This is a genomic window from Ohtaekwangia kribbensis, assembly GCF_042676245.1.
GTDB lineage: Bacteria > Bacteroidota > Bacteroidia > Cytophagales > Cyclobacteriaceae > Ohtaekwangia > Ohtaekwangia kribbensis.
In genome coordinates this window covers 980,414-1,038,084 of the sequence record NZ_JBHTKA010000001.1, presented here as the reverse complement: position 1 = coordinate 1,038,084, position 57,671 = coordinate 980,414, and the positions used below count along the sequence as shown (strand labels likewise).

Annotated in this window: 54 protein-coding genes, 1 tRNA gene and 1 pseudogene (2 of these 56 running past the window's edge); 19 read left to right on the top strand and 37 right to left on the bottom strand. The window is 43.9% G+C overall.

Translation table 11 applies throughout. The annotated features are described in order from the left end of the window. The 13 genes from ACFQ21_RS04125 to ACFQ21_RS04065 all read right to left on the bottom strand — a co-directional run. A protein-coding gene (locus ACFQ21_RS04125) for an acetoacetate--CoA ligase (RefSeq protein ID WP_377575235.1) crosses the window boundary here: on the bottom strand, positions 1 to 66 show its 5' end (the start). The gene continues 1,878 nt to the left of window position 1, outside the view; the window shows 66 of its 1,944 coding nt (coding positions 1-66); it begins with the start codon at positions 64 to 66; the stop codon falls past the left edge of the window. Positions 67 to 295: 229 nt separating this feature from the next. After that, positions 296 to 1,222: a bifunctional riboflavin kinase/FAD synthetase gene (locus ACFQ21_RS04120; RefSeq protein ID WP_377575232.1), complete on the bottom strand. Its 927-nt coding sequence runs from the start codon at positions 1,220 to 1,222 to the stop codon at positions 296 to 298. Between the two features lie 76 nt (positions 1,223 to 1,298). Further along, positions 1,299 to 1,460: a DUF2281 domain-containing protein gene (locus ACFQ21_RS04115; protein WP_377575229.1), complete on the bottom strand. Its 162-nt coding sequence runs from the start codon at positions 1,458 to 1,460 to the stop codon at positions 1,299 to 1,301. Between the two features lie 28 nt (positions 1,461 to 1,488). Beyond that, positions 1,489 to 2,145, bottom strand: a complete 657-nt coding sequence (gene truB, locus ACFQ21_RS04110) for a tRNA pseudouridine(55) synthase TruB (protein WP_377575227.1) — start codon at positions 2,143 to 2,145, stop codon at positions 1,489 to 1,491. Beyond that, positions 2,145 to 2,936, bottom strand: a complete 792-nt coding sequence (locus tag ACFQ21_RS04105; RefSeq protein ID WP_377575225.1) for an undecaprenyl-diphosphate phosphatase — start codon at positions 2,934 to 2,936, stop codon at positions 2,145 to 2,147. The genes truB and ACFQ21_RS04105 overlap by 1 nt, the downstream gene beginning before the upstream one ends. A 65-nt stretch (positions 2,937 to 3,001) precedes the next feature. Then, a complete protein-coding gene (locus ACFQ21_RS04100) occupies positions 3,002 to 3,205 on the bottom strand; it encodes a DUF3098 domain-containing protein (RefSeq protein WP_377575222.1) in 204 nt (67 codons plus the stop codon). Positions 3,206 to 3,222: 17 nt separating this feature from the next. After that, positions 3,223 to 4,107, bottom strand: a complete 885-nt coding sequence (locus ACFQ21_RS04095) for a cell division protein FtsX (RefSeq protein WP_377575219.1) — start codon at positions 4,105 to 4,107, stop codon at positions 3,223 to 3,225. A 124-nt stretch (positions 4,108 to 4,231) separates the two neighbouring features. Further along, positions 4,232 to 5,173: a hypothetical protein gene (locus ACFQ21_RS04090; protein ID WP_377575216.1), complete on the bottom strand. Its 942-nt coding sequence runs from the start codon at positions 5,171 to 5,173 to the stop codon at positions 4,232 to 4,234. A gap of 6 nt (positions 5,174 to 5,179) precedes the next feature. After that, positions 5,180 to 5,719, bottom strand: coding sequence for an RNA polymerase sigma factor (locus tag ACFQ21_RS04085; RefSeq protein WP_377575214.1), 540 nt, complete (start codon positions 5,717 to 5,719; stop codon positions 5,180 to 5,182). Positions 5,720 to 5,814: 95 nt separating this feature from the next. After that, positions 5,815 to 6,240 carry a DUF2147 domain-containing protein gene (locus ACFQ21_RS04080; protein ID WP_377575212.1) on the bottom strand — a complete coding sequence of 142 codons (426 nt, stop codon included), beginning with the start codon at positions 6,238 to 6,240 and terminating at the stop codon, positions 5,815 to 5,817. Positions 6,241 to 6,454: 214 nt separating this feature from the next. Then, a complete protein-coding gene (locus tag ACFQ21_RS04075; protein ID WP_377575210.1) occupies positions 6,455 to 8,635 on the bottom strand; it encodes a sodium-translocating pyrophosphatase in 2,181 nt (726 codons plus the stop codon). Positions 8,636 to 8,834: 199 nt separating this feature from the next. Next, positions 8,835 to 9,218, bottom strand: a complete 384-nt coding sequence (locus ACFQ21_RS04070) for a hypothetical protein (protein ID WP_377575208.1) — start codon at positions 9,216 to 9,218, stop codon at positions 8,835 to 8,837. Then, a complete protein-coding gene (locus ACFQ21_RS04065; RefSeq protein ID WP_377575205.1) occupies positions 9,215 to 9,739 on the bottom strand; it encodes an acyl-CoA thioesterase in 525 nt (174 codons plus the stop codon). Before ACFQ21_RS04065 ends, ACFQ21_RS04070 begins: the two co-directional genes overlap by 4 nt. A gap of 430 nt (positions 9,740 to 10,169) precedes the next feature. Between ACFQ21_RS04065 and thrA the strand changes: the two genes are divergently transcribed. From thrA to thrC, 3 genes are all read left to right on the top strand, one after another. Then, entirely contained in the window at positions 10,170 to 12,614 is a 2,445-nt protein-coding gene (gene thrA, locus ACFQ21_RS04060) for a bifunctional aspartate kinase/homoserine dehydrogenase I (protein WP_377575202.1), read from the top strand. Between the two features lie 154 nt (positions 12,615 to 12,768). Beyond that, positions 12,769 to 13,701 carry a homoserine kinase gene (locus ACFQ21_RS04055; RefSeq protein WP_377575199.1) on the top strand — a complete coding sequence of 311 codons (933 nt, stop codon included), beginning with the start codon at positions 12,769 to 12,771 and terminating at the stop codon, positions 13,699 to 13,701. 66 nt (positions 13,702 to 13,767) lie between these two features. Next, entirely contained in the window at positions 13,768 to 15,072 is a 1,305-nt protein-coding gene (gene thrC / locus ACFQ21_RS04050; protein ID WP_377575196.1) for a threonine synthase, read from the top strand. Here thrC and ACFQ21_RS04045 read toward each other — a convergent pair. The 9 genes from ACFQ21_RS04045 to ACFQ21_RS04005 all read right to left on the bottom strand — a co-directional run bounded on the left by ACFQ21_RS04045 (position 15,044) and on the right by ACFQ21_RS04005 (position 24,869). Continuing rightward, positions 15,044 to 15,514 carry a GtrA family protein gene (locus ACFQ21_RS04045; protein WP_377575194.1) on the bottom strand — a complete coding sequence of 157 codons (471 nt, stop codon included), beginning with the start codon at positions 15,512 to 15,514 and terminating at the stop codon, positions 15,044 to 15,046. The genes thrC and ACFQ21_RS04045 overlap by 29 nt on opposite strands. Before the next feature lie 96 nt (positions 15,515 to 15,610). Continuing rightward, positions 15,611 to 16,261, bottom strand: coding sequence for a protein-L-isoaspartate(D-aspartate) O-methyltransferase (locus ACFQ21_RS04040; protein ID WP_377578260.1), 651 nt, complete (start codon positions 16,259 to 16,261; stop codon positions 15,611 to 15,613). 359 nt (positions 16,262 to 16,620) lie between these two features. Next, positions 16,621 to 17,520, bottom strand: a complete 900-nt coding sequence (locus ACFQ21_RS04035) for a 3-hydroxyacyl-CoA dehydrogenase family protein (protein ID WP_377575191.1) — start codon at positions 17,518 to 17,520, stop codon at positions 16,621 to 16,623. An 84-nt stretch (positions 17,521 to 17,604) separates the two neighbouring features. Next, positions 17,605 to 19,062 (bottom strand): BamA/TamA family outer membrane protein, encoded by a 1,458-nt coding sequence (locus ACFQ21_RS04030; RefSeq protein ID WP_377575188.1) that lies wholly within the window; start codon positions 19,060 to 19,062, stop codon positions 17,605 to 17,607. A gap of 65 nt (positions 19,063 to 19,127) precedes the next feature. Next, a complete protein-coding gene (locus ACFQ21_RS04025) occupies positions 19,128 to 20,246 on the bottom strand; it encodes a prolipoprotein diacylglyceryl transferase (RefSeq protein ID WP_377575185.1) in 1,119 nt (372 codons plus the stop codon). Between the two features lie 114 nt (positions 20,247 to 20,360). After that, positions 20,361 to 22,193, bottom strand: a complete 1,833-nt coding sequence (gene nadE / locus ACFQ21_RS04020; protein WP_377575182.1) for an NAD(+) synthase — start codon at positions 22,191 to 22,193, stop codon at positions 20,361 to 20,363. A 202-nt stretch (positions 22,194 to 22,395) separates the two neighbouring features. After that, positions 22,396 to 23,127 carry a ribonuclease III gene (gene rnc / locus ACFQ21_RS04015; protein ID WP_377575179.1) on the bottom strand — a complete coding sequence of 244 codons (732 nt, stop codon included), beginning with the start codon at positions 23,125 to 23,127 and terminating at the stop codon, positions 22,396 to 22,398. Between the two features lie 217 nt (positions 23,128 to 23,344). Continuing rightward, positions 23,345 to 24,592 carry a beta-ketoacyl-ACP synthase II gene (gene fabF / locus ACFQ21_RS04010; RefSeq protein WP_377575176.1) on the bottom strand — a complete coding sequence of 416 codons (1,248 nt, stop codon included), beginning with the start codon at positions 24,590 to 24,592 and terminating at the stop codon, positions 23,345 to 23,347. 37 nt (positions 24,593 to 24,629) lie between these two features. Continuing rightward, positions 24,630 to 24,869: an acyl carrier protein gene (locus tag ACFQ21_RS04005; protein ID WP_025537672.1), complete on the bottom strand. Its 240-nt coding sequence runs from the start codon at positions 24,867 to 24,869 to the stop codon at positions 24,630 to 24,632. Between the two features lie 114 nt (positions 24,870 to 24,983). On the opposite strand from ACFQ21_RS04005, the gene ACFQ21_RS04000 reads away from it, so the two are divergent. Together ACFQ21_RS04000 and pyk are read left to right on the top strand one after the other, a co-directional pair. Then, positions 24,984 to 25,406, top strand: coding sequence for an IPExxxVDY family protein (locus tag ACFQ21_RS04000; protein WP_377575173.1), 423 nt, complete (start codon positions 24,984 to 24,986; stop codon positions 25,404 to 25,406). Between the two features lie 62 nt (positions 25,407 to 25,468). Continuing rightward, positions 25,469 to 26,899, top strand: a complete 1,431-nt coding sequence (gene pyk, locus ACFQ21_RS03995) for a pyruvate kinase (protein WP_377575170.1) — start codon at positions 25,469 to 25,471, stop codon at positions 26,897 to 26,899. 222 nt (positions 26,900 to 27,121) lie between these two features. Here pyk and ACFQ21_RS03990 read toward each other — a convergent pair whose 3' ends face one another. The 4 genes from ACFQ21_RS03990 to ACFQ21_RS03975 all read right to left on the bottom strand — a co-directional run bounded on the left by ACFQ21_RS03990 (position 27,122) and on the right by ACFQ21_RS03975 (position 30,493). After that, a complete protein-coding gene (locus tag ACFQ21_RS03990) occupies positions 27,122 to 28,180 on the bottom strand; it encodes an NAD(P)H-dependent glycerol-3-phosphate dehydrogenase (protein WP_377575166.1) in 1,059 nt (352 codons plus the stop codon). Next, on the bottom strand, positions 28,158 to 29,861 hold the full coding sequence (locus tag ACFQ21_RS03985; RefSeq protein ID WP_377575163.1) for a 1-acyl-sn-glycerol-3-phosphate acyltransferase: 1,704 nt from the start codon (positions 29,859 to 29,861) through the stop codon (positions 28,158 to 28,160). The genes ACFQ21_RS03990 and ACFQ21_RS03985 overlap by 23 nt, the downstream gene beginning before the upstream one ends. Before the next feature lie 69 nt (positions 29,862 to 29,930). Beyond that, complete coding sequence (locus ACFQ21_RS03980) at positions 29,931 to 30,173, bottom strand: hypothetical protein (RefSeq protein ID WP_377575159.1); 243 nt, start codon at positions 30,171 to 30,173, stop codon at positions 29,931 to 29,933. 149 nt (positions 30,174 to 30,322) lie between these two features. Next, positions 30,323 to 30,493: a hypothetical protein gene (locus ACFQ21_RS03975; RefSeq protein ID WP_377575157.1), complete on the bottom strand. Its 171-nt coding sequence runs from the start codon at positions 30,491 to 30,493 to the stop codon at positions 30,323 to 30,325. Between the two features lie 571 nt (positions 30,494 to 31,064). Here ACFQ21_RS03975 and ACFQ21_RS03970 point away from each other — a divergent pair. From ACFQ21_RS03970 to fabD, 3 genes are all read left to right on the top strand, one after another. Then, positions 31,065 to 33,986 carry a T9SS type B sorting domain-containing protein gene (locus tag ACFQ21_RS03970; RefSeq protein WP_377575154.1) on the top strand — a complete coding sequence of 974 codons (2,922 nt, stop codon included), beginning with the start codon at positions 31,065 to 31,067 and terminating at the stop codon, positions 33,984 to 33,986. Continuing rightward, positions 33,973 to 34,380: a thiol-disulfide oxidoreductase DCC family protein gene (locus ACFQ21_RS03965; RefSeq protein ID WP_377575152.1), complete on the top strand. Its 408-nt coding sequence runs from the start codon at positions 33,973 to 33,975 to the stop codon at positions 34,378 to 34,380. The genes ACFQ21_RS03970 and ACFQ21_RS03965 overlap by 14 nt, the downstream gene beginning before the upstream one ends. Positions 34,381 to 34,453: 73 nt before the next feature. Further along, the gene (fabD, locus tag ACFQ21_RS03960) at positions 34,454 to 35,326 is read left to right on the top strand and encodes an ACP S-malonyltransferase (protein ID WP_377575149.1); all 873 of its coding nucleotides are present in this window, start codon (positions 34,454 to 34,456) and stop codon (positions 35,324 to 35,326) included. Between the two features lie 51 nt (positions 35,327 to 35,377). Here the strand turns inward: fabD and folK are convergent, their stop codons facing one another. After that, positions 35,378 to 35,869, bottom strand: coding sequence for a 2-amino-4-hydroxy-6-hydroxymethyldihydropteridine diphosphokinase (gene folK / locus ACFQ21_RS03955; protein WP_377575147.1), 492 nt, complete (start codon positions 35,867 to 35,869; stop codon positions 35,378 to 35,380). 69 nt (positions 35,870 to 35,938) lie between these two features. Here folK and sppA point away from each other — a divergent pair, with 69 nt between their 5' ends. Both sppA and bioB read left to right on the top strand, forming a co-directional pair. Further along, entirely contained in the window at positions 35,939 to 37,693 is a 1,755-nt protein-coding gene (gene sppA, locus ACFQ21_RS03950; protein WP_377575144.1) for a signal peptide peptidase SppA, read from the top strand. Positions 37,694 to 37,714: 21 nt separating this feature from the next. After that, a complete protein-coding gene (gene bioB, locus ACFQ21_RS03945) occupies positions 37,715 to 38,689 on the top strand; it encodes a biotin synthase BioB (RefSeq protein WP_377575141.1) in 975 nt (324 codons plus the stop codon). Between the two features lie 557 nt (positions 38,690 to 39,246). On the opposite strand, the gene ACFQ21_RS03940 is transcribed toward bioB, so the two are convergent. Beyond that, the gene (locus ACFQ21_RS03940; RefSeq protein ID WP_377575138.1) at positions 39,247 to 39,414 is read right to left on the bottom strand and encodes a hypothetical protein; all 168 of its coding nucleotides are present in this window, start codon (positions 39,412 to 39,414) and stop codon (positions 39,247 to 39,249) included. 46 nt (positions 39,415 to 39,460) lie between these two features. Then, positions 39,461 to 39,592, bottom strand: a complete 132-nt coding sequence (locus ACFQ21_RS03935) for a hypothetical protein (RefSeq protein WP_377575136.1) — start codon at positions 39,590 to 39,592, stop codon at positions 39,461 to 39,463. Positions 39,593 to 39,696: 104 nt separating this feature from the next. Between ACFQ21_RS03935 and ACFQ21_RS03930 the strand changes: the two are divergent. The 3 genes and pseudogenes from ACFQ21_RS03930 to metG all read left to right on the top strand — a co-directional run. Further along, positions 39,697 to 40,275, top strand: a pseudogene (locus tag ACFQ21_RS03930) (tetratricopeptide repeat protein); the annotation flags it as partial. A gap of 30 nt (positions 40,276 to 40,305) precedes the next feature. Next, complete coding sequence (locus tag ACFQ21_RS03925) at positions 40,306 to 41,838, top strand: sensor histidine kinase (RefSeq protein ID WP_377578258.1); 1,533 nt, start codon at positions 40,306 to 40,308, stop codon at positions 41,836 to 41,838. A 65-nt stretch (positions 41,839 to 41,903) separates the two neighbouring features. Beyond that, positions 41,904 to 43,994, top strand: coding sequence for a methionine--tRNA ligase (gene metG, locus ACFQ21_RS03920; RefSeq protein ID WP_377575133.1), 2,091 nt, complete (start codon positions 41,904 to 41,906; stop codon positions 43,992 to 43,994). Positions 43,995 to 44,018: 24 nt separating this feature from the next. Here the strand turns inward: metG and ACFQ21_RS03915 are convergent, their stop codons facing one another. The 8 genes from ACFQ21_RS03915 to ACFQ21_RS03880 form a co-directional block, all read right to left on the bottom strand. Next, positions 44,019 to 44,303: a thiamine-binding protein gene (locus tag ACFQ21_RS03915; RefSeq protein WP_377575130.1), complete on the bottom strand. Its 285-nt coding sequence runs from the start codon at positions 44,301 to 44,303 to the stop codon at positions 44,019 to 44,021. An 11-nt stretch (positions 44,304 to 44,314) separates the two neighbouring features. Continuing rightward, the gene (pth, locus tag ACFQ21_RS03910; RefSeq protein WP_377575127.1) at positions 44,315 to 44,875 is read right to left on the bottom strand and encodes an aminoacyl-tRNA hydrolase; all 561 of its coding nucleotides are present in this window, start codon (positions 44,873 to 44,875) and stop codon (positions 44,315 to 44,317) included. A 120-nt stretch (positions 44,876 to 44,995) separates the two neighbouring features. Further along, on the bottom strand, positions 44,996 to 45,646 hold the full coding sequence (locus ACFQ21_RS03905) for a 50S ribosomal protein L25/general stress protein Ctc (RefSeq protein WP_377575124.1): 651 nt from the start codon (positions 45,644 to 45,646) through the stop codon (positions 44,996 to 44,998). Between the two features lie 32 nt (positions 45,647 to 45,678). Beyond that, positions 45,679 to 46,608, bottom strand: a complete 930-nt coding sequence (locus ACFQ21_RS03900) for a ribose-phosphate pyrophosphokinase (RefSeq protein WP_377575121.1) — start codon at positions 46,606 to 46,608, stop codon at positions 45,679 to 45,681. Between the two features lie 85 nt (positions 46,609 to 46,693). Beyond that, positions 46,694 to 46,769: transfer RNA gene (locus ACFQ21_RS03895), tRNA-Gln, on the bottom strand. Between the two features lie 97 nt (positions 46,770 to 46,866). Continuing rightward, a complete protein-coding gene (locus ACFQ21_RS03890) occupies positions 46,867 to 47,442 on the bottom strand; it encodes a DUF4136 domain-containing protein (RefSeq protein WP_377575118.1) in 576 nt (191 codons plus the stop codon). 69 nt (positions 47,443 to 47,511) lie between these two features. Further along, entirely contained in the window at positions 47,512 to 51,207 is a 3,696-nt protein-coding gene (gene purL, locus ACFQ21_RS03885; protein ID WP_377575115.1) for a phosphoribosylformylglycinamidine synthase, read from the bottom strand. Between the two features lie 104 nt (positions 51,208 to 51,311). Beyond that, positions 51,312 to 52,091, bottom strand: a complete 780-nt coding sequence (locus ACFQ21_RS03880) for an alpha/beta fold hydrolase (RefSeq protein ID WP_377575112.1) — start codon at positions 52,089 to 52,091, stop codon at positions 51,312 to 51,314. A gap of 131 nt (positions 52,092 to 52,222) precedes the next feature. On the opposite strand from ACFQ21_RS03880, the gene ACFQ21_RS03875 reads away from it, so the two are divergent. From ACFQ21_RS03875 to ACFQ21_RS03850, 6 genes are all read left to right on the top strand, one after another. Continuing rightward, complete coding sequence (locus ACFQ21_RS03875) at positions 52,223 to 52,777, top strand: RNA polymerase sigma factor (protein WP_377578255.1); 555 nt, start codon at positions 52,223 to 52,225, stop codon at positions 52,775 to 52,777. Positions 52,778 to 52,792: 15 nt separating this feature from the next. Next, positions 52,793 to 53,152, top strand: coding sequence for a hypothetical protein (locus tag ACFQ21_RS03870; protein WP_377575110.1), 360 nt, complete (start codon positions 52,793 to 52,795; stop codon positions 53,150 to 53,152). Between the two features lie 127 nt (positions 53,153 to 53,279). Next, entirely contained in the window at positions 53,280 to 53,915 is a 636-nt protein-coding gene (locus ACFQ21_RS03865; protein WP_377575107.1) for a TetR/AcrR family transcriptional regulator, read from the top strand. Positions 53,916 to 53,946: 31 nt separating this feature from the next. Next, positions 53,947 to 55,419 (top strand): TolC family protein, encoded by a 1,473-nt coding sequence (locus ACFQ21_RS03860; protein WP_377575104.1) that lies wholly within the window; start codon positions 53,947 to 53,949, stop codon positions 55,417 to 55,419. 30 nt (positions 55,420 to 55,449) lie between these two features. Further along, the gene (locus ACFQ21_RS03855; protein ID WP_377575101.1) at positions 55,450 to 56,580 is read left to right on the top strand and encodes an efflux RND transporter periplasmic adaptor subunit; all 1,131 of its coding nucleotides are present in this window, start codon (positions 55,450 to 55,452) and stop codon (positions 56,578 to 56,580) included. Positions 56,581 to 56,654: 74 nt separating this feature from the next. Then, positions 56,655 to 57,671, top strand: partial view of an efflux RND transporter permease subunit gene (locus ACFQ21_RS03850; RefSeq protein ID WP_377575098.1) — the beginning only. It continues 2,388 nt past the right edge of the window; only the first 1,017 of its 3,405 coding nucleotides appear in the window; its start codon is at positions 56,655 to 56,657; its stop codon lies beyond the right edge, outside the window.

The following is a 57,671-nucleotide window of genomic DNA, read 5'->3' as shown; positions in this document are numbered from 1 at the left end:
CAGCCATTGCTGGTAGCGAACGAGGTTTGATTGCGATATGAATTCTTTTGATGGACTCCAGAGCATGGTGGTTCGTTAATCGTAAATGGGTTAATCGTTATCCGAGGGTGAGGCCCGGATTACGTTGACCAAATTAAGTAAAAGTTAGCGATAACGATTTTAAAATCCCATTGCACTGAGAGCACGAAGAAGACGCAGAGTTACACAAAGCTTTCTCTGCAACTTTGTGTCTTCTTCGTGATTCCTTTTATGAAATTGGATTTTGTATTTACGATTAACCGATAACGGATAACGACTATCCGAGAATACGAAGCGCATCCTGCTTATCAATACCCAATTGAACTTTCAACCCTTCCAGATCACTGAACTTAGCATCGCCACGAATCAGTTTGTGGAAGTAAAGCGTCAGTGACTCGCCATATATATCTTTCACGAAATCAAAGATGTTTACTTCAATGTTGCGCTTGGTTCCGTTTACGGTTGGGCGGTTGCCTATATATAGCATACCTTTATAGGTGGTGTGTTCATGCAGTACGGTTACAGCATATATACCATCCGCGGGAATAAGTTTGTATTTTGTGTCGATCTCGATGTTGGCAGTAGGGTATCCGAGTAATCGTCCTAATTTATCGCCCATTACAACGCGACCGGTAAGCGCATAAGGGCGGGCCAGAAAATGAGTAGTTGTGTCGATGTCGCCTTCTTCCAGAGCCTTTCGAACTTTTGAAGAGCTTACACCAACATGATCAACATCCTGTCTTGGAATTTCTTCTACTTCAAAGCCGTAGCGTGGCGCATTGATCTTGAGTTGTTCGAAGCTGCCTTCACGATTGTGACCAAAGCGATGATCGTAACCGATAACAAGTTTTTTGGTACCAATCGTCTCTACCAATATCTTCTGAATAAACTCTTCGGAAGTATACTGGGAGAATTCTTTCGTGAAAGGTATTCGAATGAGGTGTTGTATACCTTGCTCTTTCAGCAGCTCTGCTTTCTCTTCGAAGGTATTGAGTAACTTTAGTGTATCATCTTCCGGATGCAGCACGAGTCGCGGGTGAGGCCAGAACGTGATGACAACAGTCTCGCCGTTGTTGCGCGAAGCAATCTCGCGTAATCTGTTCAATATTTTCTGGTGACCAACGTGAACACCATCAAAAGTGCCGCTGGTAACAACCGCGTAGTCTAATCTCGTAAAGTCATCGATGCCGTGATAGATCTTCATATAGTATTATCCCCACTTTACGTCAACAGCGTACGATTTAAATATTTTATCCCTGGAAAGTAATGTGTAATTCTCACTAAGAAATTGAGCCTTTTGCTAAGCCCGCAGTTGGTTCGTTTTGAGGATTTTTCTCACGCTTCTTGGACTTCTCAAGAAGGAACTGTACAAAGTCCTTAACCTCTTGTTTAAGTTCTTGTGGCAAGGACTCTATTTGGTTGTAAAGTTTGAGATTCTCCATGTTCATTCCCCAATATACAAATGAATGGTCATTCTACCTGTTCGATGGTCATTGCATCTTTCAACAAGAAAGACCCGATCCTCGTTCTGCAAAGTTCAGAAAGATATGCGCCAACACCAAGTGCATTGCCAAAATCGCGCGCTATACTTCGAATATAGGTGCCTTTGGAACATACAATCCGGAATGATACTTCTGGTAACTGGATATGGGTGATTTCAAATTCCCGGACTTCCACATCGCGGTGTTTCAACTCTATTTCTTTTCCACTGCGTGCAAACTCATAGGCACGTTTTCCTCCAACACGTATAGCGGAGTGCATAGGAGGTAACTGACTGATGTTACCAATGAAGTTCTTTGTAGCATCCGTTATAGCTTGCGGGGTAATGTGTGCTATATCAACCTGTTCACTTACTTCAGTCTCCAGGTCGTGCGATGGCGTGGTGCTGCCAATCGTAAACTTGCCGGTATACTCTTTCTCCTGGCCCATAAACTCTTCAATGCGCTTGGTCATTTTACCGGTGCAGATAATGAGCAGTCCGGTAGCGAGCGGATCAAGTGTACCCGCGTGACCTATCTTTTTGATTTTTAGTTTATAGCGCAGTTTATTAACCACATCAAACGATGTCCACTGCAGTGGTTTGTTAATGAGAAGGATGCGGCCTTCTTCGGGTGTTGGATTTTCCATTATACGATGGAGAGTCCTACTCCAAGATAATATAGTACGAGTATAACAATGCCGAGTACAATGCGGTAGTACCCGAACAGCTTAAAACCATGCTTGGTAAGAAATGATATAAACGATTTGATGGCGATCATCGCTACAATAAACGCTACTACATTGCCAACGGCAAACAGGGTAATTTCGTTTGACCCGAATGCGCCTCCTTCATCAAAGTATTTATACATCTTCCAGAGCGTAGCAGCAAACATGGTTGGTACTGCCAGGAAGAATGAAAATTCTGCTGCCGTTTTCTTGTTAAGCTTCTGCGAAAGACCTCCGATGATCGTAGCGGCTGAACGTGATACACCGGGAATCATGGCGATGATCTGAAATATACCGATCTTCAGTGCTGAAGGATAATCTACTTGCTTGTCACTCTTTTCATTCTCCTGGAAGATCTTGTCTATGAAAAGAAAGAATATACCTCCCAGTAACAATGTATAGCCTACCACATCTACACGTTCCAGCAGCGCATCAATGGTATCATTAAAAAGAAATCCTACAATAGCAGCCGGTAAAAAGGCAACAAAGAGCTTAAAGTAAAAATCGAATGACTGAAAGAACCGCTTCCAGTACAATACAATAACTGAAAGTATAGCACCCAGCTGGATGGCTACCGTAAACATTTTGGTAAACGGATCACTGGCGATTCCCATCAGGGATGAGCCGATGATCATGTGCCCTGTAGAGGATATAGGTAAAAATTCCGTAATGCCTTCGATGATGGCCAGGATGATAGCTTGAAGAATCGTCATGCGAATAAATTTCAGACTCCCCGGTATATATTCCGCTAAGATTCAGCCGGTGGAGTGTAGATAAACTATTTGGTTGGCTTCTGCAGTATAGCGTATATCTGAATAATAAACCCTGCCATAACAACGATAGGGCCGAGGGTAAGTCCCAGGAAACCGAAACCATGGGGAGCGCTGTCAAGCGACATGATCACGAACCCGATGATAATGGCGGCTACACCGATAATCATCCATTGATAATTCTTTTTGCCAAAGGGAAGTTTGCTTTCCATGTATAGTATATATTTTATCAGTACAATTGATCGAGTGACATGCGCAGGTAGCGGTTGATGGAGAAGAACGTGCCGAGTACAGCTACGATCATTCCGATAACGATCAGACCACCGAGCATCATCATGAAGTGTTCCTGATTATGCAACAATGCGAGGTCTGTTATTTTACTTTGTGCGTAATCAGACAACGACCATAACAGCAACGAGGTAATAACCCCCGCCAGTATTCCATAGAGTGCTGCGCGCACCAGGAAAGGACGTTGTATAAACCAGCGTTTGGCTCCTACGAGCTGCATACTGCGAATGAGAAAACGTTGTGAGAAGAGTGCAAGACGAAGGGTGTTATTGATGAGCAGTACAACGGTGATCAGCAACAACACGATCAATCCAATAAGTATAAATCCAAGCTTGGTAACATTGCTGTTAACCGATTCGATAAGACCTTCTACATAGTATACCTGGAAAACACCATTCATCTTCTGAAGATCTGCTTTGATCTTCTCCATCTGTTCTTTCGAGTGAAAATCAGGATCGATGTTGATGAGAAATGCATCTTTGAGCGGGTTCTCACCAATAAACTGGGTAAAGTCTTCTCCCGTCTCGGCTATAAATTTCTTGGCGGCTTCATCTTTGGAAAAGAAGGCTACACCTTTGCCATCTTCACGGTTCACAAAGTCCATGGAGAGAAGTTTATTCTCAATCTGCAGGCGTTGAGTCTCAGTCACGTTTGATTTAAGATATACCTGCATCTTGATGTTCTGGCGTACCTGGTGCTCCAGTTCCTGCGAGTATATAATGAGCACACCAAACAAGCCTATAACAAACAGGGCAAGTGTAATGCTCACGACTACGCCAATGCCGGGGTAGCCACCTAATTTCTTTTTACGGGCTTTCTTCTCCATGTCAACTGCCAAAGTTATGATAAAATACCAAATAGTAGCATAACGGTGCAGGTAGATGGCTGTTGTGCTATAAATAAAAAATCCCGCCAGGGCGGGATTTTTATATCGTATCTTCTATGTTGAATCAGTTTCCGGATCTGTGTTCCTTCAACTTCTTGATAAGCGTAGGATCGGTGATCGAGGTGAGCGGTTTCACTTTTTCATTTGCTTCGTTCAGCAGATAGTATTTATTCTCGTGGAAGAGGAATACCGTGTGCTTGTTATCGCTGAAGAACTCCATGATCTCGATCAGCTTCTTGTCGAACGGACCGAACAGGTATAACTCGCCATTTTTAAATTGATAGTGGAAATTATACTTCTTGTTATTCGCATCTGTCTTAACAGTAAGCGTAGTCTTGTTTGCTTTTGGAGTGCTCTCGGTAGCCGTTTTATCATCTACAGCTTTGGTGCTTTCGGTTTCTTCTCCGGGTTCAAAGACATGGATTTCCGGTTTTGAAACGCTGTCCTTTTGCTTCGGAGCTATAACCGGTTTGGTTACGCTGGTAGATTCTTTATTTGTTGCCGGCTGCTGATTAGTAACAGCAGGCTGCTGCTTCGGCTGATCAGGCTGTGGTGTTTCCGTTGCCGGTGATGAAGAGGCGGGGGCTGTTGTTGTGGCTTCCGCTTCGTTGGCTGGTGCCGGTTCTGTCTGATGCTCCGTTGGAACTTCAGCCGGTGTTTCCGTTTTGGCGATCTGCTGCTGCGCTGGAACTTCTGTTTCCTCTTTATCGAGATACAGATAGATACCTGTGGCAACCAAACCTGCAACGGTAATGCTGATCAATGTTTTCACACCGATAGAAATTTCTGAACCATGCACGGATGATACCGGTATATTGTTCAGCATGTTTTTCAATTCGGCTGTGCGTGCCTGGCGAAGACCTTCTGCAATTTTTTGTTGCAGTTTATATTCGCGCTGGAGGTCTGCATCGGCCTGCAGTTTTTGTTCGAACGTAGCTTTATCTGCTGCATTCAATTTGTTGCGCAGGTATTCATCCAGCAATTCAAAATCTTTTTCTAATGCCATAACTCTCTAATCCAAAAAATCATGCTCAGAATACTGAGCTTTCACTAATTCATCCAGTTTCATTTTACATTTATACTTCTTGGTCTTGGCCGTGTCAGTGTTCGCGAACCCTAATTTGTCTGCGATCTCTTGCATCGACATCTCCTCGAAGTAATAATACATCAGCACTTTTTTACAGGTCTCCCCAAGTTGCTCGATGCATTTTAAAATGATACGGTCGCGTTCAGCAGTTTCCGTATCAAGCGAAACAGCAGAGTCTTTCTCTTCGTTGGAAAGGCGCTTTTTACGATCCAGTTCCTTTCGCCACAGGTTCTGACAAATGCTGTAGATATAGGTACTGATTTTCGAAGTCATTACCAGGTTGCCTGAGGTTGCTTTCTGCCAGAAAACGATTAGTGCGTCCTGATAAATATCCCGAGCCTCTTCTTCTGTTCCACTGTTGGTGATGACAAGCTTGGTCATCATCCGGTAATATTTCTTATACAAGAACTCAAGAGCCTTCTCATCACCTTTGCTGATGCGCTCGAAGATCTCCTTCTCGTCCATGTGTGAGCTCGACCTGTATACCATCTTTAAATAAAGTTGTAACCGCCAGGGTTCCTTTTTTGTGTATTTTTCTGCGAATTAACGAATATAGAAGATCAATTTGTACGTGTCCACGTTTGCGTTCGGTAAAAAGGACCCCAGTAACCCCGCACTTTCAAATCATTTCCTTCCAGCCAAAGCTTGCATTTGTATACCTTGCCCTCTTCAGGGTCGAGTATATTCCCCTCTGAATATTCACCCCCGGATTTCTCCATGTCTTTGATAATCTCCATGCCGATTATCTTCTTGTTATAGCGGGCATCATCTTCCGGGCATTCGTTGCAAACCGGGTCTGGTTCCTCTCCGGCAGCAGGAAATATCTTTATAATTTTCCCAAAAACCTTCCCGTGACGTTCAAAGATTTCGACAATAGACCGCTGTTTGCCAGTCTTGTCATCGATGGTCTTCCATGTTCCGGATATGGATTGCGCATACCCTGAGCAAGTAATCAAAGCAAGGAGGAGAGGGGCTATCCGTTTCATCGTCAGGAATTATAGGTGATTAAAATTTTTTAAAAATAGTCTATTTTAGGTCTTATCACAGCAATACTCCGGCCTAGTCAACAATACGGGCGATGCTTCGGGATACGATGGCGATGTAAACGGCTTGCTATACTTGATCTATACCGTAAAACAGTATAGGCGGTATAAATCAAAAGCCCCGGCATTACCGGGGCTTTCATAAAGTTTGTAAAGTCTATTTGATTGTAACCGAAGCATCACTGATTACTTCCATCTTCGGCTTCACCGGTTCTGCTTTTGCAGCCGTGTGATCTTTATGCGAGATGTGTGGTGCTATGATAAGGGCCACGATCGAAGTAAGTTTGATCAGGATGTTCATGGAAGGACCTGATGTATCTTTGAACGGATCACCCACGGTATCACCGGTTACAGATGCTTTGTGTGGCTCTGATTTTTTATAGTATGTCTGACCGTTGATCTCGACACCTTTTTCAAAAGATTTTTTAGCGTTGTCCCATGCACCACCTGCGTTCGACTGGAACATACCCATCAATACACCGGATACAGTAACACCAGCCAATAAACCTCCGAGTACTTCGGGACCAAATGTAAATCCGACAAGAATCGGGACGATCAATGCTATAGCACCGGGAGCAATCATCTCGCGAATGGATGCTTTTGTTGATATAGCTACGCACTTTTCATATTCAGGTTTTGCCTTATACTCCATGATGCCCGGTATCTCGCGGAACTGTCTGCGTACTTCATTTACCATATCCATGGCTGCACGCCCTACGGCTGCTATAGCAAGTGATGAGAATATAAATGGAATCATACCTCCCACAAACAAGCCAGCAAGCACGGGAGCTTTATATATATCGATAGACGATATGCCGGATATACCTACGAAAGCCGCGAAGAGCGCGAGTGATGTAAGTGCAGCGGATGCAATAGCAAACCCTTTTCCGGTAGCGGCCGTGGTGTTACCCACAGCATCGAGGTTATCGGTGCGATGACGAACTTCTTCCGGTAACTGACTCATCTCGGCTATACCACCGGCATTATCTGCTATAGGTCCGAAGGCATCGATCGCCAATTGCATCGCGGTGGTTGCCATCATACCGGCTGCTGCTATAGCAACACCGTATAGTCCGGCAAATTCATAAGAACCAATGATACCACCGGCAAGAACGAAGATTGGTAATACGGTAGATTCCATACCTACCGATAAACCACCGATGATGTTCGTAGCATGACCAGTGCCTGATTGCTTGATGATGGAGAGCACCGGACGTTTACCCATCGCGGTATAGTATTCGGTAATGATACTCATCAAAGTACCTACAATCAATCCGATAATGATCGCTATAAATACATCGGTAGAAGTAAACTCGACACCGCGGTGTACGAGTGTTTCAGGAAGTAAATGTTTTACTGCAAAGTAAGAAGCTATAGCAGTCATGATGATCGATGACCAGTTGCCGATGTTCAATGCTTTCTGAACACTGTCAGTTTCATGCTTGATGCGAACGAACCATGTACCTACGATCGAGAAGATCAATCCAAGACCAGCGATAAGCATGGGTAATAATATAGGAGAGAGGCCTCCGAATTTATCAGACGATGCATCGATCTCCTGACCCAACACCATCGTTGCTAATATAGTGGCTACATACGAACCAAATAAGTCGGCACCCATACCGGCAACATCACCCACGTTATCACCTACGTTATCAGCAATAGTGGCAGGGTTGCGCACATCATCTTCCGGTATACCGGCTTCTACTTTACCTACAAGGTCAGCACCCACGTCAGCAGCTTTGGTATAGATACCACCACCCACACGGGCAAACAACGCGATCGATTCAGCGCCCAGTGAGAAACCTGCGAGCACTTCAATCGCTTTTTTCATTTCAAGTCCGGTAATGGCCGCGCCTTCCGGTACAAAATAATTGAAGAATATAATGAACAATCCACCCAGACCAAGTACAGCAAGACCAGCAACACCGATACCCATTACTGATCCACCGGTGAATGAAACTTTCAATGCATGAGCAAGACTTGTACGTGCAGCTTGTGTTGTGCGCACGTTGGCCTTGGTAGCGATCTTCATACCGATATAACCTGCAAAGGCAGAAAGCACAGCACCAAGAAGAAAAGATACAGCGATGATAGGGTGCGAGTCTTCAACGAGGCTGCCCGACCAGCCTAATAATATAGCAGCGATCACGGCAAAGTAAGCAAGGACCCTCCACTCTGCTTTTAGAAAAGCCATGGCTCCATTGGCGATATAGCCTGCCAGTTCCTGCATTTTGGCATCGCCTGCATCCTGCTTGGTTACCCACGCTGATTTGATCGCCATCGCGATCAACCCAATTATCCCGAGGGCGGGGATCAAAAGTAAAGTACTATTCATTGTTTAAGATTTAGGGAATCTGAATTAACACATTAAAAAACCACCTTGTTTATACAAGATGGTTTTTCAGTAACAACAAATATATAAATAGGTGGCAAACTGCCAAAAGAAGCAGCGCACAGGTTTGCGCGGGATTGTTGTGTGCCGTCCGGGTGTTACACCAGACAGCGGAGATTAGTTGTGATGCGTGGAGTAATGGCTACAGTCCGAACATTTTTTTGAGCGCGATCCAGAGATTTTTCTTTTTCAGATCGTCCAGGTTGTTGATTGCATCAGCTGCTATTACCGACACACCATTCACCGTGAGGTGTTCATATAGCTTGTCGGATGTTTTGAATACTGAACCCAGCGCCAGCACTTTCGTGGGAGCAAGTGGGGCGAGGTCTTCCACGGTGAAATCTTTTCGTGTGATGATCTGCACCGCCGGCAGACTCAGCCTTAAAGCTGCGAGCATCTTGGACAGTACAGTGCGTTCATCTTCCGTATGTTCTTCCCACGAACGAGAGAGTATAATGAGTACACGTGAAGGTATCTGGTAAAGATCTTCCTGGTACAGGCTTTCGATGGCAGATGTCTGGCTCACGCTTCTTTAATATCAAATATAGATCTCAATTCATTCGCTTCCTGCGGCTTCATTCTGCCTCCGAGTATCAGTCGAAGTTGTCTTCTGCGAAGTGCTCCATTATAGACCTCCTTTTCTTCTTCAGTCTCGGGTTCTACTTCAGGCACATTAATAGGCTTGCCGTTTTGGTCGATCGCTACAAAGGTAAAGTATGCAGCATTGCTTTCAAACTTGTGTCCGGTGGGTACATCTTCAGCTTCCACATCAATGCGTATCTCCATCGAAGAGTTAAACGCGCGGGTAACTTTTGCTTTCAGCGTAACAACATTACCGAGCCTGATCGGATGTTTAAAAGATATATTATCTACCGAAGCCGTTACCACAGTAGAGTTGGAATGTTTTTGTCCGGCAATAGCCGAGACAATATCCATCCAGTGCATGAGGCGTCCCCCCATTAGATTGTTCAATGTGTTGGTATCATTCGGTAATACCAGCTCCGTCATGCTGACGAACGATTCGCGGGGAAATTTTTTTTTACGCATCTGTTTTTTAGTGTTTAAGTGTGTACGTGTGTGAGTGGTTACGTGAAGTATAGATTTTATTACGTAAAAACGTAAACACCTACACACGTAAACACTTCATAACATTCGATTGCATAGCGCTAATAAGCGTTAGTTCGTGCAAAAATCTAAAAAAATAGTTTGCAATCAAGTATATCATTTCATTATTTCGGTGCGCCTTATGCAAGCAACACAAAATATAGCATCATCTTCTTTCTTCTCATTCGGGAAGACGATTGCTTGCATTACCCCGATAGCTATTATTTCTATTATTACCATTACCATCATTACGGGGTGACCCCGTGCTCATTCTATACCCCGGCCCCATTAGGATTATGTCCGTCTCCAGGAGATGATATCGTAAACCAACAGTTTAAAAATAGAATACTACACCCTGAATAATTAATTGTTCATGAAAATATTAAAGTTCGGTGGCTCATCGGTAGCTACCCCTGCGAGAATACAATCGGTTATAGAAATAGTAAAGCCTTATCTGAAAGGCGATGTTGCTGTAGTCTTTTCCGCTTTTGGCGGAGTTACCGATGTGTTGATTGGCATTAGTAAACTCGCACTGGAAAGTAATCTCGAATACAAAACAAAACTGGCTGATATCGAGAAGCGTCACCTCGATGCTGTACGCGAATTGATCGGTGTACAAAAACAAAGCAGCATTCTGGCCCAGGTAAAGTTTATGATCAATGAACTGGAAGATGTACTGCACGGTGTCTTCCTGGTGAAAGAGCGTACACCCCGCACGTTGGATTACGTCATGAGCTTTGGTGAGCGCCTGTCTGCCTATATTATTTCAGAAGCTTTTAAAGATAAAGGTGTAGCAGCTGAATTTCTCGATGCGCGCAAAGTAGTGCGCACCGATGGACACTTTGGTTATGCGAAAGTAGATTTTGATGTAACGAACAAACTCATCAACGATCACTTTAAAAATCATACAGACCTGCAGATCATCACCGGATTTATAGGTACGTCCGAGACGGGTGAAACAACAACGCTCGGTCGCAGTGGTTCTGATTATACTGCTGCCATCTTTGCCGGTGCTTTACATGCAACGGATCTTGAAATATGGACCGATGTAGATGGCATGATGACAGCCGATCCGCGCATGGTAAAGAAGGCGTTTACTGTGCCGCAGATGAGCTACGAGGAGGCGATGGAGCTATCGCACTTCGGAGCGAAAGTAATTTTCCCGGCTACCATGCAACCCGCCATGGTAAATCATATACCTATCTGGATCAAGAATACGTTTAACCCGACTTTTGAGGGAACGGTTATTCACGCCAATGCCAAGAACGGTAAACTCATCAAAGGTATATCTTCGATGAACAATGTGAGTTTACTCAACGTGCAGGGAAGTGGTTTGTTAGGAGTAGTAGGAGCGTCTATGCGATTGTTTGCTACACTGGCACGTGAAAAGATAAGCGTGATCCTGATCAGCCAGGCATCATCGGAGCACTCTATATGTTTTGCTATTGAAAATCAGTACACACGTCAGGCCAAGTCGGCTATCGATAAAGAATTTCAGTACGAGATACGCAACGAAGAAATTGATGAAGTACAGGTAGAAACGGATTTGTCTATCGTAGCCGTTGTAGGCGATGGTATGAAACATAGTCCTGGTACCAGTGGACGCATGTTCAGTTCGTTGGGTAAGAACGGTGTGAACGTAATGGCGATTGCGCAGGGATCATCCGAGCGAAATATATCGGCCGTGGTTCGTCAGGCCGATGTAGCCAAAGCGTTGAATGCGTTGCACGAAGCATTCTTCCTGTCGGATCGTAAAGTATTAAATGTATTCCTGGTGGGAACCGGTCTGATCGGCAACTCCCTGGTAAATATGATCGAGGAGCAGTATAATAAGCTCGCGAAAGAAAATCTGTTGGAAGTAAATGTAGTGGCTGTAGCGAACAGTAAGAAAATGCTGTTCAATGAAGAAGGCCTTAAACTGTCATCGTGCATAGACGAGATGAAGAAAGATGGCCAGTCAATGAACATGAAAGAGTTTGCTGATAAAATGGTAAGTCTCAATTTACCGAACAGCATCTTTGTGGATTGTACTTCGAGCGAAGAAGTTACGGCTGTATATGAAACTATATTGTCTGCCAATATTTCCATTGTAACACCGAACAAGAAAGCGAATTCGGCTTCGATGGAGCAATATACCAACCTCAAAAAGACAGCCTTTAAACGTGGTGTCAAGTTCCTGTACGAAACCAACGTAGGGGCTGGACTACCCGTGATCAACACACTGAACGATTTGCTGCTGAGTGGTGACAAAGTGATCAGCATTGAAGGTGTATTGAGCGGAACGCTGAACTTTATCTTCAGCTCCTATACTGACGGCAAGAAGTTTAGCGATGTAGTAAAAGAAGCCAAAGAAAAAGGCTATACCGAACCAGACCCACGCGATGATTTAAGTGGTATGGACGTAGCGCGTAAGATATTGATCTTGTCTCGCGAAACCGGATTATCATTTGAGCTCAGCGATATACAGGTAGAAAACCTGGTGCCGGTTGATTGTCAGAAAGGAAGTGTAGATGATTTCTTCAAGACACTCGAGAAACACGATGCATCGTTCGAGAAACTTCGCGATGAAGCCTTTTCCAAAGGAGAGAAGCTTCGCTATATGGCGGTATTGAACGAAGGCAAAGTGAGTGTGAAACTCGGTTCGGTAAACAGCCAGCATCCGTTCTATTCACTCTCCGGTAGCGACAACATTATACTGCTTACTACCGAACGATACCATGAACGCCCGATGGTAATACGCGGCCCCGGAGCAGGAGCAGCGGTAACAGCAGCTGGTGTATTTGCCGATGTGATCCGTATAGGACACTACGCGAAGTAGCGGGAGTCGTTATCCGTTAATGGTTATCTGTTAATCGTTAATGGTTATCCGGTACGGCTAAATATATACCTCGCACCCACGACACACTCACACGAATAACGATTAACTAATAACGGTTAACGACTAATAAAGCTTGACCGATAACGACCAAAGAATGAAATCAGTAAAAGCATCTGCACCCGCTACGGTAGCGAACGTATCCTGCGGCTTTGATATTTTTGGATTTGCCGTAGAAGCACCGGCAGATGAAGTGATCGTAACGCTCACCGATAACCCGGGTGTTACGATATCAAAAATTGTTGGCGATGATGGAAGACTTCCACGGGAAGCGGAGAAGAATACTTCCGGTGTAGCCGTGCTTGAATTTTTAAAAGCGATCGACAGTAAACTAGGCGCAAACATCGAGCTCTATAAACATCTTCCGTTAGGCAGTGGTATGGGGTCGAGTGCTGCGAGTTCGGCTGCGGCTCTTGTTGCCATCAACGAATTGCATGGTAATCCGCTTACGCGTGAACAACTGCTGCCATTCGCGATGGAATCAGAACGCATTGCGTGTGGTTCTGCGCATGCCGATAACGTTGCGCCATCCTTGCTCGGAGGTTTCGTACTTATCCGCGGGTATGCACCGCTGGATGTAGCGAGTATACCTACGCCTGCTGAACTGTATTGTACGCTGGTACATCCACACCTGGAACTTAAGACAGAAGATTCCAGACGTGTGCTGAAGCCCAGCATACCCATCAAAGATGCGATCACGCAATGGGGAAATATAGCCGGTATGGTTGTAGGGTTGATGAAACCGGATTACGGATTGATTCAACGTTCACTTCATGATGTTGTGGCCGAACCGATTCGCTCGGTGTTGATTCCGGGTTTTCATAAAATCAAGGAAGAAGCGATGCAGGCCGGTGCACTGGGATGCGGTATATCCGGATCAGGCCCCACTATATTTGCGCTCTCGTCCGAGCGCGCTGTTGCCGAACGTGTAGGCAAGGCGATGCAACAACAGTTCGATCTTTTGAAACTGAAGAGCGATGTGTTTGTGTCGCGCATCAATGGCGAAGGTGCCAAAATACTGAGTGCATAAAACGCAATCCCGCAGCACGAAATATATACTTAGAAAAAAGAACAACTTTATAACAGGCCACCATCGATGAAATTTTATAGTACGAACAACCCGAATTTAAAAGTTGATTTAAAGGAAGCTGTAACACAAGGACTCGCCCCGGATAACGGACTTTATATGCCCGAGTACATTCCGGTATTACCGAAGGAGTTCTTTGATACCATTGACACCAAATCATTTCAGGAGATTGCTTTTACGGTAGCTAAAAATATTATCGGTGATGATGTGCCGGCCGATGAATTGAAACGCATTGTAGACCACACCATCCAGTTTGATGCACCGGTGGTTGAAGTAGATGATCACGCGTATGCGCTTGAACTTTTTCACGGACCTACATTGGCGTTTAAAGATTTTGGCGCACGCTTCATGTCGCAGTTGCTGGGCTACTTTGCACGCCAGCAGAAGCAGGAGATCGTTATTCTCGTAGCAACATCCGGTGATACCGGCAGTGCGGTTGCCAACGGATTTTTAGGCGTAAAGGGAACGAAGGTAATTGTACTATATCCTTCCGGTAAAGTAAGTGATATACAGGAGAAACAATTTACAACGCTGGGACAGAACGTTACGGCACTGGAGATTGATGGTACGTTCGATGATTGCCAACGCCTGGTAAAAGAAGCGTTTCTGGATGATGTGTTACGGAAGAAGTATTTTCTCACCTCTGCCAATTCAATCAATATAGCGCGACTTATACCGCAGTCGTTTTACTATTTCTACGCGTATGCGCAGATGAAAGATAAAGCGAAGGATCTCGTGTTCTCCATACCGAGCGGTAACTTCGGTAACTTAACGGGCGGCCTACTGGCGCAGCGCATGGGGTTGCCCATCCGTAAATTTATAGCGACCACCAACGTGAACGATGTAGTGCCGGAGTACCTGCGCACGAACGTATTTGCACCGCGCCCGTCTCAGCAAACCATCAGCAACGCTATGGATGTTGGTAATCCAAGCAACTTCGCCCGCATGCTTGATCTCTTCCAGAACGATTTTACTAAACTTTCAGCCGATATAGCCGGCTATTCATTCTCTGATGATGAGACGCGTGCTGCTATGCGCCATGTATTTGCTTCAACAGAGTATATATTGGATCCGCACGGAGCGATTGGCTACCTCGGATTGATCAAATACCTCGAAGAACAGGGAGAAGATGTAACGGGAATTTTCCTCGAGACAGCGCACCCGGCCAAGTTCAAGGAAGTTGTAGATGATACGCTGGGTAAATCCATTGATATACCCAAGCCTCTGCAGCACTTCCTGCAGCAAAGCAAGAAGAGTATAGCGCTGAAGAGCGACTATACCAGCTTTAAAGATTTTCTTCTGAATACTCTGTAGGAGCCGGTTGCTCCACGGTGGCTACCGCGCGATTACGGAATACAAGATGTTTGCGCGTAAAGAAATTCCAGATTACCGTAATGGCGATTGCTATAACTTTCGCGATGCGGTAATCTACGGAAGTAAATTCCACCAGGGCCCACAACACGATTTGGTTTACAACAAGGCCACCGAGCAGGCATAAGAAGAAGAGTCCGGCCTCCTGTGCTTTGTTGGCACTTGCCGATGCATTGAATACATAGCGCTTGCTAAGTATATAGGTAACGATGTTAGTTAACGCGAACGCTCCTATATTTCCGATGAGATAGTCGATACCAAGTTTCTCTACAAAGAGAATGAGTAGCGAGAACTCGATAACAGCAGATATACCTCCTACAAAAACGAACTTGATAAATTCACCTTTGAGCAGTTTCAGGATATTTTCAACGATGTTGTTTGTCATACGGAATGGCAAAGAAACGAATTTTTATGTTAACTCCTGTTGAACCATTTTATTGTGATCTATCAATCGTTTGAAAGTTGCATTACACGGATACCTTCATCCTTTCCAACCTTGTTCGCCCAGCAACGGCACAAATGCGAAGTAATCAAACTCTTCTTTTAAAAGCTTTCCGCCCTGTTTACGGATGCGCAACATTACCTGTTTCTCTTTATCGCCTACGGGTATAACCAGTATACCGCCTTCTTTTAATTGATCGGTAAGCGCTGTTGGAACAACGGGTGCTCCGGCCGTAACTATAATTTTATCGAAAGGCGCTTTCGCGGGAAGTCCTTTCGAGCCGTCACCAAAGAAGAAGTTTGGCTTGTAGCCCATCCGTGGTAAAAAGTCTTTAGCAGTTTCGTAAAGCTTTTGTTTGTATTCGATGGTATACACTTTCGCGCCCAACTCAAGCAGTACACATGCCTGGTACCCGGAGCCAGTGCCGATCTCCAGAACTTTGTCGCCTGGTTTGATCTCCAGCTTCTCAGACTGAAATGCTACGGTATAAGGTTGTGATATCGTCTGCCCTTCGCCAATCGGAAAAGCCTTGTCTTCATACGCATGTTCGAGCAGCGCATTTTCAAAAAAAACGTGGCGGGGTACCGTACCGATAGCCTTCAAAACCGCCTCACTTTTGATGCCTTTCAGGGCAAGTTTCTTAACCAGTTTATTGCGCAAACCGCGATGTCTGTAGTTGTCTTCTATCATGAAATTCTCGTCCAAAAATGATGTTGTGGATAAAATGTGGATCGATTGTGTATAATAATTAACTGTCTGTTTTTCAGTATTTTATTGGATTTTTTGAAAAACCTCCTGACTCAAAAAGTGCCTTTTCGGGGCCTCTGAAAAAGTCAACTTTTACGCCCGGGAAAGTTTCCGAAATTCCTTAGGAAAATTCGAGGTTATGCCCGTACTTTAAAGTCCTCTCCACACAGTGATTAGCTTTTTGCCATAGCGTTTCACAGTGTCCTGCGCAGAGGCTGGTGGCTTCGCCACTGGTTAAAGGGCAGGAGAGAAGTGTTAATAAGGCCAGCTACCCGAATCGAGTAACTGGCCTTTCACTTTTTTCAGGCTTCCTGTTTCTCAAAGCGCTTCGAAACCTTCAAATCTTTGCTTCCCTGCACGTATGTATAGAATCCGCTTCCGGATTTTGCTCCCTTGTGCCCCGCCTGAACCATGTTTACCAGTAAAGGACATGGAGCATATTTGGGATTGCCGAAACCTTCGTAAAGTACATTCAGAATAGAAAGGCAAACATCGAGACCAATAAAGTCTGCAAGTTGTAACGGTCCCATCGGGTGAGCCATACCGAGCTTCATCACGGAATCTATTTCTTCAACACCGGCTACTCCTTCGTACAAAGAATATATAGCTTCGTTGATCATCGGCATTAAAATGCGATTGGCTATAAAGCCCGGGTAATCATTTACTTCTACCGGTATCTTTTCAAGACTGCGCGATAGTTTCATGATGGTTTGTGTTACATCATCACTCGTGTTATAGCCGCGTATAACTTCTACCAGCTTCATGATCGGCACCGGGTTCATAAAGTGCATGCCGATAACTTTATCAGTGCGCTTGGTTACCGAAGCAATCTTTGTGATGGATATAGAGGAGGTGTTAGTCGCGAGAATGGTATGCGGTGCTGTTGCTGCATCAAGGTCTTGAAAAATTTTGAGCTTCAGTTCCGTGTTCTCCGTTGCTGCTTCCACTACCAGGTCAACATTGCTCACGCCGGTTTTTAAATCCGTATGCGTTGTAATGTTTGCCAGCGTCTGCTTCTTTACATCTTCAGTTATAGAACCTTTCTCTACTTGTCTGCTGAGATTTTTATCAATGGTGCTTAGTGCTTTCTTCAAAGCATCTTCCGCTATGTCTATCAATGTAACCGTATAACCATGTTGCGCGAAACTATGTGCAATACCATTTCCCATGGTGCCTGAGCCAATCACAGCAATGTTCTTCATGTCGTTTAGATTTTTAAAGCGAACAAAGATAAGGATAGTAACGAGTTGAACGTAACTTTAAACGATGCAGCAACGAATGAAAGATCAGAACTCTTTTTTCAGGTTGAAGAAGAACCCGCGGTTGCCTTCTGCATTATACGTATACTCGAAGCGCAGCACCATATCATACGAACCAACGATATCAATACCCATTCCTACACCGGATAATAATTTGTTGGTTAAACGACTATTGATTTCATAGTGCGGATAGTTGCTTACATATCCTACATCAGCATACGTCTTCAGGTAAATAGCAAGTGGTATATGTCTGAATTGCGGAATGGGCATAGCACGCCAGTTATACGCACGTGAGAATATCTTTTTCTTGAATGTAGTTTTGTTAAGTATATATTCCGGTCCCTCGATAACATATACTTCGTAGCCGCGAATGATCTGCTTCTGATAACCGAGTGCACCGTAGTTCATATAGGGAAGATCATCGGGCGAGCTCCAATAGCCTACCGTATAATTGGAAAGATAAAATCCTTTGTTCAGGTCGATGAAGCTTGCAAAGGTTCCGCTTACTTCAAACTTGTTCAGATCGTCTGAGGAGGTGAGACCATTTTTAGTAAGGAATGCCTGGAGGTAATAGCCGCGCAACGGATAGCCTACATAATCGCGGTGGTCTGAATTGAATTGATAGGTGAGCGATGCGTATTGCTGTGTATCTTTTTCTTTGCCGATATAATTCGGGTTGAGGAGTTCGATGGTATCGCGAACATTGGTACTGCGATAGAACAGGGATACCAGATGCGATTCGTAGAACGATGGCCGGTACGTATAGGTCAATCCTCCTACACGCGTGGTGCGAAGTATATCTTTGGATTCGAGGAATTCAAGTTTGTGATCGGCCGTGCGGTACGCCAGGTTTTTTGTTTCGATAAAATCGAAGTCAACCGCTAAACCATGACGCTGTTTTTTGTCGATATAGGGAAAGCGATAGGTAATACCGAACCTGCGTGAGAAACCGAATTGAGCGATGAAGCGAAGTGTTTCGTTACGACCCCGCATGTTATACTGATAGAGGCGAAGACCGTAGTTAACGCGACTGAAATCGTGATTATAATTTTGCCACCACTCATTGAAGTTACGATCCGATAGTTCAAATATCGGGGAGGGGAATGTATACCACCGTTCGTTGAGATCGATCAGCAGATCTACCAGATCGGTTTCAAGTTCGAGTGTGCGAATCTCTACCGTGTTGAACAAGCGCGTGTTGATCAGCTTCTTCTTATCGGTCTCCAGTATATGTTGCAGGTCGGTGCTATAAATAAAGTCACCGGACTTTAATGTGAGCTCGCGCAGAATGATCGGATCGCGCGTAATGCGATTACCAATGATAAAGATGCGATTGATCCTGACAAATCTCCCGATGCTATCCATCGGTGCTACACGAGCCGAAGCAGGTCTTTTTACAGAGTCAGGCAAAAGCTCTGCGTCAGAGTTCTGAACAGGCTCTGCTTCTGCAAAAAAGCTTAGGAGAACGAATAAAATTACCAGCATTTTGTAACGCTAAGACTCGTAGTACTTAGACAAGTTTAATGTTACTTTCTGTAAAAACCGGATTTTTATGACGCCTTTTTTCTGAACGATAATACCAGGATAACAATACCCACCAATACAAGCGGAATGCTGAGGATTTGCCCCATGTTAAGTGGTAGGGTTGCTTCAAAGGCTTCCTGGTTTTCCTTCAGATACTCGAACAGGAAACGCATGCCGAAGCACCAGATCAAAAATATACTGAAGATGCGGCCCTGCACCAGGTTCTCTTTGTAACGCGCCCAGATGGCGAGTAACACCAGGAACAGAATGATGCATGAAATAGATTCATACAATTGTGCAGGGTGACGTGCTATACCGGTTGTAGGGATCTTGGCAACAAAGCCTTTGTTATCCGGGTTAGCAACCTGGTAGTCAAGCCGTAATTTCGGAGTCTCGTCAAAAAACTCGTAGAGTTGTGAGGAGAGCATTTGTCGTACCGGGCCGTTCACAAGTTCGTCAATCTGCGTCTCGTTGGCTGACGGCTTAAAGAATATATATACATATAGCGGTACGCGACCTTCACCAACAGCAGGCACTGAATCATTCCGATGATATACTACATCGTCTACAATCCCATCAACATCGTGTCGCTTGTCTTTTATAGTTTCCGTTAAACGGCCTGTAAACACAACACCCCAGGGTTTATCAGTAGGCAGACCAATGATCTCGGAGTTGAAATAATTACCGAGTCTGATCAATGCTCCGGTTAATGCTACGAGTATAACAATGCGGTCCAGTACCTGGAGATAATTCTGTCCGGGTTTCTTCTTGCGACTATATAACCACAGGGCAAATAGGATACCGATAGCCCCACCGTGGCTCGCGAGTCCCTGGAGACCAGTAAAGCGGAACGGGTTAAACTCAAAGGGTAAAAAAATGCCGAGTGGATCAGTCCATATTATTTCAGGTTGATAGAAAATAACATGGCCGAGGCGTGCGCCCAGAATGGTGGCAATCACCATGTAAATAGTAAGGGTATCGACATCCTTTTCAGGTTTGCCTTCCTTACGGTACATATAGTATAGAATCTGCTGGCTGATGAGAAAGCCTAATGCAAAAAACAATCCATACCAGCGAAGTGCAAAAGAACCGAACGAAAAGATCTCCGGACTAGCGTTCCAGATGATGTAACTCAGTATACCCATAGCGGCAAATATAGCAGAAAGCTTAAATCAAATAGCCTGTTGAGGCGTAAAGTGAAAAGCTTAAAACCAAAAAGCCGTTGACTGACAATAAAATTACCGCAGGATAATACCGGTTTAATATTGATCGAGTTTCGCCAGTTCCTCTGTAAATCCTGATGATAAAATCGGGAAGCGGCACCACGTGCGCGGGTCTACGTTCAGATCGTCCAGGTGAAAGGCAGGCGCGAGGCGTTCGCGCTTCCATTGGTTGGCAGACCAGAGCCTGAAGAATTTCCGGATCCAGTTCTTCAGCATGGCCGGATCATGGTTGATCTTCATTACTTCATATACCTGCAGCGGAGACCTGCGCATAAGAATAGCCCACTTCTCGATCTCAGCCAATACAGCATACGGCATCAGGTCGTCCTCATCGGTTTGGTTGCGCTCCAGTGGTCGCAGTTCTGCTGTAGGCTGAAGATTATTGACCAGGTTCAGCCCGGTTTGATTCAGATTCTTTTCTGCCCAGCGAAGCCATTGGAGTATAAATACTTTGCTAAGGCCTGCAATAGGCGATAGGCTTCCGCTGGTATCACCGTCCATAGTGGCATACCCAACATCGCCTTCGCTGCGATTAGACGTTGTGAGCAGCACAGCACGCTTTACGTTGGCAAGCATCCAGATAATGGGTGAACGCGAACGCGCCTGTATATTTTGTAGCGTAACATCGTCTTGCTCCCACGTAAGTTTTCTGCCAATGGCATTTTCAATTTTACGGGAGTATGAATTTACTTCGTCATTAATCGTCCATTGGTGAAACTCGGCACCAATAGAATCCGCAAGCGATTTGGCGGCATTAAAAGTTTGTGACGATGAATTTATAGTGCCTTGATATGCGCACGTTAATAATTTACCAACAGCTTCTTTTATATCATTCGCTTCTATACCCAGTGCTTTGTTGAATATGTCCCAACCAACTTCGGCAACTGCGCGCTTTACCATTTCGGCTACAAATACAGCGCACGATGATGAGTCGGCACCACCACTCAGCGAGAGCACAAAACCTTTTGCTTTACTCTTTCGCGCATAGTCGTATAGCGCGAGTGCCACCGCCTGTGTGAGCTCTTCATTTCTATCTTTTACATCGGCGGAGGGTATAACTTCGCTTTGCTCCGGATTCTTAAAATCAACCGAGCAAGCCAGTATAGTATAGTTACGGAAGGAGAGTCGCTTGTTAACTGCGAGTAACTTTCCCTTCTGTGCTATAATAATATCACCATCGTATATCATTTTACCGGCTTCATTGCCGAGTAAATTTGTAAAGAGGTATACACAGTTAAAGGAAACGGAACCATCGAGCACAACCTCTCTTTCACGAAGCGTACTCTTGCCCATAGCAAAGTGACTCGCACTTGGGTTCAAGATCAGATTTACTCCGCGCTCCATCAACCGGTAACCCGGACGATAATTTTTTCGCCAGCCGTCTTCACATATTTCAAAGCCGAACTTAACGCCTTCAATTTCATAGATAAGATCTCCGGCCTGTACCTTTTCACCGCCCAGCGTAAGTTCAACCGTACGATACGGAACCCACGGATCAAACCAGCGCGGTTCATAGTGTACACCATCGCGTGCCAGGTTTTGCTTGAATGTTATACCTATAATTTTTCCATTGCTGATTACGCACGAGCCGTTATACGTTATGCCTTCCAGGCGTATCGGTAAACCTATACATATTGTGATGTCTTGTGTATAGTCCCGTATTTTCAGTACTTCTTTCCAGGCGTGTTCGGCCAGCCAGTCGCTGAGAAAAAGATCTTCGCAGCCATAGCCGGTAACGCATAGCTCGGGGAAACATAGTATCCTGATCTGTTGCCTGCGCGCTTCTTCTATGGCCTCGAGTATATTTCGGGTATTGTTATTCCAATCGAACGGAATCTGGTTGACGGTGGCCCCTCCAATTTTTATCATGGCGGATGTGCGTATTAAAATCTCAAATCAATTAAGTGCAATTGAACAACTTCGCGTTACCAAAGTCATTTACTATATACGTATACCTATAAGACTATGCCTGCCTTATGCCTGTATACATCCAACAAATATGGAGATTAATTTGTCACCTTGCTGAACAGCTTTTAATGACTTTACAGGAAGAAAAATGAAATGTTTTTGATTAGGAGAGAAGATTCAGCATCTCACACGTTTTCAAGGCAGCATCCTGCTCGGCTTTTTTCTTGCTGTTGCCGTAGCCCGTTCCTTTGGCTTCATTGTCAACCAGCACCTGCGCGGTGAACTCTTTGTGGTTCTTGCCTTTCTTAACGTTTAATATTTCGAAGCGCACTTCTTTTCCTTCGCGTTGCGCCCACTCAATGATCTTGCTCTTAAAGTTGGAGTTGGAATTTACCAGCTCATCGAGATCATAATTAGGACCGATAAGTTTATCGATTACAAACTTCTTGGTGCGCAGGTATCCTTTGTCAAGGTAAATAGCACCCACAATCGCTTCCAGTGTATTACCGAGTATAACCTGCTGCAGATGAGAGTTCTTCTGATCGTATTGAACAATGTTACCGACACCGATTTTACGCGCAAGGAGGTTGAGTGTTTCGCGGTTTACGATGCGCGATCGCATTTCGGTAAGGAAACCTTCTGACTTGAACGGAAATTTTTTGAACAGGTAATCTGCTACCGCTGCACCGAGGATGGCATCACCAAGATATTCCAGGCGCTCATTCGACTCTTTGAAACCCTGACCATTTTCTTTGGCAATAGAACTATGAACTGTTGCCAAACGGTATAGTTCAAGATTGGAAGGTGTAAGGCCGGCAATATTCTTTATAGCCCTGATCAGCTTCTCATCATTCTTCGATTTTCCTTTCGGAAGCTTAAGGATTTTCCAGACCAAGTTGTATATCAGTTCATTTTATAGTCGGATGCTAATTTAATAAGATTATTGGTATTAATATCCTGCTACCGGTCGTGTTATCTAAGATTATTGTTTAAACGATTACCATAGAGCCTACCACAACTATACCCATACACGCGGATATAGCAACGCATAGTAAACCCTATAGCTATAGCACAATATAGCGGCACAGGTTGTTAGCAGGATAAAAAAGGGACTAGATCTTCCTGAAGATCACAGAGAAGTTATGACCACCAAAGCCGAATGTATTGCTCAACGCGATGTTGATGTTACGTTCCTGTGCTTTGTTAAAGGTCATATTCAGCTTAGGATCAAGATCAGGATCGTCTTCAAAGTGATTGATGGTAGGAGGGACGATTGAATCATTGATCGCCATGATACATGCTATACTTTCAATGGCACCCGCGGCACCCAGCAAGTGGCCTGTCATGGATTTGGTAGAGCTGATGTTCATTTTATAAGCATGCTCACCAAATACTTTTTGAATGGCGCGGATCTCACCTATATCACCAAGCGGAGTAGAAGTTCCGTGTGTATTGATATAGTCTATTTGTTCAGGCTTGATCTCGGCATCTTCCAATGCGTTGTACATTACCTGAATGATACCGGCACCTTCGGGATGTGGCGCTGTAATGTGGTAAGCATCCGATGACATACCGCCACCGATTACTTCCGCATATATTTTAGCACCACGTTTCTTCGCGTGCTCGTACTCTTCGAGTATTAATGCACCGGCACCTTCACCCAGTACAAAACCATCGCGGTCTTTATCGTACGGGCGTGATGCAGTCTCCGGAGAATCGTTACGCTCGGAGAGAGCTTTTAAGGAATTGAATCCACCAACACCTGCTTCGCATACAGCAGCCTCCGAACCACCTGATACGATGATATCAGCTTTACCTAAACGTAAAAAGGTAAAGGCATCGTAAAGTGCATTGGTAGAAGAAGCACAGGCAGAAACCGTTACATAGTTCGGCCCGCGGAAACCATACTTGATAGAGATGTGACCTGCACTCAGGTCGGGAATCATTTTAGGAATGAAGAAAGGGTTGAATCTTGGAGTTCCATCGCCTTTGGCATATACCTTAACTTCTTCCTGGAAAGTTAACAACCCCCCGATACCTGACCCCCAAATCACGCCAACGCGATTCGGGTTGAGTTCAGTTAGCGGGAGGTTTGCATCTTTTATAGCCTCATCCACAGCCACCATAGCATATTGCGCGAACGGGTCCATCTTACGCGCTTCCTTTCGATCCATAAAGTTACCGATGTCGAAGTTCTTCACCTCGCAGGCAAACTTTGTTTTAAAGAGCGTTGAATCAAAGCGTGTTATGGGAGCTGCTCCACTTTTACCATTCTTCAATCCATCCCAAAACGCTGGTAACGTATTGCCGATGGGTGTGAGTGCACCAAGTCCTGTAACGACTACTCGCTTCAATGTCATGATCTATGGGGTGTGGTTGTATAAAGGCAGTGGTCAATTATTTCTTTACGTTTTGCTCCAAGTAAGAGATGGCCTGGCCAACAGTGGAGATATTTTCAGCCTGGTCGTCTGGGATAGAAATATTGAATTCCTTTTCGAACTCCATAATAAGTTCTACGGTGTCAAGTGAGTCAGCTCCAAGGTCGTTGGTGAAGCTAGCCTCAGGAGTAACTTCAGATTCTTCAACACCAAGTTTTTCGATGATGATCTGCTTTACTTTTTGTGCAATTTCAGACATGTTTTTAAGGTTTATGATTTAAAAATCAGTTGCAAAGAAAGAGATTTACGTGAATATTATCAAACTTTTTTGAAACGGCTCTCTGTCACATTAAGGAGTGTTTTGATCTGAAAAATGAAGAAAACCAAGCTTGTCATAGACTATGAATACGACTTTGAACTGTTGGGACTCACCTCGACAGCAAGGGGTTATAAGCTTGCCTGGGAACTTAACCAGGCACTGCACATACAACTGGTAAAACAGCCCGATTTGGCGGTCGGATTCAAAAATAATGACGAAAAGTACTTTTCTTTCTATTCTTTTGAAACTCAACTCAATCGATTGAAACTATTCAAAAACAAACCTTCTGAACCTGACCCCGGAAAGTATTTCCTAATCCCTGAATTTCCTCATTTCGATTTTATAATTTTGGCGGCTATGAAAGATCAGTACACCCATCCGCAGTTGCTGGAGTTGATCAAGTCGATATCTTCTGTTCAGTTTGTGACCTTCATACCTTTGGACGGTCTCAAGTCTAAATCAAATTTTATTTTCTGATTCTTCCGATGCACACTGATTTATTTCATATTAACCATCCACACGAAATATCTTAAACCTTTATGCTAGAAAAAGTATCGTTCAACAAGACTAAAATTGTTGCCACCGTAGGGCCTGCTTCAAACTCGAAAGAAATGCTTCGCGCATTGATCAAAGAAGGAGTAGATGTTTTTCGCCTGAATTTCTCTCATGGTAAACACGAAGACCACCTGAAGGTTATTAACTTCGTTCGCGAACTAAACGCAGAGATGGGTACAACGGTATCGCTTCTCCAGGATCTCCAGGGGCCTAAAATCAGAGTGGATGAAATGGAACCGGGTATCGTTATCGAACGTGGACAAGAACTTATCATCACTACCCGTGACCTCATCGGTAATCGCGAAATCGCCAGCACATCCTATAAAAATCTTCCGAAAGATGTTAAACCTGGTGATACCATCCTGGTTGACGATGGTAAAATTGAATTGAAAGTAAAAGAAGTACGTGATATAGACGTTGTAACGGAAGTAGTATATGGCGGTCCGTTAAAATCAAGAAAAGGTATAAACCTTCCTTTCACAAAAGTTTCTGCTCCGTCATTAACCGAAAAAGATTTAGCTGACCTGTACTTCGGTATTGAAAATAATGTTGACTGGATTGCGCTTTCGTTTGTACGCAAAGCTTCTGATATAGAATCGTTACGTTCAATCATTGACGAGAAAAAATCAAACGCACGCATCGTAGCAAAAATTGAAAAGCCGGAAGCACTGAGTAACATCGATGAAATCATTACGCTGACTGACGCGGTGATGGTGGCTCGTGGTGACCTGGGTGTTGAGATCTGGCTGGAAGAAGTACCAATGGTACAAAAGATGCTCGTTGAAAAATGTAATCGCGCAGGCAAGCCGGTTATCGTAGCAACGCAGATGATGGAAAGTATGATCGAGAACCCTCGTCCTACACGTGCAGAGACCAATGACGTTGCCAACGCTGTGATGGATGGTGCTGATGCTGTGATGCTTTCTGCAGAAACTGCTGCCGGTAAATATCCGATCGAAGTAATCCGCAGTATGGTTCGTACCGTTGCTTCGGTTGAGAAGAGCCCGAATATATACTACCGCTTCCGCGATGTGAATAAGAATTCGCCAACCTATATACACGATAACTTTGTATTGGCAGCTTGTAAACTGGCAAAAGATGTAGGAGCAAAGGCTATAGTAGGTATGACCCAATCTGGTTACACAGCATTCCAGTCATCTGCCTACAGACCAAACGCTAACATCTTTGTGTTTACATCGAACAAAGCATTGCTTACCAAAATGAACCTCGTTTGGGGTACACAGGCTTATTTCTACGATAAGATAAACTCTACCGATGAAACGATAGCAGATGTGGAAGATATACTGAAGAAAGAAGGACATGTACAGAGCGGTGATCTGTTTATCATCCTGGCAAGTATGCCTATTCAGGAAAAGGCACGTACCAACACGTTGAAGATTAACGTGGTGAAGTAGTCTTTATCGTTATCCGTTAATCGTAATTAGTATAAAGGTTGGCGGATAACGAAATCCAATTACTCAAAGAACACAAAGAAGGCACCAGGTTTCACAAAGAAATTCGGTGCCTTTTAATTTATATGTACTTTGATTTTTACAGACGTTTCTTATGTATACATATATACCGAGCACGGACTATCTCTCTTCGTATAACGGATAATAGATAACGATTAACGATCACTAAAGGAAATCAATATCCACATTCAACGGGTAGCGCATCAGGTATCGCAGTGCCTGCTTCATGGTAAGATCTTCGAATAAAACTTTATAGAGTGTGGTAGTGATCGGAGCACGCACACCGTAGTAGTCTGCACATTTCTTGGTGATGCGTATGGTATTTATACCTTCGGCCACTTCATCGGTGCTCGCCAGAATTTCTTTCAGCGTTTCGCCCTTTGCAAGACGGTGACCAATTGTAAAGTTTCGGCTTAATGAACTGTTGCAGGTTGTAACCAAATCGCCTACACCGGCTACACCTAAAAAAGCTTTTGTATTTCCTCCTAACGCGCGACCGAGGTATATCATTTCCACCATGCCGCGACTTACCAATAAACCTTTTGCATTTTCGCCATAGCCGAGTCCGCTTAACGCACCGGCTGCTATAGCAATTATATTCTTGAGTACACCGGCCAATTCAACACCCACCAGGTCGTTGTTGCCATATACCTGGAAGTGATCGTTACGGAGTAAGCGTTTACCGAGTGTAATTACTTCATTAAAGTGACTCGCTATAACTGTTGCTGCGGGTTGATTAGCCGCGAGTTCTCTTGAAAGGTTAGGTCCGGCCAGACAGCCTACGCGCACCACAACACTTTCTTCCATAATTACTTCACTCATGGTTTTTACCTGGCTTCGGTTAAGCTTCGTAATTGTCTCGATGCTTTGTCCGTTGGTAAGCGTAAGGTCAAAACCTTTTGTTCCGTGAATTAATATATGATAGGGGTGAAGATGCGGTGAGAGATGTTTCATCATCGAGCGAAAGTGCTCCGAGGGTACAATCGGAAACAATATATCGCACTGCTCAGCTATAGCAGCAAGGTCGTTAATGGGCTCGATGTTCGGATGCATGCTATGCCCGCGGTTCTCGCGCGTTTCGCGTATACGCTGAATAACTTTTTCATCGCGTGCATATAGCAATACCTTCCGGTGCTGCGCCAGAAGGTTAGCCACCACACTGCCGAAGTTACCAGCCCCGATTACGCCAACCGGTTTATCGTCAGATAAACTTTTCAAGGTCATAGCCAACCAGCCTGTTGTGATAGTAATATAATGTGTTGAAGTCTTTTGTGATAATATTTCCTTCGCGATTCAGCAACAACGGACGTTTCAAGTGAAATATACCAACGTTATCAAGTCCATGACGAATCACCAGATCGATCTGTCCTTTCAGGTGCGTTGCATGGTATACCTTGCCTTCATCTTTTAATTTATAGATATGCTTGCGCACACGCTTACAGGTTTCGCGAAACTCTTCGTACGGTATAACCTGGTCTTCCTCCGGTAAGCGAAGCAATCCAAACAGATCAAGCTTCGAGTGTTTCTTCTGCCACATCTCGAACGCAACAAAGGCAACCAGGTGGCTGGCGAATACACGGTTGATGCGATGATATTCGAATACGATCTTCTGACTGAGCATGCGGGTATATTCGTCTTCGCGCTGCTTATCGATCGTTACATGTTCATCGCTTACAAAGTAATCACGCGTATCAATTACCCTTCCCTGTGCATCCAGACTATTACCGTCATCATCTACATAATTACCCATTACATCAAGTCCGCGGCCAATGGAAACAGATATGTTAGAACCTTTGGTGAAGAACTTGAAGAGGAATTGCAGCAACTGCCAGCTCCCGTATTTATCCTGTTCAGGTAAATAACGATCCTGACCTTTAACAGAAAGATAGTCATCAATCAGATCGGGAGCTTCCAGTACAAAGTGATAATTGAGGGTTACCGGTACTACAAATATTTTACGAACTTCTTCGGTGCTGTTGCTATCAACAGCGTCCAGGTAGAGGTTTCGTTGTGCTTCAACGGCCGAGCTGAGCAAGCCCAGCTTCAATTGTTTTTCGATGGCGCCAGAACGCGAACGTGTTCCACCCGGGAAGAATAAACTATGCGCACCTTTCTGTATCGCCAGGGTTGAATATAGTTTCAACGTTTCGAGGTAGGGCAGGTTCTTCTTTCTGCGGTCTACTTTATAGGCACCAAGACTATTCATAAAGTAAGCGAATATCTTGATGTTGAAGAGATTCAGTCCGGCACCATATATAAATGCAGGCAATCCTAACGAATGGATTACCCAACCTATCAATATAGAATCGAGATTGCTGAAGTGAGTCGGTACCATAATGACAGTACCCTTGGTAGCGAGGTTACGCAGTTGCTTTACCTTGCCAACAATATGTATCTTATCACGGAGGGTATAGCGGTTTCGGAAGAATGCTCCGAATTTTTTAACCCGCGCGCCATTTAATAAGCGGGCAAACCAGAACTTAACAATCTCGCGCGTTACTTTATATGAGCTCGCATTAAAGTTACCGGCAATTTCGTTGGCGTAACGCGAAACAATTCGATGCAGAATTTCCTCAGCTTTAGCCTGGGCTTCTTCGGCAGGCTTGGTATCAAGCCCTACCATGTCGTCTTTAATGGTAGCCCAAAAGCGAGGTTCATCTACCGGGTCAACTCGCCAGCGGTTACGCTTCATGCGTTGCTGTTCGCGGTAAACAGTAGTTTGAAGTTCGTCTAAAAGTTGTTTCGTTGTCGGACGCAGTTCCTTAACACGTGCAATAGACTTCTTTGCAACTTCTTCTATAAACTCCTTCCGGTTTTTACTTAACTGATATACAGGCCAGTCGGGTATACCTTCCAGGATAGGTTTATACTTCTTATTCTTATTTTTCTTCTCTACGACTTCCATTCGGGGACGCAAAATAGTGAAAAGTTGAACGTTATCGGTTATTCCTTAAATCATTAGGCCATACGATGATTAACCTATCGCATTCAACCTGTTACGAAGACTGGCTCCCATGGCTTCGAATCGGGTTAGCGTTTCATGGATAAAGGTTTCATCGACCAGCGCCTGCAAGTCTGCTTCCGATGTTACATCATATTCATGGATCTTAAAAGTCTGCTCCAGAAAGCCCTGTTCAAACTTGATCAGGTAGCGGTTGTTCCAGGCAAAAAGTGTGATCTTACAATCCGGATGCGGAATTTCTCCAACTACGCGCATATAAGGTCGTGTTAAATATATGTTAAGCCCGTAAAGTTCAGTGATTTGAACCGAAGGATCAAAACTTGGCGCATCAGAAAATATATTCGTGATCAAAAAATAGTAATGATAGATGCCTTTCTTCGGTAAAAGCGTGAGAATGAAGAGAATTAGGATTCTGTTAGAATTAGCTGTGCTTTAACAGAACTGAGTTCCTTTTCAAGATTTTTATAAACCGGGCTGTTGTGAAGTTGATCAAATTTCATTTGTCGGATAAGGCGTTGAAGTTCCAGCTCGCGTCTCAGCAAGGAAGCCTTCAAGGCTTTAGGATCAGGTTTCATGAGTAGGTTAAGGTGATTGGTTTTGGCTGAGACGAAGATATTGTATAAAACCTAAAGTGAAAAAAGATGGGGTATATTTTTTTAGCGTGAAAGTGTAATTGAAATGGAGACACACGCAAACCAAAGCTGGTAAATGAAATATAGCCGTGCCGGAGTATATCTCTTGAAAAAGAAGTAATACGCTTCGCACAAGGTTAAGTTCCCCCGATCCTAAACATTCTCAGAATATGATATGTCAATACTACTCATCATGAGCTATCGGAAGAACGAACTTCCATCAAAATTATCTGCGAAAATCTGCGACTTCTGCCGGCATAAAAACAACAGAACTCTGCGGTGGTGAGTAAAGATCAAGGAGAAGCAACGCAAGTTCCAACGGAACGGGTTGAAAGCGGGTCTATACTATTAAAAACCAGTCAGGTGAAGAATAAAAAGCGTTTTATACCGTTAAAGTAGTTGACCTTTCCATATCCACTGGAAGATTTTATATTGTAACTTATCGTATTCTTTTGATGTTGATCAGCAGGACAATACATTTACATCCATGAAGGCGCCCTTTTTAACCCGAAGTATGCTGCGAGGAATTTTCCTCGTACTTTGTTTCATTCTGTCTGGCGTAGCTGCATTTGCAACTCACTTGCGTGCAGGAAATATCATTGTTAGAAGAATCGGTGCCTGTAGTGCACGAAAGTATAGCATTACCGTGATAGTGTATACCAACACGCTGAATACAAATGTTTTATTCGGTGGCGACCAGGATTATCTTGACTTCGGTGATAAGAGCCCGCGTATACTCATTCCGGAAATCGGTCCGGGACATCCCAACTATTCAGTGATCGATCAGCAACGCGGTATTGCCCGCGCATTCTATACCGTGGAGTATACCTATGGCGGTCCGGGCCGTTACACCATCAGCTATGTTGAGCCGAACCGTAACGAAGGTGTGCTTAACATGGATAACTCGGTTAACACAACATTCTATATCGAGACACAAATCGTTATCGATCCTTTCCTCGGTTGCAGTACACCTGCTGATCTTACTATTCCTCCCATCGACAGAGCCTGCTCTGGTAAAGCTTTCTTCCACAACCCGGGTGCTTATGATCCGGACGGAAATGATAGCTTGTCATACGAGATGGTAGTGCCTTACCGCGATCGCAATGCTACAGTACTGAACTATAAAGCTCCGAACGATCCTAAATTTTATGTTGATTATGCTACCGGCAATGAGACAGACGATGGTCCTCCTACCTTCAAGATCGATGCCTTTGACGGAACCATTACCTGGGATGCTCCGGGCTTTGCGGGTGAATATAATATAGCCTTCATTGTACGCGAGTGGAGGAAGGTACTTGGCAAATGGGTAGCCATGGGATATGTGAGACGCGATATGCAGATCATTGTTGAAGATGACTGTAACAACCAGCGCCCCGACCTGGAAGTGCCTGAAGATGTTTGTATAGAAGCAGGTAAAACTTTAAAAGAAACGATCATCGGAACGGATCCGGATATACCACCGGATAAAGTAAAAATCGAAGCGTTCTCGCAAATATTCGAATTGATACCATCTGAATCTCCGGCTACATTTTCACCGGACCCCGCTATATTTCAGAACTCACCGGGTAAACTGGAGTTTGAGTGGAATACTACCTGCGAACATATTCGTGAGCAACCGTACCAGGTGGTGTTCAAAGTATCGGATAGCAGGAGCAATGGTGTGTCGCTCGTAACCTATAAGACCTGGCGGATAAAAGTTGTCGGTCCTGCACCAACGTGGAATGACGCACAACTCAATCTCAGTAACCGAACGGCAACCATCAAGTGGGATCCGTATACCTGTATCAATGCAGAAAAGATCCAGATATGGCGAAAGGTTGACAGCACTTCGTTCAGGCCGGATAGCTGCCAGACGGGTATGCCGGAGTTTCTCGGTTATGAAAATATAGCAACCATAGCTGCCAAGACTTCTACCGGTACACAGGTAACACAGTATATAGATGACAACGAAGGTAAAGGACTTGCACCGGGAGCAATGTACTGCTACCGACTCGTAGCGACATTTGCATTGCCCGATGGTGGTGAAAGCTATGTTTCTAAAGATACTTGTGTGGGACCTATACCTGCCGATGTACCGATCATTACGCATGTTAGTGTTCAAAAAACAGGTACGGCCGATGGACAGATCCGCGTAAGCTGGAAGCGACCGTTTGATGCGAATAAAACAACATACCCGCCACCGTATGAGTATAGAGTATACAGAGCAGTTGGGTATACACGCGGAACAGACTCTTTATTAGTACAAACTACGAACGATACTACGTTCGTGGATCAGGGATTGAATACGGAAGAGAGTATATATAATTATAGCATTGCCGCTTATTCTCCGGGCTCACCACTGACAAATAAATTCGTGGGAACATCGGAAGTTGCTTCTGCTGTAAGACTCGATACAAAATCACAAGTAGGACAAATTCAATTGAACTGGACGGCTGTAGTACCATGGTCTAACCAGATACAATCACATCCACGCCACTTGATATACCGTGGACCAGAAGGATCAACCGAGGATCAACTGGTATTGATTGATAGTGTAGATGCTACAGTTGATGGACAGGTATATGTCGACAAGGGCCAGTTTAACAATACACCGCTCGATGAAGGTACTACCTACTGCTACCGTATATTGACACGTGGAGGGTATGGTAATCCAACAAAAATACCGGAGCCACTCGAAAACTTCTCGCAGATAATCTGTGTGCAGCCGGGTGATAGTATACCTCCGTGTAAACCTATATTAACGGTTGATCTGCTCGACTGCGATCAGTTTAAACTGCAGCAGAACTCGTGCGATAATTCAACCTATACCAACGTGTTGAACTGGACGAACGATGCCTCTGCAGAATGTCAGGCTGACATTGCCAGCTACAGAATATACCGTTCGGCAACTCCGGGAGGCGAAAGTGTATTCCTGGCGCAGGTACCGGCTGTTCAAACTACCTATTCAGATGTAGGCCTACCTTCGTTCGCACGATGTTATACTATTGTTGCTGTAGATCGCTCCGGTAATGAAAGCGAACCAAGTGAACCAGTATGTAACGACAATTGTCCTTACTACGAATTGCCAAACGTGTTTACACCGAATGGCGATGGCAAGAATGATGAGTTCAGTGCATTTAACATTCGTGATTATTTGAAGAACTGTCCAAACCCTGAAGATTGTACAATACCACAACACCTCATTGAAAAATGCGCACGCTTTGTCGATAAGGTAAAGTTCAAGGTATTTAATCGTTGGGGGCAGGAAGTATACTCGTACGAATCAGGTAGTGAAAACAGTATATATATCGACTGGGATGGTAAAGATGAAGGTGGCGTAGAACTGGCACCGGCCGTATACTACTATGTAGCAGAAGTAACATTCTTTACGCTCGATCCGAACAACAGTGTGAAGACCTTTAAAGGATGGGTTCACCTCGTGGATGGACAACAGTAACCATATCACGGTTCTTTTTGATGGCGTCTGCAATCTTTGTAACGGCACGGTTCAGTTTGTAATCAAACGCGACCGTGCCGCTATATTTCGCTTCGCATCCCTGCAGTCAGACTACGCGCAGGCTTTGCTTCGCCGGGTAAATCTCCCGACAGATCAGCTCTATAGTGTTATCGTAATCGAAGATGGTGTGGCGTACCAGAAAAGCGATGCAGCTCTTCGAATCGCCAGGCATCTCTCGGGCGTTTGGCACTGGCTATATATCCTTCGCGTGGTTCCGAAATTTATCCGCGATGGCCTCTATAACTTTATCGCCACCAACCGCTACCGTTTTTTCGGAAAGCAGGATCACTGCATGATTCCCACACCGGAATTAAAGGCCCGTTTTGTCGATTAAGACGCTGCTATTCTCACATTTCAGCTTTTTACTATTTTTGGGCGCGGATTAATTATCCCGATCCGAAAAATTTATGAAGGCATATGTATTTCCAGGACAAGGTGCACAGTTCACCGGAATGGGTAAAGACTTGTATGAATCAAGTGCAAAGGCAAAGGCTCTGTTCGATCAGGCCGATGAAATTCTCGGCTTCAAGCTGACGAAGATTATGTTCGAAGGAACAGCCGATGAACAAAAACAAACCAAAGTAACACAGCCTGCTATATTTCTGCATTCAGTAGCCGTAGCGTTGGCGAACGATACATTTCAACCCGATATGGTTGCAGGACACTCGCTCGGTGAATTTTCCGCGCTGGTCGCTAACAAGACACTGTCGTTTGAAGATGCTTTGAGACTCGTGTCCAAACGCGCTACAGCCATGCAGCATGCCTGCGAAATCAATCCATCTACAATGGCTGCCATCCTGGGCCTTGATGATAAAGTAGTAGAAGACATCTGTGCATCTATCGATGACGTTGTAGTAGCTGCTAACTATAATTGTCCGGGACAACTTGTTATTTCCGGAACCATAAAAGGCATCGAAATAGCCTGCGAAAAAATGAAAGCAGCCGGAGCGAAGCGCGCGTTGCCATTGCAGGTAGGAGGGGCATTCCACTCACCACTTATGGAACCTGCCCGCGCAGAATTAGCCGCAGCCATCGAGAGCACTACATTTGCACAGCCTATATGCGCGGTATATCAGAATGTAAATGCACTCCCATCAACAGATATAGCAACGATTAAGAAGAACCTGATCGCACAGCTTACAGCTCCTGTACGCTGGACACAATCTGTTCAAAATATGGTAAAAGACGGCGGTAAAACGTTCATCGAATGCGGTCCCGGAAAAGTACTTCAGGGCCTCGTGAAGAAGATTTCACCCGAATCTGAAGTTGCAAGCCTTTAGTGTGTTTACGTGTGTACGGGTTTAGGTGTTTATGTTAATGCACGTACACACTTAAACGCGTACCAGCGGAGACACGTCAAGCGTGTCGTTGCAGAGGGTGAGGAGTTCGCGGATGGACTTTTGTTCAACCGGGTGGATTACGTCAGCTGCTATTTCGGCAAGTGGTATTAAGGTAAACTTTCGGTTGTTCATGCGTGGGTGTGGTATAGTAAGTTGTTCACGCTCAACAATAACATCACCGTAAAGGAGTATGTCAATATCCATGGTGCGGGCGCCCCATGCTTCGGTTCGTACGCGCCCCATTGCCTCTTCGATATTCTTTGTAGTTCGCAGCAAATCGTCTGGAGAAAGTATAGAATCGATTTCAATTACCTGGTTATAAAAATCCGGTTGATCGGTTTTGCCCCACGCAGCCGTTACATATACCGCGGACGCTTTCATGATTTTTCCTGCTTTTGCCTCGATTAGTGCACGGGCTGCGGCTAAATGCTGACTCCGATCACCCAAATTCGTTCCTAACAAAAGAAAAATGCCGTTGTTCATGTCATGCAAACATACTTTTTTTATTCGGGGGCGTATTGCTTAATTTCGAACCTTTAAAGTCTTATACGTATGAATTTCTGGAAAAGCTTTTTAGCTGCGTTCGTAGCACTGATTGTGTTTTCTTTTGTCGCATTCATTTTTCTTATTGGCATTATCGGAGGATTAGCCGCAGAGGAAGAAGTTGTTGTGGCAGAGAACTCCGTGTTACATTTAAAACTCGATGCTCAGATTACCGAGCTTCAGGTAGAGAATCCTCTGGCAGGATTACCATTCTCCAGCGAAGTACCTAAAATTGGTTTGCTTCAATTAAAGGATGCTATCAAACATGCCAAAGATGATGCAAGCATCAAAGGTATTTATCTCGAAGTAAGTTACCCGATGGCAGGTTTCTCATCGATCGAAGAGATCCGTCAGTCATTACTCGATTTTCGTAAAAGCGGAAAATGGGTTGTGGCCTACGATGAAGTTATGTCGGAAGGTGCGTACTACCTCGCGTCAGCTGCCGATAAAATATACCTTAACCCCGAAGGTGAAGTTGAATTCAATGGACTTACGATTGAAATATCATTCTTCAAGCGACTATTCGATAAACTGGAGATCAAACCTCAGATCTTCCGCGTAGGTGAATTTAAAAGTGCCGTAGAGCCTTTTATACTCGAGAAGATGAGCCCAGAGAACAGACTTCAACTTACAGAGCTCGCTAACTCTATCTATGGCTTTACCCTGCAGCGTATAGGCGAAGCACGAAATATACCGGCAGAGAAATTGAAAGAGATCTCTGACAAGATGCTCGTACATAGTGCAGCCGAAGCAAAAGAATTTGGTTTGATAGACGAGCTATACTATAAAGATCAACTCATCGAAGAGTTGAAAGGCAGATTAAGTCTTTCCAAAAGCGATGATATAAAATTCATCAAGTATAACAAATATCGCAAGGCGTATTCAAACTATAAAAGCTCCAAGAACGAGATCGCGGTTATTGTAGCAGATGGTACCATTATGCCAGGCAAAGCAGATAATCAGCAACAGGTAATTGGTGCCGATACATTTGTAGAAGAGATTCGTAAGGCACGTGAAGACGATGATATCAAAGCTATTGTTCTTCGCGTAAATTCTCCGGGTGGTGAATTTCGTGCATCCGATATGATGTGGCGCGAGATACAACTTGCCAAGAAAGCAAAACCGGTAATTGCATCAATGGGCGATTACGCTGCTTCCGGTGGTTACTACTTGGCAATGGGATGCGATACGATTGTAGCGCAGCCTCACACGATAACAGGTTCGATCGGTATATTTGGAATGATGTTCGATATGAGTGGATTCCTCGGCAACAAGCTTGGAATTACATTCGATGAAGTACGCACCGGTGAATTCGGTGAAATGTATACTGTATCACGTCCGTTAACGGAAGCTGAGAAGAATTTCTGGCAGAAAAATCTGAATAAACACTACGATACCTTTACCGGCAAAGCAGCTGAGGGAAGAGGTGTGGCTGTAGAAGAAATTAAAAAAGTTGCTTCCGGCCGAGTATGGTCAGGAGCACAGGCACAGGAAAGAAAACTCGTGGATGCTCTCGGTGGTTTTGATGATGCAGTAAAGATTGCAGCTGAAAGCGCTGGCGTTGGTGACGACTATAAAGTTCGCTTCTATCCGGAGCAAAGACCTTTCCTTGAACAGTTGATATCACAACTTGAAGAGAATGCGAAAGCAGATGCAATCAAGTCAGAGTTAGGAGAGTCCTATATCTGGTATCAGCAACTCAACAAGATTAAAACATATCAGGGCGAGCAGGCACGTTTGCCATTCGAAATACAACTTCATTAATTCATTAACCTATAGATATACATGACCGCTATACGCAATAACTGGACACGCGAAGAGATCGCAGCCATTTATAACAAGCCTGTATTGGACCTTATATACCAGGCGGCAACAATACACCGCGAATTTCATGATCCACAGGAAGTACAGGTATGTACACTGCTGTCGGTAAAAACCGGTGGATGCCCTGAAGATTGTTCGTATTGTCCGCAGGCTGCACGCTATCATACCAATGTAAAAGTGCAGAAGCTGATGGAGGTAAATGAAGTGATCGATAAAGCTATAGAAGCAAAAGAGTCTGGCAGTACACGTTTCTGCATGGGTGCAGCCTGGCGTGAAGTACGCGACAACCGCGACTTCGATAAAGTGATCGATATGGTAAAGGGAGTAAATTCGTTAGGTCTTGAAGTATGCTGTACACTTGGTATGCTTACACCGGAGCAGGCGCAGAAGCTAAAAGACGCAGGCCTGTATGCATACAACCACAACCTTGATACCAGCGAAGAGTTTTACGATGATATAATTACTACGCGTACCTATAAAGATCGTCTGGATACGCTGTCACACGTACGCAAGGCAAATATATCAGTGTGCTCAGGCGGTATAATTGGTATGGGTGAACAGGAAGATGATCGCATCGGCATGCTGCTCACGTTAGCAACATTGCCAGAGCATCCTGAGTCTGTGCCGGTAAATGCATTGGTACCCGTAGAGGGAACGCCACTCGAAGATCAACCGAAAGTGTCCGTATGGGAGATGGTTCGTATGATCGCTACGGCACGCATCATTATGCCGAAGACAATGGTAAGACTATCGGCAGGTCGCGTACGCATGAATCTCGAAGAACAAGCACTATGCTTCATGGCCGGAGCCAACAGTATATTTGCCGGAGATAAACTTTTAACAACGCCAAACCCAGGCTATATCAAAGATCAGGAGATGTTCCAGCAGCTTCAGTTAACGCCTCGGAAGGCGTATAAGGAAGAGGTTACAGCTTAGTTATAGCTTCAATCATAAAGTCTTATGGAGAAAAGGCGATCGATCTAATCGGTCGCCTTTTTTATTGCTGTAATCCTTAGAATATCGTTTTTCAGTGTTGAATGTCGGTTTTTTATATAAGATTATCGGTTACCTTGTTGTAACAGTTAAAAAACGCTAATAAAAAGGCTTTTATCAGTCAAAAATGCTATTGCCCTGACAAATAAGGTTACTTTTTGACCGTAATATCACGATTTTATCATGTAATGAATTTAGAGAAATATGAAATAGTAATACTTAAAGTATTACTTTAATAAGTGTTCTTACACTTAATTTGGATCAGTGATTTAATAGATTCGACCTATGAAATTGCTTAAGATGCAACAAGTGGGCTAAAAAAGTAAATTATTACCTAACGAACCTGCTTCAAAAGTCTTCTCGAAACATTCAAACGAGCGGTTACAGATAAAATATGGACAGTCGGGTAGAATAGTCTTAAACAACAACGCTGCTTACTAATCAGGCAAGATCATAAGTAGCGTTGTTGTGGGTTGTTATATATCTCTTGGTCAGATGTACTACAGTTTATCCTCCATTGTAAATCCTCCGATAGGTTCATCATGCACAACTTTTAAAGGTTTAGTTTCGATATTCTTATTAACGTTTCTAGTTTTTACGGTTACGAAAGTAAACGAGAGTGTTGCTATGGCAGCCACTGCTATAAGGCTTAATGCTTTTGTTTTCATGTTCTTAGAGAATTAAGTTCTATGAATTACTTTAGATGAGCTTTGATTATTTAGGATCCATTCCTCCTCCGCCACCATTCATATCTGTACTTGTAGGAGTTATTTCTTCTTCAGTACAAGAAGTGATTGTCAAAGCGCATGAAAAAGCAATTAAAAGGATGTAGATAATTTTTTTCATAGTATGTTGAGGTTTAGTATTTAGTTTTTTTGTCGTTAAATTGTAAGCCAAAGATGGTGGTCTGAATTTTATTTTTCGGGATAATAAATTTTTGAAAATCACACGTGTACCAAATAAATTATAAGCTTGGGTTTCTTCTGTTAGCCATATTTATCTATACTGGTATTTGCGCACAGACAACAACATCCAACGTTGATTCATTAAAATCAATTCTAAAGGAAAAATCAGGGCGAGATCGCTATGAGATACTATACCAATTAGCTTATGATCTTTTTGATGTAGATAACAGAGAGGCATCAGTTTATGCTAAACAGGCCTACGACTTAGCATATGATGTTGGCGATAGTTTGAAGATAGTTACCTCGGGGAGATTGGCAGGGCAAATTTATAGAAGGATTGATCAATTGGAAAATTCGATTGATGTTCTAAAAGAAGTATTACCTATAGCAAAGAGAAATACCTATGAAGATGAAGAAAAAAAGATTCTTAATGCACTAGCCCTAACACATACACTCCGGGCGGAATATGATGAAGCGTTAAAGTATAATTTTCAGTCTTTAGTGATTCGAGAAAAGGGTGGCAAAAAAGATGAAATTAGTGTAGCGTTAAACAATATAGGCCTCGTGTATTTTAAGCTTAAAAATTATGAGCGGGCAGTTGAGTATTATGAGCGTTGTCTGAAGATTAAAAATGACATAAACTATACATATGATATGGATAGATTGCTTATCAATCTTGGTCTGTGTTATAACCAGCTTAAAAATTATAAGGAAGCAAGAAAGTTTATTACAAATGCGTTTAATTTCTGTGATAGTATTTGCAGTGAGGCGATAAGAATTGAAGGTAATTTTGGGTTAGGCGTCTCGTATTTTATAGAGGCTGAAGTTACTAACGATACTGCTGTCTACTCTAAATCGAAAGAGAATTTTATAAAATCTTATGACGTTGCCAACCAGATCCGTGATAAAAGATGGCGACTGGAGAACCTGGTTTATTTAGCGAGAATATATACTGAGCTTAATGACGTTGAGCATGCAAAAAAATCTTTGGAGGAAGCAGAACAGATAGCTGACGATACTGAGTATAATTTATTGTTGATAGAAATCTATAAAGGTTTCTCTATTCTCTTTAATAAGTCTAAAAACTACCAACAAGCAGCTATCTACCAAGATAAATATATACATCTAAAAGATAGTATATATAGCGAATCATTGATCAAGAACCTATCAAAAATCCAAACAGATTTTGAACAACGCGAAAACATTGCCACCATCGCTGCCAAAGAAGAGGTAATCAAACAACAACGTGATCTGAATATAGCTATAGCTATAATTGCCATGCTCGCAGGGTTGCTGGTGTTGGTGTTGCAGCGAAGCAATCGAACGATCAAGAGAGTGAACGCGCAGCTGTCGGAAGCGAAGGAGGTAATTGAAGAGCAGAACAAATTACTCGAAGACAAGAATAAATATCTCGATAAGGAAGTTGAGGCAAAGACTGTTGATCTGGAGCGTGTTAATCAGTCGTTGAAGCAGGTAAATGATGAACTCGATAACTTCATCTATAAAACTTCACATGATATACGCGGTCCGTTGGCGAGTTTGAAGGGGATGTGTAACGTGGCGCTGATGGATGTGAAAGATCCGGTGGCACTCGACTACCTTAGTAAACTTGATACAACTGCGGAACGATTAAATACTATACTTACCCGATTGCTGATTATAAACCAGATCAACAACTCGAAATTAAGTGTAGCACGAATTGATTTTGATACGATCATAAACGATGTGTTGTTACTGGAGAAGAAGAAGGGACTCCCGCAGAAACTCAAGATCAGGAGGTATGTTGAAGATAATGCTACTATACTTTCCGATAAAGAGTTGATCCGCATCGTACTTGAGAACCTTATTGATAATGCTATCAAGTTCTACAATGAGTCTGACCGTGTTGATTCTTTCGTAGATATTCACGTGAATACAAACGGGCAAGGGCAGGTGCGTGTGCGCGTTATAGACAACGGTATCGGCATCAGCGAGGCAAACCCTGGCAAACTCTTCCGGATGTTTTTCAGGGCTTCAGAACGCTCTGAGACGGGCGGTATAGGCTTGTACATCGTTAAGACTGCAACGGCCAAGCTTGGGGGCAGGGTAGGACTCCTCACAACGCCTGAAGGTTATACTGAATTTTACGTGCTCTTCCCGACTACGCCTCCCAAACAGGATGAAGACTCCGAAAAGCCTTCTATCTGATCGCTGAAGGAATTTTTTTACCTCCGTTTCTATTATCATCTTTGCACGCTCGTGCATTTTGAATCATGACAGACTTTAAACGATATACCATTACGGCTGCTCTGCCGTATGCCAACGGTCCACTTCACATCGGCCACATTGCCGGTGCATATTTACCAGCTGATACCTATGTCCGTTACCTGCGGCTTAGAGGAGAAGATGTAGTCTTTATCTGCGGCTCTGATGAGCACGGCGTAGCTATTACACTTGGAGCACGCAAGGAAGGCGTAGAGCCGAGAGCCTTTGTTGATAAATATCACGGGCTGATGAAGAAGGCCTTTGAAGATTTTGGTATCTCCTTCAATATTTACTCGCGCACTTCAAACCCGGTGCATTACGAAACGGCACAGGAGTTTTTCAAGAAGATATATGACCAGGACCTCTTTATTGAAGAGACGTCTGATCAGTATTTCGATGAGCAGGAAGGTATATTTCTGGCAGACCGCTATATCATCGGTACTTGTCCGAATTGTGGTAATCCGAATGCGTATGGCGATCAGTGCGAAAAGTGTGGTACGAGTTTAAGCCCCAAGCAGCTTATCAGCCCCCGGTCTACTGTTTCTGGTAATACACCAGTGTTGAAACCAACGAAGCATTGGTACTTCCCGCTGAACAAGTTTGAAGACTGGTTGAAGGAGTGGTTGATCGAAGGTCATAAAGACTGGAAGACTAACGTATATGGTCAATGTAAATCATGGCTCGATCAGGGGCTCCAGCCTCGCTCGATTACACGCGACCTGGATTGGGGAATTCCCGTGCCACTCCCCGATGCTAAAGGCAAAGTGCTCTACGTTTGGTTTGATGCCCCTATAGGGTATATATCAGCTACAAAAGAGTTGAAGCCGAATGATTGGGAAAAGTATTGGAAAGATCCGGAAACCCGCCTGATACATTTTATTGGCAAGGATAATATAGTATTCCACTGTATCATCTTCCCATCGATGTTGAAAGCTGCCGGAGATTATATACTTCCGGATAACGTTCCTGCCAATGAATTTTTGAATCTGGAAGGTGATAAACTTTCTACTTCACGTAATCACGCTGTTTGGCTGCACGAGTATCTTCAGGATTTGCCAGGCAGAAGAGATGAACTGCGCTATGTATTGACGTCTATATCTCCGGAAACAAAAGATGCTGACTTCACCTGGAAAGATTACCAGCAGAAAGTAAACAGCGAGATGGTAGCTATACTCGGTAACTTTGTAAACCGTGTGATGGTGCTGGTGTGGAAATACTTTGATGGTAAAGTTCCCTCTGAACATGAATTGCAAGGCACAGATGACAGAAGAAAGAGAATCTTGTCACTATATAATCAGGCTCATACAGATCTGAACAAATCAGTAAAAGAAATGACTGATGCCTTGAAGAACTTCCGTTTCCGCGAGGCACAATTCCAAATGTTGAACCTGGCGCGTATAGGTAATAAACTCCTGGCGGATACAGAGCCCTGGAAACTTGCCAAAGAAGATATGGAAGCTGTTGGATGTATTTTGAATTATGCTCTGACAGTCGTTGGAAATATAGCGTTGGCGTGTGAACCATTCCTGCCGGATGGTGCAGCAAGCATTCGCAGACAATTAAACAGCGAGTTGGAGCAAGGTCGCAAAGATTTCTGGAAGAAGGAAGAACTGGTACATATCGTGCCGCCACAGCATCAGCTTGGTAAGGCCGAGCTATTATATAGAAACGTGGAGGATGCCGAGATTGAAAAACAAGTTGAGCGCTTGAAGAAACCTCAGCAGACTGTGGCTCCCGTAGCCTCTGAAGATGTGCCGGTAAAGCCTTTGAAACCGGAGATTGTATTTGATGATTTCTCCAAACTTGATATACGTGTCGGTACGGTAACAGCTGCTGAGAAAATGGAGAAGTCAAATAAACTTCTCAAGCTGCGTGTAGACGATGGGTTGGGTGGCAGAACTATATTAAGTGGTATAGCTTTGCACTATACGCCTGAAGAGATGGTAGGCAAACAGGTTACGTTCATTGCTAACCTTGCTCCCCGCAAGATGATGGGTATTGAATCGCAGGGAATGATTCTGATGGCGGAAGATAAAGACGGAAAGCTGAAACTCGTTCAGCCGACAGATATAGTTTCTCCGGGATCTACCGTATCCTAAAATATAGAAGGCATTCAGTAATTTTTATTGAATGCCTTTTTCTTCCCAGTTTACATCTCCGTTTTTTCGGGCATGTACTTTCATCGTCACTACGACTTCATCCGCCCCGGAATCCAGGCAGATCTGTTGAGCCTCTTTGGCAACACGCATCAACGTATCGTAATCTCCCTGCATAACCGTTTCCATGGCGCCTACTTTATAGGCAACGCCCGACTTATCAATAACTTCAATCGCTTTATCGATGATCGGGTAGGGGTGTCCTTTTGATATAGGAACAATTTGTATCGCTATATGTACCTGGTTCTTCATGATACTATATATTAATTGTTGAACACGTTCATAGTGCGCTCCGGACCAATGGTACAAAACGATAACACCATTTCGTTTGCCTTGTTGATTACCTCCGGTAACTTCTCAAACTCTGCCTTGTCAAAATTACTCAACACAAAATCCACCTGCTGGCCTTTGCCGAAATCATTGCCTATACCAAAACGCAGACGGGAGTAATCCTGGCCACCGAGTAACTGTTCTATATTTTTTAAACCGTTGTGCCCGGCAGAGCTGCCTTTGGTACGCAGTCGCAGACTTCCAAAAGGAAGTGCGAGATCGTCCACCAGTACAAGTAAATTCTCTTTCGGTATCTTCAGATCCTGCAGCCAATACGCTATGGCTTTGCCACTCAGGTTCATATAGGTAGTGGGTTTAATCAGATGTATACTGCGGCCTTTAAATTTGAACTCTGCTTTTTCCGCCAGCCTGTCCGTTGTGAAATTTACTTTCTGTTGGTCGGCTAACTGGTCGAGTATAAGAAAACCAATATTATGGCGCGTTAGCTCGTACTCTGCGCCAATGTTACCAAGTCCTGCAACTAAATACTTCATCGGGATAAAAATGATATTCGTGGTTCAATACCAGGGTCAAAGATTTCATTCGAAACCGTAATAAACAAAAAATCCTTCCCGTTGCCGGGAAGGATTTTTGAATATGATTCAGGTATCAGATTACTTTTTACCTTCTTCTTTCTTAGGAGCTTCTTTCTTCGCAGCAGCAGGAGCAGCGGCAGCACCTTCAGCAGGAGCAGCAGCAGCTTCGTCAGCGGCCATTTTAGCAGCGCGAGGAACTTCAACAGCAGCGATCGTTGCTTGTTTAGGATCCAGGAACTCAAGGCCTTCCATTTTCATATCACCAATCTTAATAGCGTGGTGGAAATCAAGATCAGAAACCTCTACATCGATATGATCGGGCATATCTTTCGGGAAGCCGTATACTTTCAAAGCAGCACGCTTGCGTACAAGGGTACCACCTTTAGCAACGCCTTTAGCCTGACCTACCAGACGAACCGGGATGCTCATTTTAATTTTTCTGTCTTCAGAGATGCGCAGAAAATCAGCGTGAAGAATTACTTCACTTACCGGGTGGAACTGAACTTCCTGAAGAATTGCCTGTGCTTCTTCACCTTCGATGTTGATGTGAACAAAGTGTGCTTCGTTGGTATAAACCAGTTCGCGGAACAGAATCATCGGAGAATAGAAATGAATTTGTTCATTTCCTCCGTACAGTACACAGGGAACAAGACCCTCATCCCGTAACTTCTGGGAACCAGCCTTGCCGAGATTTGCTCTTTTATACCCTATAATCTCAACAGTTTTCATAGTATATAATTGTTTAATTAAAAGTTTCTGAATTAAAGTTTAATGAAGAGTGAGCTGATCGATTCGTTGTCATGAATCTTACGGATCGCTTTGGCGAACAGTGTAGACACCGAAAGCACTTTAATTTTAGGGCTTTCCTTCTTTAGCGGAATCGTATCGGAAATCACAATTTCTTCCAGTAAAGAGCTATCGATGTTTTCATAAGCATTACCGGAGAGTACGCCGTGTGTACAAACAGCGCGTACGGATTTAGCACCCTTCTCTTTCAGCAGTGCTGCTGCTTTACAAATTGTTCCTGCTGTATCCACCAGGTCATCCACGAGTATAACATCTTTGCCATCTACTTCACCGATCAGTCGCATGGACTCAACCTTGTTGGCTTCTTTTCTGTGCTTGTCGCATACAGCAAGCTCAGCATCAAAGAATTTAGCAAATGCTCTCGCTCTCTTTATACCACCTACATCCGGAGATGCAAACATGATATCAGAAAGACCTAATGATTTAAGATACGGAACGAATATATAGGAGCCATCGAGGTGATCCACCGGTATATCAAAGAAGCCCTGGATCTGGTCAGCGTGTAAGTCACACGCCATGATGCGCGATGCTCCGGCTGCTGAAATCAGATTAGCATGAAGCTTGGCTGCTATAGCAACTCGTGGTTTATCTTTTCTGTCCTGACGGGCATATCCGAAATATGGAATCACAACGTTAACGCTGGACGCACTGGCACGTTTGGCTGCATCCACCATTAATAATAATTCCATTAAGTTATCAGAAGGAGGGAACGTTGATTGAATCAGAAATACTTCATGGCCGCGAACGGATTCAGTAATATAGGGCGACATTTCACCGTCACTGAATTGCTGATAGTTTACTTCACCTAAGCGCTCTCCATAAGCGTTGGCGATTTTCTCAGCCAGGTAGGTTGTAGCTCTTCCGCTAAAGATTTTAACTGCCATGGTTAGTGCCGTTAATCGTTATCAGTTTATTATTATCTGATTCCGTTTTACAAACGAAGAATCCCGCATAAGCGGGATTCTTATATGGTTGTCCGACCAGGGCTCGAACCTGGACTTTCCTGAATCAAAATCAGGCGTGTTGCCAGTTACACCATCGGACAATGTTGTCGCTGAATCGTCAATTCGATGTCAGTCCCATGAATTTGGGATTGCAAAGGTAGAATTATTTTTCAGAAATGTTAACCTCAACCAAAAAAATTAAAAATCATTTTCTTGAGATACCGTGGTGCCGCCTTCCATAAAACCTTCGGCCCAGAAACGATATTTGTCGAGGATGGATATAACTGCATTGCGCAGGTGTCGGCTATTATTAAAGTCGATGGTTCCATACATGGTAGTAGCGTAGCCTTGCCAGATCGATCTGTTCTGGCGTCTGTCATAAAACTGAATGAGCAGTGTGCCGGTTCTCAAATTAAATTTCTGCGCATCGTATTCAATGTTGTCGTTCTGCGTCTTTACCCATTCTTCAATAGCAGGTTGATTATAGCCATTGAAGCGAAGACTATCATTAAACATTTTGAATCCGATGATGAGGTGTGGCTTACTGGTAGATTGCCTATAGCCCAGAAATTTCATGCGTGCAACGATCGATTTCTCGATGATGTTGTTCGTCATGCTGGAGTCTGCAGGCCCTGCAGGCTTCATGATGTCAAATGTTTTATACTTCTTGAAATTACCCTTATAGCTATAGTCGTATTCTACAGGTAATTCTTTGTATCCAAGGCACGAGGTGAGAAGTGCCAATATCACGAGAGGGAGTGCGATCGTCTTCATATGCCGGCATGTTATTCTGTGAATATAAGGTTATTGATTCATCAGAACAACAGCCGGCTGAAACCTTTATTATGATTTAATTTTTTTGATCCATTCCCGTGCATTCACGAAAGCTTCAATCCACGGAGACACGACATCCTGCTTCCGCTCTGAGGGGTAAAATCCCCAGTTCCAAGGGAAAAGTGAGCGTTCGATGTGTGGCATAATTGCCAGGTGACGTCCATCTTTCGAGCAAAGTGCAGCAACAGAATAATCTGAATCATTCGGATTGCCCGGATACTCCGTGTGTGAATATTGTGCAGCGATGGCAAATGTATTCTTATCAGCAGGTAAACGGAAGCGTCCTTCACCGTGTGCTACCCATACACCAAGTCTTGCACCAGCAAAGCTGTTCAGCATTACTGAATTGTTCTCTGGTATAGTAACGTTCACAAAGATTGATTCAAATTTACCCGAGCCATTGTGATGCATACGCGGATGTTCTTCGCCCATCTCCGGATATAGCAATCCTAATTCCATTACCAGCTGGCATCCGTTACAGACACCAAGACTCAATGTATCTTTTCGTTTGTAGAAATTGTCAAGAGCTTGTTTTGCCTTTGGATTATAGAGGAATGCACCGGCCCATCCTTTCGCAGAACCGAGTACATCCGAGTTGGAGAAACCTCCGACAAATACAATAAGATTTACATCCGACAAATCTTCGCGACCCGAGATCAGGTCGGTCATGTGTATATCTTTTACATCGAAGCCTGCCAGATATAGGGAGTATGCCATCTCTCGATCGCCATTCACACCCTTCTCGCGCATAATCGCTGCCTTTAAACCCGAAGGCTTTCTGCGTCTTGAATCAATGCCATAGGTTTCAAACTTGCCATCGAATTTCGGCTGGAAGTTATAGCTCAATACATGCTTCTTATAGTGCGTATAGCGGCTCTCGGCATGTTTGGCCGGACGCTGCTTGCTATCGAGCAGGTAAGAAGTTTTATACCATACATCGCGAAGTTTGTCGATATCAAACTTCAACAGTTTGTTCTGGTGATTGATAGTGAGGTTGCGTTCACCGCTTACGTGACCAAGTATACTATAGCGAATGTCATTCTCTTTCAGAACAGCCGTTGCTTTTGCTTCATCAGCGACCTGAATTACTACGCCCGGATTTTCAGCAAATAGTACTTTAATAATATCGCTATCAACCGAAGCTATATTTAGTGTTAAACCAACGCCCGGCTGGGCAAAAGTCATTTCGAGTAATGCCGTGATCAATCCTCCTTCAGATATATCGTGACCTGCCAGGATCAGGTTCTGGCCGATCAGTTGCTGTACACTTTCAAAAGCTTTAGCAAAGTAACTTTCGTTTTGTACAGTAGGCACCTCGTTGCCGAGCAGGTTCAGTATCTGTGCAAAGCTGCTGCCTCCGAGTTTGCGTTCATCGCCAGAGAAATCGATGAGTATAACTTTTGATCCTTCTGCTTTTTCAAGAACAGGAGAAATAGTTTTGGTTATATCACTTACTTCTGCTCCTGCAGAGATAATAACAGTGCCCGGAGAATATACCACTTCACCATTCGGATACTTCTGTGTCATGGAAAGTGAATCCTTACCGGTAGGTATATTTATACCCAGTTTGATGGCGAAGTCGCTCACCGCTTCAACGGCTTGATATAGTCTAGCATTCTCGCCTTCCTGTTTCGCTGGCCACATCCAGTTGGCACTGAGTGATACGCCTTTCAGTCCATGCGTAAGCGGAGCCCATACTATATTGGTGAGCGACTCAGCAATGGCAAGTTTACTTCCGGCTATTGGGTCAACGAGTGCAGCACCCGGTGCGTGACCGATGGACGTAGCTACACCTTTACTGCCGGTATAGTCAAGCGCCATAACGCCAACGTTGTTCAGCGGTAATTGTATAGGGCCGCACGTTTGTTGTGTGGCAACTTTACCGGTTACGGAACGATCAACTTTATTGGTGAGCCAATCTTTACAAGCAACGGCTTCGAGTTGAAGCACCTGCTCGAGGTACTCATTCAGTTTCGCTGCATCGTATTGAAGCGACTTGAAGTTACTCGCTTGTGTTTTATCCGTAAGTATAGTCTTCGGTGATGAACCGAGTAAATGTTTTACTTCGAAGTCGATCGGCTTTTGAGGCTGACCATCTTTTTTGAAGAGTAATTTATTATCCCCTGTAGCTTCACCAATTACATACATTGGTGCGCGCTCACGTTCCGAAACGCGTTTCAGAAGATCTATATCTTTTTGTTTGATCGCGAGGCCCATACGTTCCTGCGATTCGTTGCTGATGATCTCTTTGTCTGACAGCGTAGGATCGCCGACAGGAAGTTTATCAACCTGTATAGTACCACCGGTTTCTTCCAGTAGTTCTGATAGACAGTTGAAGTGTCCACCGGCACCATGATCGTGAATGGAAACGATCGGATTTACACCGGACTCAACCATGGCGCGGATCGCGTTCATCACACGCTTCTGCATTTCCGGGTTTGAGCGTTGTATCGCGTTAAGCTCAATCGCATTTCCATATTCACCGGTAGCTACAGAAGATACAGCACTACCACCCATACCGATGCGATAGTTATCGCCACCAAGCAATACAATTTTATCACCGGCTTCGAGATGTTCTTTCTTGCTATCTTTTTCTTTACCGAATCCTATACCACCCGCGAGCATGATCACTTTATCGAAACCATACTTCTTGTTGTCTTCAATGTGCTCGAAGGTGAGTACACTTCCGGCAATAACCGGCTGACCGAATTTGTTACCGAAATCAGAAGCACCATCCGAAGCTTTGATCAGAATTTCTTCCGGAGATTGATAAAGCCATTTACGTGCTTCGAATTTTTTTTCCCACGGTCTTCCGTTTTCAAGGCGAGGGTAGGAGGTAATATATACTGCAGTACCTGCTAAGGGCAATGCCCCTTTACCGCCAGCGAGGCGGTCGCGAATCTCACCGCCAGAACCAGTAGCCGCACCGTTGAAAGGTTCAACCGTTGTCGGGAAGTTGTGTGTTTCAGCCTTTAATGAAATTACCGAAGCTATATCTTCGATGGTAAAGAAGTCGGCTATATCCTGGCGTGCAGGTGCAAACTGTTCAATTACCGGACCTTTGATAAAGGCTACGTTATCTTTATAGGCAGATACTATATAATTCGGATTCTCTTTCGATGTTTTTTTGATCAGTTGGAAAAGTGTAGATTCTTTTTCCTTGCCATCAATTATAAATGTACCGTTGAAGATCTTGTGGCGGCAGTGTTCCGAGTTAACCTGCGAGAAGCCGAATACTTCACTGTCGGTTAATTTGCGTCCGAGTTGTTTGCTAACATTTTCAAGGTATTCGATTTCTACCTTGCTCAAAGCCAATCCTTCTTTCTCGTTATATGCGGCAATATCATCGATGGCGATGATCGGCTCCGGAGTATGATGAATTGTGAAGAGGTCCTGATCCAGCGACTTGTAAAGCACCTGCAGCATTTTGTCGTACTTCACAGAATCGTTTTCTGCGGCGATAAATTCTTCAATGCGCTGAATGCCACTGATGCCCATGGTCTGCGTAATTTCTACGGCATTGGTACTCCACGGAGTAATCATTTCTTTACGAGGGCCGATGAAATTTCCGGTTAACGTTTTTTCTGAGAGCGGCTCAGCTTTACCAAAAAGCCAGATAAGTTTCTGAATGTCTGAATTTTGCAAAGGCTGTACCGTACCAACCGCATATATCGTGTTGGCTTTCGAACGAAAGAATAAAATCATTGGATTAAACTCGGATTTGAGCCTGCAAAAATACAAGCATTTTGCAGGAATGGGAGTGTTTTGTGTAAATATTGTATTGATAACTTTTGAATGCTCAGAAATACTCAGATAAGCTCGGCAAGTTCCGGATGCGTAAGGAAATTATGGCCAGCTTCTATCACGATAAAGCAGGCCTGATGAAGTTGTTTTACAAAGGTGTTCATGCTTGCTGGCGTAATAACTTTATCATACTTCCCCACAATGATCGTTACGGGTATAGCACGCTCGTTGGCGAGTGTTGCAAGTACAGTAATGTTGAATTTGAGTTTTCGAAATACAACCCACGAGTAGTAAACTCGCTCCCGCTTTTCAGTTGTATTCATCTGGTACTCAGCAAAACGGAGAATACTTTTATCGATGATCCCGATGCGATTCAATGTTCTGCTGATCGATAGAAAGCGATCCTGGTGATGAATCATGCTTTTGAAAAGCTTTCGTAACAGAACCGGGTATGTAGCAAGGTAATACCAAAAATTAGTTTTGACTCCGTCTGGTGCTAGCAGAAAAACTTTAGTTACTTTATCAGCGTAAGCTTCCAATGTGGCGAGCACAAATTTTCCGCCCATGCTATAGCCTAGTAATGAAAACGAATCAATTTGATTCTCGTGAAGAAAACGCTGCAGTATAGCGCGCCACACTTTCTTTTCTAAGGGTTGTTCGTTGTGTGCCCACTTGCTTTTGCCGTGGAAATAAAGATCGAATATATAGCAGGTATAGCGATTCGAGAGCGATCGTGCAAGCGGAGTGAACGCGGTGTTGTCTTGTCCGAAGCCGTGAAATAGCAGGAGTACATCTTTCCCGTTACCGAGTTTAGTATAAAATAGCTCCGGTGTTGATTCGTTCATGGCTGTGCAGGCCGACAAATTAAAATATCTTACCGACTGGTGGCTGCTGTTCGCCTACTTATTTTCGATTTACCTAAAATAAATGGATACATAGCACCGTCTTTCAAGCTAAATAAAGCAATGTGAAGGCGATGGAACTGGCCATGCAAATAAAAGAACAGACATTTCTAAAGGAGAAAGACAGGCTGCTGAGCTTTATCCGTAATCGTGTGTCTACTGTAGAGGAGGCAGAAGATATTCTTCAGGATGTCTTTTATCAATTTGTAGCCGGTTACGAAACCATCGAGTCGATAGACCGCGTTACATCCTGGTTATTTTCGGTAGCCCGTAACAAAATCATCGACCGTTATCGCAGAGAGGCCGCCCGGCCACAACGTGCGGATTTTGGTATAGCCACCGGGTTGGAAGAAGATGCGCCTATTACATTGCAAGAGATTTTACCCGACCTGGGTAACACTCCCGAAGATTCATACCTGCGCGAAGCGATCTGGGAAGCCATCATGGAAGCCCTTGATGAATTGCCGCCCGAACAACGCGAGATCTTTATTCTCAATGAAATAGAAGAGCGCAGCTTTCGCGATATAGCAGAACAAACCGGTGTTTCTATCAATACATTGCTTTCCAGAAAGCGATATGCTATTCTCGCGCTTCGAAAAAAATTACAACGATTATATAACGATATATAGGCCAACAACAGAGTTATGAGAAAGTCAGATTTTGCAAAATGCGCGGTGTTGGGGTTACTGGCAATTACTTTATTAGGTGTAGTAACCATGTTATTATGGAACTGGCTGGTGCCAGATCTGTTCAACGGTCCTGTTATCACATATTGGCAGGCACTCGGCCTGCTGGTGTTAAGCAAGATATTGTTCTGGGGATGGGGCGGTAAACGCCATTATCAGACCCCCGGAGCCACGCCTTACTGGAAACATCGTTTCTATGAAAAATTCTCCAACATGCCGGCAGAGCAGCGTGAGGAATTCAAACGGAGAATGAAAGAAAAATGGTGCAGCTTCGAGAAGAGCACTTCGACACAGAAATCAGACACTTCGCGCGACTGATTGACTGTTTCAGGAAAATACATCGAGAAAAAAATCACAAAAAACTCAACCTACAAGCTTTTTAGGCCGTTGAAGGAAACGTTGGAAACTTTTGAAATGTAAAAAGTTTCCATAGTTTTACGAGCCTATGGAAGATTCAAGCACACGTGACAAGATATTGAAAGGGGCAGAAGGCCTCTTTACAAAATATGGTGTACGAAGCATATCGATGGACGATATCGCCCGACATCTGTCGGTATCCAAGAAAACGCTGTACCAGCACTTCACGGATAAGGAAGATATCGTGACACTTGTTTTCGAAGCAGTATTGAGCGAGAGCCGGAAGGAATTTGAAGCCATCCATCATACGGCTGAGAACGCGATAGACGAACTGGCCAAGCTTTCCGTATGCCTGAAGAAGAACGTTGATGAAATAAACCCTTCGCTTTTATTCGACTTGCAGAAGTATTATCCGAAAGCGTGGGCGGTGTGGCTGGAGTTTAAGCGCATGTGCATTTACGATTCTATAAAAAGGAATCTCGATCAAGGTATAGCAGAAGGATTTTACAGACCAGAGATCAATACCGAAATAATCAGTATTGTACGAATGGCTTTGATCGAAACCGCTTTTGATGATAAAACTTTTTCGCACGACAAGTTCAGGATGACGGAAGTACAGATGCAGATATTCGAGCATTTTGTATTCGGCATTTTAACGGATAAAGGAAGAAAGCAATACCTGCGATGCAAAGAGAAGAACACACCTGAAACGGTAACACGATAACAGAAACTGTAACACGATAATTAACCCCAATATGAAACGCTTTTATCAAATCCTTTTACTTTGTTTGATTGTGCCGCCCGGGGCATTTGCCCAGCAAGCGGACACGGCATCCTATACATTGGAACAATGCGTCAAGTATGCATTGGAGAATACGGTAGATGTTAAGAACGCACGTGTTGATGCGCAGATATCAGAAGCAAGAGTAAAAGAAACCTTTGGTATAGGTTTACCACAAGTAAGTGGTGAAGTAAGTCTTCAGCACAACCAGAAACTACCACGCTTCTTTTCGACCTATGCTACTGCACAAGGTTTTGCAGGACAGGATGAAAACGGTAATCCATTATTAGATATACCCGGACTGCAACCAAACGATGTTGTTGCATCTCCAAACTTTTTTCAATTACCAAGCAGTGGTAATGCCAGTATTACCATCAATCAATTACTCTTTAGCAGTACATACCTGGTTGGTTTGAAAGCCGCAGGTACGTATAAAGAGCTTGCCTATAAAACTGAGCAACAAACACAGATACAGGTTGTAGAGAACGTAACCAAAGCGTACTATGCTGTGTTGGTTAATAATGAGCGTATCAATCTTTTTGATAATAATATAGCTCGTGTTGATTCACTGCTGAGAAGTACAACTGCGATGAATAAAAATGGTTTTGCAGAGGAGATTGATGTTGATCGAATTAAGGTAACACTTAACAATCTGAAATCAGAAAGATTGAAGTTTATCAACCTTCAGAACCTGAGCCTAACACTTCTAAAATTCCAGATGAATTACCCGATGGATCAACCTTTAGCTGTAGAGGGTACATTGGATAATTTTCAGGTTAGTGAAAATATAGCTGCCGAATATGAGCAGGGTTTTGATCCTCAAAACAGAATTGAGTATAAAGTACTGAGCACACAACGCGAGTTGCAGAAACTTGATATCAAGAATAAATACTCAAATTCATTGCCGAGTTTATCAGGCTTTGCAAACCTGGGCTATACTACGCAATCACCCAATGTGAGCGGTCTTTTCAAAACCAATACGGAGATGGAGGAAACATCGCAGATCGGTCCTGATAAATGGTATTCATTCTCATCATTCGGTGTGTCATTGAAAATACCTTTGTTTAGTGGTCTTCAGAGAAACTACCAGGTGCAGCAAGCTAAACTTTCGTTGTTGAAGATTGAGAACAGCTTTACTTCACTTCGTCAGAGTATAGATCTGAGCATACAACAGAACACCGTAACGTATCAGAACTCTATTGAGACCTTGAAGTCGCAGCGTGAAAACATGGAGCTGGCTGAAAAAGTAGCGCGTGTTACCAAGATCAAATATGAACAAGGTGTAGGATCGAACATTGAAGTAACCGATGCTGAAAGCAGCTTGCGCGAAGCGCAGGTAAATTACTACAATGCACTATATGATGCGATCATCGCCAAAGTAGATCTTGATAAAGCCTATGCGAAGATCGACCCAAGTCAATATACCACAGCCCAGCCCGCTAAATAAGCATAACCCCAAATGAAAAATAAACACTTTATGAAATCCACGATATACACCCGCTTAACTGTCATCGCTATCGCAGGCGTACTGGCTGCATGCAGTGCTGCTACACCTGATGATAAGAAAGCACAACTGGAACAACTGAAGAAGCAGGAGAAAGATATCTCCAAGCAGATCCAGCAACTGGAAAGTGAAATCGCTCAGGAGAATCCAGACTCAACAACTGTTGTAAAATCAAAAGAAGTAACGGTAGCTGAACTGGCATTGCGTAAATTCGATCACTATGTAAAGACACAAGGTAGTGTTGATGCTGAAGATAACATCCTGGTAAGTGCAAAATCGCCAGGCGTTGTTACGGCAGTATATATTAAAGAAGGACAACAGGTATCAAAAGGACAAGTTCTTGCGCAAATCGATAACTCGGTAATCATTCGCAGCATCGAGGCGCAAAAATCCCAACTTGAATTGGCCAAGACAGTATTTGAGCGCCAGAAAAATCTGTGGGATCAAAAGATAGGTACAGAAGTACAATACCTGCAGGCAAAAACGAATAAAGAAAGTCTCGAGAAACAACTCGAGTCTCTCAACGAACAGAATGATATGACACGCATCAAGGCGCCTATCAGCGGTACGGTTGATGATGTGGCTATCAAGATAGGAGAGAACATTGCTCCCGGTATGCCTGCTGTTCGCGTAGTAAATACATCAGATCTGAAACTCATAGCCAATGTATCAGAAGCGTATGTTACCGCGATCAAAAAAGGTAATTCGGCTGTTATCAGTATACCTGAGCTGAAGAAAGAGATCACTGCGAAGGTAACGTTTGTAGGAAAGACAATCGATCCGCTTTCGCGTACATTCCCGGTAGAAATAAAGTTACCGGCAGATGGCGACCTTCGTCCGAACATGACCGGTATATTAAAAGTAATTTTCCATACGGAACCTTCTACTATTGTAGTGCCGGTGAACGTAGTGCAGGAACTTAACAAAGAAAAGATCGTATTCGTAGCAGAAACCAATGGCAAGCAGACTGTAGCTCGCAAAAGAGTAGTAACCGTGGAAGGTGTATACGATAACCTTGCACAGGTAAATGGCCTGAAGGCAGGTGAGAAGATCATAACCTTCGGCTACCAGGGTCTTAACGATGGCCAGGTAATTAAAATATAGCTTAAAGATATAGTGTGCCGGGCGATACTATATCGCCCGGAGTATATCATTACCCACTACTAACATTCAAGTTTATGCATGATGTAGAAAAGGAATTTAAACCCACCAGTTGGTCGATCGATAACAAGATCGCTATTTACGTAGCGACCCTTATCATCTGTCTTGCCGGTATCATGACCTATAACAGTCTGCCGAAGGAAAACTTCCCGGAGGTAGTGTTTCCGCAGATATATGTATCCACTATATATCCCGGTGCACCGGAAGACATTGAGAACCTGATCTCTAAGCAAATTGAGAAGCAGGTAAAATCAATTGCCGGTGTAAAGAAAATTACCAGTAACTCACTTCAAAACTTTTCGAACGTAATCATCGAGTTTCAAACCGATGTGGAGGTAAAGGAAGCCAAACGTGAAGTACAGGAAGCCGTTGATAAAGCCAAGAAGGATTTACCTACCGACCTGGATGATGATCCACAGGTTGTGGATGTAGATATATCGGAAGTGCCGATTATGAACATCAACCTCTCCGGTGACTATGATCTTCAAACGTTGAAGAAGTATGCCGAGCAGATGCAGGATCGCATCGAGTCATTGAAAGAGATTCGGAGAGTAGATATAGTAGGAGCACTCGATCGTGAAATACAGGTAAACGTTGATCTCTATAAATCAGCATTGGCCGGTGTAAGTCTCGATGATATTTCATCTGCGATCAAATACGAGAACGTAATTATAGCAGGTGGTCAGTTGTCTGTAGACGGTATGAAACGCTCCATGAGTGTGAACGGTGAATTTATTTCAGCGGAACAACTCGGAGGTATTGTGATCGGTGGTACAAAAGGTGGAAAAGTATATCTGCGCGATGTTGCTGATGTAAGCGATACACACAAAGAACAGGAAAGCTTCGCGAGACTGGATGAAAAGAACGTGGTTACACTCAACGTTGTAAAACGCGGTGGTGAAAACCTGATCATTGCTTCTGACCAGATCAACGAAATAGTAAAAGAATACGAAAGTTCTATTCTTCCTCAGGGATTGAAAATTACCATTACTGCCGATCAGTCAGACAACACACGTATGACGTTGCATGATCTG

What these genes read in the sequence shown, in the direction of transcription:
- sppA (WP_377575144.1), top strand. Translation starts at nt 35,939, where the DNA reads ATGAATTTCTGGAAAAGCTTTTTAGCTGCGTTCGTAGCACTGATTGTG.
- ACFQ21_RS03880 (WP_377575112.1), bottom strand. Translation starts at nt 52,091, where the DNA reads ATGAACGAATCAACACCGGAGCTATTTTATACTAAACTCGGTAACGGG.
- ACFQ21_RS03905 (WP_377575124.1), bottom strand. Translation starts at nt 45,646, where the DNA reads ATGAAAACTGTTGAGATTATAGGGTATAAAAGAGCAAATCTCGGCAAG.
- ACFQ21_RS04100 (WP_377575222.1), bottom strand. Translation starts at nt 3,205, where the DNA reads ATGGAAAGCAAACTTCCCTTTGGCAAAAAGAATTATCAATGGATGATT.
- truB (WP_377575227.1), bottom strand. Translation starts at nt 2,145, where the DNA reads ATGGAAAATCCAACACCCGAAGAAGGCCGCATCCTTCTCATTAACAAA.
- ACFQ21_RS04055 (WP_377575199.1), top strand. Translation starts at nt 12,769, where the DNA reads ATGAAATCAGTAAAAGCATCTGCACCCGCTACGGTAGCGAACGTATCC.
- ACFQ21_RS04000 (WP_377575173.1), top strand. Translation starts at nt 24,984, where the DNA reads ATGAAGAAAACCAAGCTTGTCATAGACTATGAATACGACTTTGAACTG.
- ACFQ21_RS04115 (WP_377575229.1), bottom strand. Translation starts at nt 1,460, where the DNA reads ATGGAGAATCTCAAACTTTACAACCAAATAGAGTCCTTGCCACAAGAA.
- ACFQ21_RS03890 (WP_377575118.1), bottom strand. Translation starts at nt 47,442, where the DNA reads ATGAAGACGATCGCACTCCCTCTCGTGATATTGGCACTTCTCACCTCG.
- pyk (WP_377575170.1), top strand. Translation starts at nt 25,469, where the DNA reads ATGCTAGAAAAAGTATCGTTCAACAAGACTAAAATTGTTGCCACCGTA.
- ACFQ21_RS04065 (WP_377575205.1), bottom strand. Translation starts at nt 9,739, where the DNA reads ATGCGTAAAAAAAAATTTCCCCGCGAATCGTTCGTCAGCATGACGGAG.
- ACFQ21_RS03935 (WP_377575136.1), bottom strand. Translation starts at nt 39,592, where the DNA reads ATGAAAAAAATTATCTACATCCTTTTAATTGCTTTTTCATGCGCTTTG.
- thrC (WP_377575196.1), top strand. Translation starts at nt 13,768, where the DNA reads ATGAAATTTTATAGTACGAACAACCCGAATTTAAAAGTTGATTTAAAG.
- ACFQ21_RS03875 (WP_377578255.1), top strand. Translation starts at nt 52,223, where the DNA reads ATGGAACTGGCCATGCAAATAAAAGAACAGACATTTCTAAAGGAGAAA.
- ACFQ21_RS03925 (WP_377578258.1), top strand. Translation starts at nt 40,306, where the DNA reads ATGGATAGATTGCTTATCAATCTTGGTCTGTGTTATAACCAGCTTAAA.
- nadE (WP_377575182.1), bottom strand. Translation starts at nt 22,193, where the DNA reads ATGATAAAAATTGGAGGGGCCACCGTCAACCAGATTCCGTTCGATTGG.
- ACFQ21_RS03990 (WP_377575166.1), bottom strand. Translation starts at nt 28,180, where the DNA reads ATGACCTTGAAAAGTTTATCTGACGATAAACCGGTTGGCGTAATCGGG.
- ACFQ21_RS03980 (WP_377575159.1), bottom strand. Translation starts at nt 30,173, where the DNA reads ATGCGCGTAGTTGGAGAAATTCCGCATCCGGATTGTAAGATCACACTT.
- ACFQ21_RS03970 (WP_377575154.1), top strand. Translation starts at nt 31,065, where the DNA reads ATGCTGCGAGGAATTTTCCTCGTACTTTGTTTCATTCTGTCTGGCGTA.
- ACFQ21_RS04030 (WP_377575188.1), bottom strand. Translation starts at nt 19,062, where the DNA reads ATGCTGGTAATTTTATTCGTTCTCCTAAGCTTTTTTGCAGAAGCAGAG.
- thrA (WP_377575202.1), top strand. Translation starts at nt 10,170, where the DNA reads ATGAAAATATTAAAGTTCGGTGGCTCATCGGTAGCTACCCCTGCGAGA.
- ACFQ21_RS04085 (WP_377575214.1), bottom strand. Translation starts at nt 5,719, where the DNA reads ATGGACGAGAAGGAGATCTTCGAGCGCATCAGCAAAGGTGATGAGAAG.
- ACFQ21_RS03975 (WP_377575157.1), bottom strand. Translation starts at nt 30,493, where the DNA reads ATGAAACCTGATCCTAAAGCCTTGAAGGCTTCCTTGCTGAGACGCGAG.
- ACFQ21_RS03855 (WP_377575101.1), top strand. Translation starts at nt 55,450, where the DNA reads ATGAAATCCACGATATACACCCGCTTAACTGTCATCGCTATCGCAGGC.
- ACFQ21_RS03965 (WP_377575152.1), top strand. Translation starts at nt 33,973, where the DNA reads ATGGACAACAGTAACCATATCACGGTTCTTTTTGATGGCGTCTGCAAT.
- ACFQ21_RS03985 (WP_377575163.1), bottom strand. Translation starts at nt 29,861, where the DNA reads ATGGAAGTCGTAGAGAAGAAAAATAAGAATAAGAAGTATAAACCTATC.
- ACFQ21_RS03940 (WP_377575138.1), bottom strand. Translation starts at nt 39,414, where the DNA reads ATGAAAACAAAAGCATTAAGCCTTATAGCAGTGGCTGCCATAGCAACA.
- ACFQ21_RS04090 (WP_377575216.1), bottom strand. Translation starts at nt 5,173, where the DNA reads ATGGCATTAGAAAAAGATTTTGAATTGCTGGATGAATACCTGCGCAAC.
- fabD (WP_377575149.1), top strand. Translation starts at nt 34,454, where the DNA reads ATGAAGGCATATGTATTTCCAGGACAAGGTGCACAGTTCACCGGAATG.
- ACFQ21_RS03865 (WP_377575107.1), top strand. Translation starts at nt 53,280, where the DNA reads ATGGAAGATTCAAGCACACGTGACAAGATATTGAAAGGGGCAGAAGGC.
- ACFQ21_RS03900 (WP_377575121.1), bottom strand. Translation starts at nt 46,608, where the DNA reads ATGGCAGTTAAAATCTTTAGCGGAAGAGCTACAACCTACCTGGCTGAG.
- pth (WP_377575127.1), bottom strand. Translation starts at nt 44,875, where the DNA reads ATGAAGTATTTAGTTGCAGGACTTGGTAACATTGGCGCAGAGTACGAG.
- ACFQ21_RS04075 (WP_377575210.1), bottom strand. Translation starts at nt 8,635, where the DNA reads ATGAATAGTACTTTACTTTTGATCCCCGCCCTCGGGATAATTGGGTTG.
- ACFQ21_RS04025 (WP_377575185.1), bottom strand. Translation starts at nt 20,246, where the DNA reads ATGGGTATACTGAGTTACATCATCTGGAACGCTAGTCCGGAGATCTTT.
- ACFQ21_RS04035 (WP_377575191.1), bottom strand. Translation starts at nt 17,520, where the DNA reads ATGAAGAACATTGCTGTGATTGGCTCAGGCACCATGGGAAATGGTATT.
- ACFQ21_RS03915 (WP_377575130.1), bottom strand. Translation starts at nt 44,303, where the DNA reads ATGAAGAACCAGGTACATATAGCGATACAAATTGTTCCTATATCAAAA.
- ACFQ21_RS04045 (WP_377575194.1), bottom strand. Translation starts at nt 15,514, where the DNA reads ATGACAAACAACATCGTTGAAAATATCCTGAAACTGCTCAAAGGTGAA.
- folK (WP_377575147.1), bottom strand. Translation starts at nt 35,869, where the DNA reads ATGAACAACGGCATTTTTCTTTTGTTAGGAACGAATTTGGGTGATCGG.
- metG (WP_377575133.1), top strand. Translation starts at nt 41,904, where the DNA reads ATGACAGACTTTAAACGATATACCATTACGGCTGCTCTGCCGTATGCC.
- ACFQ21_RS04080 (WP_377575212.1), bottom strand. Translation starts at nt 6,240, where the DNA reads ATGAAACGGATAGCCCCTCTCCTCCTTGCTTTGATTACTTGCTCAGGG.
- fabF (WP_377575176.1), bottom strand. Translation starts at nt 24,592, where the DNA reads ATGACATTGAAGCGAGTAGTCGTTACAGGACTTGGTGCACTCACACCC.
- bioB (WP_377575141.1), top strand. Translation starts at nt 37,715, where the DNA reads ATGACCGCTATACGCAATAACTGGACACGCGAAGAGATCGCAGCCATT.
- ACFQ21_RS03870 (WP_377575110.1), top strand. Translation starts at nt 52,793, where the DNA reads ATGAGAAAGTCAGATTTTGCAAAATGCGCGGTGTTGGGGTTACTGGCA.
- ACFQ21_RS03860 (WP_377575104.1), top strand. Translation starts at nt 53,947, where the DNA reads ATGAAACGCTTTTATCAAATCCTTTTACTTTGTTTGATTGTGCCGCCC.
- ACFQ21_RS04040 (WP_377578260.1), bottom strand. Translation starts at nt 16,261, where the DNA reads ATGATAGAAGACAACTACAGACATCGCGGTTTGCGCAATAAACTGGTT.
- ACFQ21_RS04105 (WP_377575225.1), bottom strand. Translation starts at nt 2,936, where the DNA reads ATGACGATTCTTCAAGCTATCATCCTGGCCATCATCGAAGGCATTACG.
- ACFQ21_RS04120 (WP_377575232.1), bottom strand. Translation starts at nt 1,222, where the DNA reads ATGAAGATCTATCACGGCATCGATGACTTTACGAGATTAGACTACGCG.
- ACFQ21_RS04005 (WP_025537672.1), bottom strand. Translation starts at nt 24,869, where the DNA reads ATGTCTGAAATTGCACAAAAAGTAAAGCAGATCATCATCGAAAAACTT.
- ACFQ21_RS04095 (WP_377575219.1), bottom strand. Translation starts at nt 4,107, where the DNA reads ATGGAGAAGAAAGCCCGTAAAAAGAAATTAGGTGGCTACCCCGGCATT.
- purL (WP_377575115.1), bottom strand. Translation starts at nt 51,207, where the DNA reads ATGATTTTATTCTTTCGTTCGAAAGCCAACACGATATATGCGGTTGGT.